We start from the raw sequence: 57,671 nt of genomic DNA, 5'->3' as shown, positions 1-57,671 counted from the left end.
CAACACCTAAATCTGCTTTTTCTTCACGAACAACTTTTGCAGTAGCTTCGCGGTTTTCCATTAATAATGGATTTGGTACGCCATTAGGGAATGTACCATCTGGATTGTTATTTACTTTTATAAAGTTAAATGGTAAGCGTTTTTCGAGTTCATCAATAGCTGGGCCAGCTGCACCATTACCAGAGTTTACAACAATTTTTAATGGTTTTAAAGCACTCATATCTACATAAGTTAATAAATGGTCGATATAATCTTTCATAATATCAACTTCGATAACTTTTGCAGGTACTTCTGCTGGTGTACCAAGTTCACCAGCCATAACTTTAGCTTCAATATCTTTAAGACCAGTATCGCCACTGATAGGACGAGCTTCTTTACGAACTAATTTTAAACCATTGTATTCTTTTGGATTATGACTAGCAGTAATCATGATACCACCATCTAAACCAAGATGAGCTGTTGCAAAATAAATCATTTCAGTACCACACTGACCGATATCTACAACTTCACAACCCATTTCAGTAAGACCGAGTTCTAAAGCTTTTTGAATATCTGGACCAGAAAGTCTGATGTCATGACCTACTGCAACTCTTTTAGCATTAAATAATGTTGGAAATACACGACCAATTCTATAAGCTAATTCTTCATTAACTTCTTCTGGGAATTTTCCACGAATATCATATGCTTTAAATGCTGATGATTTTAATTCCATATTTTTCACCTCAATAAATTTATAAATCTATAAATATAATATTATTATTCATCAAAATTAGCAATCTATTTTTATTTTCTTTTCAATTTATATAAATATAAGAAAACTTTTTCTTATGCAAATCAAACTGATAATTTGTGTTCATAATACTTTTTCAACAAAGACTTTCTTGTAATATAAAAAGCTATCATAAGTGGCACACATGAACCAATCCATGCCATAGGATTTGCCCAACATGCACCGATATAACCAAATGCATCAACTAAAAACAGACCAGCCGCTGCTCTCATCACCAATTCCATGATACCTGCAAAAGTAGGAATAATGCTTTGTCCCAAACCTTGCAATGTATAACGATAAATAAATAATAAAGATAAAATTAAATAGCATGAACCATTTACAATCAAATAAATATGACCATATTCCACTACTTGTTCTTGCCCATCACCCACAAATAATCTAATCAATATTGGACCTAAACAAATATTTATCATTCCTGCTAAAATACTAAAACCACCTGACATTAAAATACATTTATTAACGCCAGTCTTTATTCTGTCCATGCGACCTGCACCATAATTTTGAGCTGTATAAGCTGCCATTGCCATGCCAAAGGACATAAGTGGCATAACAGCTATCATATCTATTTTTTGAGCTGCTGCATATGCTGCTACGGCGACTTCACCTAAATTATTCAAAGGAACTTGCAAAATAATAGCACCGATAGCGATGATAGAAGCTTGAAATCCCATAGGAAGAGCTACTTTTAAATGCTGTATAGCTATTTCTCTAGAAATCTTTAAATCTTTTAATTCAAAATGTAATAGAGGTATTTTCTTTTTAATATAATATACACAACAACCGCCATTGATTAATTGTGCTAATACAGTTGCAAAACCTGCACCTTGAATACCCCAGTTAAATACACCAATAAAAACTACTTCTAAAATGATGTTTAATACACAACCTAAGATTAAAAAATAAAGTGGTGTTTTACTATCTCCTAAAGCACGAATTAAATTAGAAGACATATTAAACATCATTGTAGCTACAATTCCTAAAAAAATTACAGTTAAAAAAGTACATGCCATATCCAATACTTCTGGTGGTGTCTGTAAAAAAATAAGTGCAGGGCGAACCATTATCACGCCAAAAATAGTTACAATAACAGTTGTAATAGCACTCAAAACTACACAAGCTGCTGCACTTTTTTTCATTCCTTCTTCATCTTTTGCCCCGAAACGCTGTCCTGTGCAAATAGATAATCCAGCTGTAAAACCTATTACAAATCCAATCATAAAGAACATCAAACAGCCACTACAACCTACAGCTGCTAATGCACTTACACCGAGTAAACGACCTACAATTAAAGTATCACTTAATAAATATAATTGTTGAAATACATTACCTACAATAAGTGGCAAAGTAAACATCAAAATTAATTTGGCAGGGCTACCTGTAGTTAAATCTTTTACCATAATATCACCGTCCTTATGTATCAATCCATTTGAAAAATTTCAAATGGATTATAACTATCTATTCTATATATTTAGTTACAAAAGTTCGTAAATTTTCTTGCAGATAAATTGCTGTAAATTCTAAAGCCTGCGATGATGGCGCTAATCGATTATAGTGAAAAACTTTTTCTTTATTCACCATATAATCGCAAGGATATGGTATTACATCTACACCTAATTTATTAAAATTAACAACTGCTCTTTCCATATGAAAAGCTGATGTTACCAGTAAAGGCTGTTTATACTTTCTTGATTTTAAAATATTAGTACTATACTCTGCATTTTGTGTTGTATTTAAGCTACGATTTTCTAATAAAATCATATCTTCAGATACACCGAGTTCTTTCAAAATGCGTCTGGCAATATCTGCTTCTCTACCACTATCTTCATAAATTTGTCCACCAGATACAATAATTGGTATACCTAATTTCTTCTGTAAGCGAACAGCTGTAAGTAATCGATTTGCTGGTATACTACATAAAGTCCCTGTTCCAGTAACATCTGGTGTATCGCCTGTAGCTCCACCACCTAAAACAATAATTACATCTGCATTAGGTAAATGTTTTGGTGGGTCATAAGCATCTTCTAATCTACCAATTAACATACTTGCTACATAAGAAGTTGATGCTAAATAAAAAATAAATGTAACAAATGTAATAGCTATTGCTAGTCTTGTTTGTTTTCTTTTTTTACAACAATAAGCTATAAATAAAAATAAAACAAAAAATATACCTGGCGGTAATACCCAACTAGCACCAAATTTTAAAAACTCAATCATAAAATTCCTTTCTTTTCTAATAAATTGTCACAAATTTTTTTAATCTATGATAAAATATTAATAAATAATATTTTATTTTTGGAGGGTTTTACTATGATTTTCACAGAACATGAAATTGTCCGCAAAGAAAAAGCAAATGGTGGTAAAGGTCATATCATTATTGAACATTTACTCACTAAAAACGAATTAAAAGAACAATGCGGTATGTTCGCTCATGTTACTTTAGAGCCAAATTGTTCTTTAGGCTATCATGAACATCACGGTAACGGCGAAGCTTATTATATCACTAAAGGCAGTGGTCTTTACAGTGATAACGGAAATATTATTGAAGTTAAAGCTGGTGATGTTGTCTTCTGTCCAGATGGAGAAGGTCATGGCATAGAAAACACATCTTCTTCTGAAAATCTAGAATTCACAGCTCTTATTATCAATACAGTTAAATAAAAATATTGTAGCTACTAAATTATCAATTTAGTAGCTACTTTATTTTAACATAATATTTATTTTCGTACACCAATTTGATAATAATTTAAGCCATGACTTTTTACTGTTTTTGCTTTATAAATATTTCGTCCATCAAAAATATCATTGCCCTTCATTCTTGCAGTAATTTCCATGAAATCTGGACTTTGGAATTCTTTCCATTCAGTAACAATCACTAAAGCATCCACATCATTTAGAGCATCATATTTATTATTGATATACTCTACTTCTACATCTTTAAGATAAAAAGATTTTGCCATATTCATAGCTTGAGGGTCATATGCTTGTACTTTTGCTCCACGTTGTTTCAATTCTTCAATCAATCTGATTGATGGAGCTTCTCGCATATCATCTGTTCCAGGTTTAAACGCTAATCCCCAGATTGCAATTTTTTTATCACTTAAATCTTCACCTAAGACTTCTGTGATACTATGCACTAATACCATCTTTTGACGAGAATTTACATTTTCTACAGATGATAATAATTCTGGTTCATAATCATGTTCTTTACTTGTTTTAATCAAAGCTTTTACATCTTTAGGGAAGCAACTTCCACCATAACCACAACCTGGATTTAAGAAACTATACCCAATGCGAGAATCACTTGCGATGCCACGTCTTACTTTATTGATATCAGCTCCTACGCGTTCACTGATATTAGCAATTTCATTGATAAAAGAAATCTTAGTAGCAAGCATAGCATTTGCAGCGTATTTTGTGAGTTCTGCACTTTTAATATCCATAGTTACGAAAAATTCACTAGAACGAATAAATGGTTCATATAATTCTTGCATAATTTCTATTGATTTTGCATTTTCAGAGCCAATAACCACTCTATCTGGGTGCATAAAATCTTGGCAAGCATTGCCTTCTTTTAAAAATTCAGGATTAGATATAACATCAAATTTTAAATCACTACCGCGTTTATCTAATTCTTCTTGAATTACAGCTTTTACTTTATCTCCAGTTCCCACTGGTACTGTTGATTTATCCACGATATACATATCATGAATCATATATTGACCGATTTCACGTGCTGCATTCATCACATATTGTAAATCAGCACTGCCATCTTCGCCCATAGGTGTTCCCACTGCGATAAAACAAATATCACTTTCTTTTAAAGCTTCTTTTATATCAGTTGTGAATTTTAAATTGCCTCGCTGTTGAGCTGATTTTACCATTTGTTCTAGACCTGGCTCATATATAGGAATTATTCCCTTTTTCAAATTTTCAATTTTTTGCTCTGCCACATCAACGCAAATAACATTATTTCCTGTAGCGGCAAAACAAGTTCCTGTAACAAGTCCTACATAACCTGTTCCTATCATTGCAACTTTCATTAATATTTACACCTCTATATATAAAATCGCTCACAAATTTATTTATACTTAGTATATTTTGCCTTATTTATGTCTAAATATCAAGAAATTATTTACAAATAACGAATTGTCATTTTATAATAGTACAAATAATAATAAACAATATATATACTATAAAATAAAGGATTGTGATTTTCTATGAAAAAATTTTCTTATACAACTTCTGGTACTTGTTCAAAACTTATAAATTTCAGCCTTGATGAAAACAATATCATTCATGATGTAGAATTCATCGGTGGTTGTAACGGAAATCTTCAAGGTATCAGCAAGTTAATTGAAGGTCAATCTGCTCAAAATGTCATTGATAAATGTCAAGGTATACATTGTGGTATGCGTCCTACTTCTTGCCCTGATCAATTATCTAGAGCTTTAAGTGAAGCTATTCAAAAATAATAAATTATAAAGGGTGATTTTTATGCTTTTTGATACTCATCTGCATACAAAATTTTCTGCTGACTCTAAAATGTCTATCGAAAACGCCATCTTAAGTGCTAAACAACAAAATATAGGCTTAGTACTCACAGAACATTTAGATTATGATTTTCCTGGTGATGATATCTATGAGTTTAACCCCCAACAATATTTTCAAGAATATTCTAGCTACCAATCAAAAACACTTTATTTAGGTGTAGAAGTTGGTATGCAAGAACATACTCTCATTCAAAGTAAAAAATTTGTCGAAAGTGCTCCTTTTGACCAAGTTATTTGCTCATTGCATCTATTAGATGGTAAAGATTTATTTTATGAATCCTGTTATACTGAAGATAAGCATACTGTATATCTAAACTATTTAAACACAATGATAAAATTAATCAAACAACATGAATTCGCTAATATTCTAGGTCATGTAGATTATATTTGTCGTTATGCTCCATATGCAAAAAAAGATATTTGCTATGAAGAATTCCATGACACTATTGATACTCTTTGGCAGACAATCATTGATAAAGATATTGTGCCTGAACTAAATACTAGACGTTTTGATAACTCTAATAATATATCTATTTTATTAAAATTATATGAACGCTACGCTATGCTTGGTGGTAAATATGTAAGTATAGGCTCTGATGCACATAAACCTGAAAATATAGGTTTTGCCTTTAAAGAAGCTTATGCATTACTTGATAAATTAAATTTACAACCAGTATATTTTGTCAATCGTCAAATGCAGCTCAGTAAAATTTAAAATAAACATTAGAAAGAAGGGTTTGTATGTCCTTAAAAAAAGCTATTTCTACAGGATTATGTATTTCTTTACTATTTACATCTGGAACTCCTGCTTTAGCTGGCAGTTTAAATAGTACAAATACAGCTCAGCCTCCATCTTATAATTATGGCGTTTTAGACTCTACTAATCTCCAATCAAAATTATTATTAGTTGAGCAATCTGTATATGGACAAGAGCAAACAGGTGCCCTATTAGATAGAATTAGTCGCCTAGAAACAGATTTTTATGGTAAAACATCTAGTTCTAAAACAGCGCTTAGCGACCGTATAAATACATTATATTCCACTATGTTTGATAATAGCGTTCGTCCTTCTGCTATCACTCAAATGAATGGTATTGAATGGTTTTTAAGTCGCCATGTTTCCATAAAATCTATTACTGATAGACTAACTACATTAGAAACTCAAATCTATGGTAAACCAATAACTGGCACATTACAAAAACGTATGAATGATTTGGCTATGCTTGCTTATGGCAATTCAGATACTAAAACACCTCTTATAGCCACTACTATTCCTGTAGATACATTAGTTAAAATAAAATTAGTTACACCACTCAATACAGAAACTTCTAAAGTTGGTGATAAAGTAAAATTCCAAGCATCTGAAGATGTTATTTATAATGGTCAATTAATCATTGCAGCAGGTGCTCCTGGTGAAGGTGTTGTTACTAAAGTAAAAAGTGCTAGAAACTTCGGTCGCAATGGTGAAATTGATGTAGACTTCCAACAAATTCAAGCATTTGATGGAACATACATCCAAACAACTTTAGGTGATAAAGCAAAAAAAGAAATTGAAAACTTAGCTATGGCTGCTGGTGCAAGTATAGCAGGTATTGCTCTTTTAGGACCAATAGGTATTGTCGGCGGAATTTTCGTCAATGGTAAAGATATCGACTTACCTACAGGTACAGAATCCTATATTCAAACTAAAACACCAACTAATATCTATGCTATTCAAACAAATTTAGATGATAATTTCAAAGTAAATACACCGCCAATTACTGAAGAAGAATCCAACTCTAACTCAACAGATACTTCATCTAATTCAGATGTTAATACTTCTCCATCTACAACTACAGAAAACAATTCTTCTTCCAGTAGTACAGATTATAATACAAATACTTCATCTTCAAATAATGATATTTCTGCAGAAAACAATATTTATGATTATGAATATTAATTTTTTATAGAGACCAGATAATATCTGGTCTCTTTTTCTAAGGAGGATTTTATTTTGGACGAGGCTCAACTTCGCTTTCTATTTGTATTTACAGATTTAATTGCTCCACTTGTTGCTGGTTATTTATGTTATCGCTATCAAGTAATCACACAAGATTTTTGTAATAAACTTATAAAAATCAATATTCGATTAGTCGTTTCCATCTTATCTTTTTTAAGCTTTTGGACTTTAAAAATAAGCACAGATTTATTATGGCTTCCTTTATTTGGTTTTTTGGCCTGCATTATTCCTGGATTGATTGCCAAATATACATTTGCTTCTAGTTATAAAAATCTAAATGACCGCGGTGCTTATATGATGGCATCTATGCTATCTAATATTGGTACTTTATCTGGTCTATGTGCTTTTATAGTTTATGGTATTCAAGGCTTTGCTTATCTTCAAATTGTAGCCATGTTCCAAACTTTATTTACATTAAGCGTATGCTTTCCTTTAGCTAATTATTATCACTCAAAAGCTAGCCGTAGACATCATCAAAAAAATCAAATCAGTATTCGCAAATTATTATTCAATCTCAATCAATTACCAGTTTTAGCAATGATTATCGGTTTTTGTTTAGCTTTAAAAAATATCCCTACACCACAAATTGGTTATGATATTTTTAATTATTTAGTACATATAGGTGCTTGGGCAGGTCTATTTCCTGTTGGTTATATCACTAGATTTGATAAAGCCAAATATTTTTTACGTAAAACAAGCGATATCATTGTAGTAAAATTCGTTGTACTTCCTTTAATCGCCTATTTTGTTGTGATTTATCTTTTCAACGACCCTATTTTAATTGGCAGTATGATTATCGCCTTTTCTGCTCCAACTGCAATCAATGCTGTACTTGCTTGTAGCATATATAAATTAAATGTAAACATCGCTATCTCTTCATTTCTTTCCACAACAATCATCTTCTTACTCATAATATTCCCTCTATATTTCTTTGTAATTAAAGATTTAATCATACCTTAATTAATAATAAAAAAGTAAATAAGTAGTTTATAACTACTTATTAAAAATAATTTTAAGAAAATTTATTTTTATCTTTACATGTACATTGTATACATGATACAATATGCATATAGAGAAGATAAATTTTCGCGGAGGCGATTTAAATGCGTATAGAACATGATTTTTTAGGTGAACTTGAAGTTCCTGATAATGCTTATTATGGTGTACAAAGTCTTAGAGGTTCTCATAATTTTAATATCACTGGACAAAAACTAGATTCCGATTTTATCATTGCACTTGCTATGGTAAAAAAAGCTGCAGCTATGGCAAATTTAAAAACAGCTCGTCTTGACAGTAAAATTGCAAAAGCTTTAATAGCAGCTGCTGATGAAATTATTGATGGAAAATTACATGATAATTTTATTGTTGACCCTATCCAAGGTGGTGCTGGTACTTCCATCAATATGAATATGAATGAAGTACTTTGTAATCGTGCTTTAGAAATTATTGGAGAGAAAAAAGGACGCTATGATATTATTTCTCCAAATAATCATGCTAATATGGCTCAATCTACAAATGATGCATTCCCTACAGCTATAAAATTATGTATTATTTTAAAATCTCGTAAATTAAAAATTGCTTTAAAACGTTTATCTTGGGAATTAGAACACAAAGCTCAAGAATTTAAAGATGTTCTCAAAATGGGTAGAACACATCTTCAAGATGCTGTACCTATTACTTTAGGGCAGGAAATGTCTGCTTATGCTTCCGGTGTAAATCGCGGTTTACGTCGCATTGAACATGCTTTAATCAATTTACACTATATCAACATGGGCGGAACAGCTATCGGCACTGGATTAAATGCTGAACCTAATTACATTCCTGAAGTTGCTAAAATTTTATCTGTATTAGCTGAAGAAGATTTCCATGTAGCTGAAAATTTAATTGATGCTACTAATAATACAGATGGATTTGCTGATATGTCTTCTGCTTTAAAAAATACAGCACTTATGCTCATAAAAATGGCAAATGATTTCCGTTTAATGGCTTCTGGCCCTCGTTGCGGTTTAAATGAATTAAAATTACCAGCTCGTCAACCAGGTTCTTCCATCATGCCAGGAAAAGTAAATCCTGTTATCGCTGAAGTTTTAAATCAGACTTGCTACCAGATCATTGGCAATGATACTGCTATCTGCCTTGCTGTTGAAAATGGTCAATTTGAATTAAATGTTATGGAACCTGTAATTGCATTTAACATCTTTAATTCCTTAAAATATATGACAAATGCTGTTAATACTTTTGTTGATAATCTCTTAATCGATTTAGAAGCTAATAAAGAACAATGCTATACTTGGCTCAACCATAGTGTTGGTACAATCACAGCATTACTTCCTCATATTGGCTATGAAAATGCTTCTATGATCGCTAAAGAAGCTTATCAAACTAATAAACCTGTACGTGAAATCATCTTAAGTAAAAATCTATTAACTGAAGAAGAATTAGATATTATCTTATCTCCAAGTGAAATGACTCGTCCTGGTATCGCTGGTGATAAATTATTAAAAGAAAATCTTCAAAAAAGAGCTTAATATAAAAATTACCCCTAGTAATAAAATTTACTAGGGGTTTATTTTATTTTGTATTTATTTTTGCCATTAATGATGGTAATTCTTTAATATCATTGATTGTATAAGCTGGATTTTCTACTTTGCCAAAGCCATAACTTGCAAAAATCATAGGAATATTTGCTATTTCACAAGCTTCAAAATCGCCTTGTGTATCTCCTACATAAATAGCTTCATCTATATTATTTTTTTTCATCAATAATTTAATAGTTTCGCCCTTATGCAAGCCTGTATCACCATAACATAAATGATCTTTTACTTTATCTGTCATATTTGCATATCTCAAAGTTGTTTCGATATAGCCTACCTGACAATTACTTACGACATATAAATTATAATCTTTTGCTAATTCGTTTAAAGTATCAATAACACCATCATAAAAAACGCCTGAATGTTTTTCTAAATAAGCATCTTCATAATCATAACAAGCCTGACAAACTTCAGCACGTTTTTCATCATCTAAAGTAGGCAACATAAGTCTGCCAATTTCATCCATAGTTTTACCGAATAATTTTTTTAATTTATCGCCATCTAAATTTGCTTTAATTCCTGCTTTTTCCCAAATAGCTTCATTCCAACTTTCAGCTACTACATCAGTAGAATCCCACAAAGTACCATCAATATCAAAAATAATATTTTTCATAGAAATCTCCTTATTATAAAAGTATTTATTTCCATTTTAAGAAAAATCTTAAAATTAATCAACAATAATTTATCTAAAAAAGAAGACTTTTATTTTAATTATAAACACGAATAGATAATAAAAAATATACTATTTACAACTATACAATCATAAAATTATATTTATAAAAATAGTATTGACAAAAAAAGATTTTATGTTTATAGTATTAGACAAAGACAAATGCAATGAACAGGAAAAGTATATTTGTGAAGTTTTCAGAGAGTTATGGTTTGGTGTGACATAATAATATAGCAAATAGAAATACACCTGTGAGCTACTGGCTGAACATTTATTTAGTAGGCTTAGTCGGAATGCCACCGTTATCATAGGCTAGGGTATGTTAGTATCTGAATAAAGTGGCTTGCTAATAGCAAGAAGGGTGGTACCACGGGTTAATTACAGCTCGTCCCTATTTTAGGGACGAGCTTTTTTGCATTTATTTTTAAATAATAAAACTACTCAATTACTTAGGAATTTAGGAGGAATATATATTATGATTATCGTTATGAAACCAAAAGCTACAACTGCTGAATTAGAGGCTGTAAAAAATAAAATCACTGATGCAGGTTTAAATTTTCACCTTTCTCAAGGTTCTTCTCGTACTATCGTAGGTGTTATTGGTGATAAGAAAAAAATTGCTACACTACAAATGAATAGTTTCGGTGGTGTAGAAAAAACTGTTTCCATCACTGAAAAATATAAATTAGTAAGCCGTGATTTTAAAAAAGAGGATAGCATTATTGATGTAAATGGTGTTAAAATTGGTGGTGGTCATCTCGCTATCATGTCTGGCCCTTGTGCTGTTGAAAGCAAAGAACAATTACTTGAAGCTGCTAAAGCTGTAAAAGCTTGTGGCGCACAATTTTTACGCGGTGGCGCATTTAAACCTCGTACTTCTCCATATGATTTCCAAGGATTAGCTGAAGAAGGTTTAAAAATGCTTCGTGAAGTAGCTGATGAAGTAGGTCTTAATGTTGTAACTGAAATCGTAAATATCAACGATTTAGATATGATTTGCAAATATGCTGATATGCTTCAAATCGGTGCTCGCAATATGCAAAACTTCCAATTATTAAAAGAAGTAGGTCATACAAATAAACCTGTACTTTTAAAACGCGGTCTTAGTGCTACAATCAGTGAATGGTTAAATGCTGCAGAATACATCGCTAGCGGTGGTAATTACAATATCGTACTTTGCGAACGTGGTATTAGAACATATGAAACATTCACTCGTAATACTTTAGATTTAAGTGCTGTAGCTGCTGTTAAAGAATTATCTCATTTGCCTATCATCGTAGACCCAAGTCATGGTACTGGTCGTTGGCAAATGGTTCGCCCTATGGCTCGTGCTGCTATTGCTGCTGGTGCTGATGGCTTAATGATTGAAGTACATCCACATCCTGAAGTAGCTCTAAGCGATGGCGACCAATCACTTAAACCAGATAATTTTGCAGTTGTTATGCAGGAAGTTCGTCAGATTGCACAAATGATGGGGAAAACATTATGAATACAGAAAAAACACCAAAATTACATTTAGCCATTTTAGGTGTAGGTCTTATCGGTGGTGCTTTCGGTATGGCACTAAAAGATAAATTACAAGATGATATCTTCATCACTGGTAATACTCGCACTGAAAAATCTTTACATGAAGCAAAAGCTTTAAAGGCAATTGATGAAGGTTTTTTAGACCCAATAGAATGTGTACAAGGTGCTGATATTATTTACCTCAGCACTCCTGTATTACAAATTGTACCTTTAGTAAAAAAAATATTACCACATTTAAAACCAGGTGCAATTTTAACAGATGCAGGCAGTACAAAATCCTTCATTGCCAAACAAATCATGGATTTACTTCCTGAAAATATTTATTATGTAGCTGGTCATCCTATGACAGGACGTGAAAAAAGCGGTGTAACATCTGCTCATAAAGATTTATTTAATAATAAATGTTATGTAATCGTCAAAGATACAGGTGCTCCAGCCAAAGTAGTTGAAAAAATCGTCAATCTAATAAAATTAACTAATGCTAATATTACAACTCTCACTTTAGAAGAACATGACAGATGTGCTTCTATCATCAGTCATATTCCTCATATCACAGCAGCTGCACTAGTTAATCTTTTAGATAAAAACCCTAACGATTTAGAATCTTGCATCACTCTTGCTGGTGGTGGATTTAAAGATACTACGCGCATTGCTTCCTCTAATGCTGATATGTGGGCAGATATATGTATCTCTAACAGTGAGCCTATTATCGAACATCTATCACAACTTCAATCACTACTAAGCGGAGTAATCACTTCTATTGCCAAAAAAGACCGCCAAGCCATTCATGATTATTTTGTTGAATCAAAAACAAGACGCGATATGATACTAGAAGAAACAAAGGACAAATATGATTTAATTTAGGTGAAAAATGCAACACAAAGCTTATAGTTTTCTAATTATCGCTTGTCTTCTATGGGGATTTCAACCTGTTACTATAAAAATAGTAACGCAAGAAATGAATATCTTAACGATAATTCCTCTTAGATTTCTTATTGTCAGTATAATCTTATTCATCATCATGAAAATAACAAATGAAAAAAATTTTTTACCACCAAAAAAATGTCTATTAACTTTATGTTTAATGGGCTTTTTTGGTATTACAGTAAGTAATGGTATTCAATTCACAGGACTACAATATTCCTCTGTTGGTAATATGACATTAATCAGTACCACAGCTCCTGTCATCACTGTTATTTTAGCTAGAATTTTTCTCAATGAACGCTTAAATTTAATTCAAATAATAGGTATAATAATTTCTTTTTTTGGTACCTTATACCTATTGAGTGGAGGTACGCTTTCCACATTTACCCAAATGAATTTTAACAAAGGAGATATTTATTTCTTCATCGGTGAAGTAGCTTGGGTCATATATATTTTACTTAGTATTCCTATACTCAAAAAAATATCAGTATTATCAGCCACTGCTTGGTCTGGATTGTCCGGCTCTATTTTGACAGCACTATTTGCCCACTATAGTGTAGGCTTACAAATAGTGCCATTATCCACTCTTGGTATTTATTCATTCTTATTTATCATTTTAGGTGGCGGTATAACTGCTATGATTTGCTGGAATTTAGGCACTAAAAAAGTAGGTGCTAGTAATTCTGCTATATTCTTAAATCTATTGCCTGTAATTGGTATTATCTCTGCATATTTTACATTGAATGAACCGATTACCATGCAAAAAATTATAAGTGGTATTTTTATTATATTTGGCGTATATGTAACGACTCATAGTCATAAATTTGTAAAAAATGCTCATTAAAAAAGACGATATCAAGATGATTTTTCATCAAGATATCGTCTTTTTTTATTTAGATTTTATTAAATACCTTTAAATTCAAAGGAGAAGTGTTTATCTTCATTTTTTGTGATATATTCATCAAGAGTAGGTGCACCCCAAGAATCATCACCGCCAACACCATACATACCAGCAGAAGCTCTGAGAATTGTATGATGTGGTCTAGCTAAATCATAATGATGTCTAGCATTTTCAATTTCATGTGGATTGTATGGAAGAGCAGAAGCTTCAAATGGAGTTGCAGAAGAAATTCTAACACCTCTACCGCGTCTATCTGTTACTTCAAACCAACGAACATCACAATGATTTCCACATTCTTGTGGTACTAAATATGGCTGAATTTCATCTTGTGTTGTAGTAGTGAAGATGCCTAATTTGCCACCTTCTTTACGGTCAATATAATTATCACATGGACCTAAACCATAGTATTTGATTTGGTCATAATCAACTGGAAGTGTAAAGAGCATACCAAAATCAGGAATAGCAGGAAGACCTTCTACTTTTTTGTAATCCATATCAACTTTAACAACGCCATCACCTGTAACAGTATAAGTTACTACTACATGAGCTACTGGTCTTGTTGCGAGTTCATAAGTATATTTTACAGTTGCAGATTCAGTACCATTTTCAGATACTTGCATATCTACGCATTTAGTGTACATACTTGCTAATTTCCATTGAGCTGTATCAAATGGCATACCGCAACCATTATCATTGTCGATAGGTGCTCTCCAGAAATTCATTTTAGGGAATTCTTCAATGAGTTCTACGCCATTATATTTATAAGAAGTAAGCATTTTTCTATCAGCAGAGAACATAACGCTGAAGCCTTCGCCTTTTACGCCAATATTGAAATCGGATTTAACGACTTTAATTGGAGCTACTGCTTTTTTATCTGCTTTGCCTTCTTTTGTGAATACATATTGACCGAAAGCTACTTCATGACCACAATTTGCCCAAATAGTTGCTTGTTTTAATACTAAAGAAGCTGTAACTACATATTCACCTGCGCCAAATGTAGGTAATGTATAAGCCACTTCACCTGTTTGACCTGCATTGATATCAGCAGTTAATTTTTTCTGCCAAACATTTTTACCATTTTTAGCTAAAGCAATAATTAAATCATAATCACTTGTATTTGTAAATAAAGATTTATTGATGATTTTTACACCAGTTTCACTTGGAACGAGTGTGAAGTTTTGATAATTGAATTTAACTTCTTGTAATTTAGAAGTTGGTGCATGGTCTGCAAATACGATACCATTACCAGAAAAGTTATAATCGCATGGTCTATCGCCAAAATCGCCACCATAATTCATTACATCATTGCCATATAAATCTCTAGTCCAAATAGCTTGGTCTGCAAAGTCCCAAATAAATCCGCCTTGATATAATGGTTCTTCATCAGTTAAATCAGTGTATTTATGCATACCACCATTACTGTTACCCATAGAATGAGTATATTCACAACAAATAAATGGTTTTTCTCTATATTTAGATAAGAATTCTTTTATCTGTGCTACTTTTGTGTACATCTGACTTTCCATGTCGCTTGTGCCATCATAACGACGTTCATCAGGCATAGCCAATACCATTTTTCCACTTGCTTCATTAACACGGTCCCAGCAAATGCTTTCATAATGAACTAAGCGAGATGGGTCAGCTTTACGGAAGTATTCAGACATATCAAAGATATTTTTTCCACCATAAGATTCATTACCACAAGACCAAATAATGATACTTGCATGGTTTTTATCACGTTCAAGCATGGATTTTGCTCTATCTAATACAGCATCATGCCAATGTGGAATATCATTTGGTACTGTATTTTGGTCACAACGAACAGTTCCACGAATTTGCCATGTACCATGAGATTCTAAATTTGTTTCATCGATTACATACAAACCATAAATATCGCAAAGTTCATAAAGCTTGCTATTATTTGGATAATGTGATGTTCTTACCGCATTTATATTATGCAATTTCATGATTTCAAGGTCATGAGCTATTTTACTTTCAGGAATAGCACGACCATAGTAACAATCGAATTCATGGCGGTTAACACCTTTAAATACAATGCGTTTACCATTGATTTTCATGATATTGCCGTCCATTTTAAATTCTCTAAAACCAATGTTTTGTGGAATGATTTCTACTACATTATCATTTTCATCTTTTACAGTGAAAGTAGCTTTATAAAGATTTGGATATTCTGCGCTCCAAAGTTTTACGTTTTCAACATCTGCTGTAAATACGCTTGTAGCACCTGTAATTTCTTGAACTGTATCAATTACTACATTTTCTTCATTATCTACTAATTTAACTGCTAATTTTTTAGCATTTTCATTATTCCATTTGAAATCAATAGATAATTTACCATCTTTATAATCATTGCAAGGAGTTGCATGAATGAATAAATCATCAACATGAACTTGTGGTTTTGTATAAAGATATACATCGCGATAAATACCGCTAAAGCGCCAGAAATCTTGGTCTTCAAGCCAGCTAGCTGAGCTGAAACGATAAACCTGTACTGCTAATTTATTTTCGCCTTCAACGAGATAAGGTGTTAAATCAAATTCTGATGGTGTACAGCTATCTTCACTATAGCCTACAAATTTGCCATTGAGCCATAAAGCCATTGCACTATCTACACCCTGGAAAGATACAAATACTTCATTCCAGCCTTGTGGCACTGTAAAATATTTTACATAAGATGCGATTGGATTATTTTCTGTAGGAATTTCACCTTCGTTTAATTCTTCATGACCGTCCCAAGGATAAGCTACATTCGTATATTGAGGTTTGCCGTAACCTTCCATTTGAATATGTGCTGGAACACGAATTGTATCCCAAATTTTACAGTTATAATCTGCTTTTTCAAAACCTTCAATACGAGATGCTAAATTTTTTGCATAAGAAAAATACCATAATCCATTTAAAGATTGACGCATGGACATTTCTTCATTGAGCATTTCTTCTTCATTAGCATAATAATGATGGTCGCTATGTGCAGGTAGACGATTATCTGCAAAATATGTTGAGTCTGCCAATTTGCTTATATCAAAAATCTTTTCTTCCATAAATAAATAACACCTCATTTTTATTTTCGAAAAATATTTTTATCGTAAACGTTTACATTGAAATTTAAACTAAAAATAATTAAATTATCAAAAAATTTTTTCTTATTATATATTTAATTATATACTAATATTATCAAAAAAATATAAGATGTTGAACTATAAATTATAAGATTTAGAAACAAAAAAAAGGAGAAGTTATCTAACTTCTCCAAAAATAATTTTATTAGGATTTTATTTTTGAACATAAAATTCTATATCATCTATAGAACCCCATGTGTCAGGTCTACCATTTAAAATGAAGCCAATTTCTACTTCACCATTTTTAACCTCAATATTTTTAATTGAAGTCTGATGCCATCTATTCCAGCCATCATCTTTAATATCAGTAGTCATTTCTACACCATTTTGTTTTACAAATAATTGATATTTGGAAGCTAAACCATTTCCTTGTGTCCAACAAGATAAAGTATATTTTCCATCAGAAAGACCTTTTAATTTTTGTTTAATAATCACATTAAATGGTTTATTATTCCAATAGTGCATAGCACATTTATCACGTACATCTCCTTGATTCCAAGCTAAATTTATTGCTGAACTATCACCTACAATATCCCAGCCATTTAATGTTTCATTTTCAAAATTACCATTTAAGACTAAATTCATTTTATTTTTTACTTCAATATTAGCTATAGCCTTTTGTGCTAATCCTTCCACAGTTCCTGATATCGTATAATTACCAGGTTTTGCAAAAATTGGTTTGGCAACATCCCATTTAACAGACATATTTTTTACTGCATCATTAGAATAAACCACACCTACTGTCTGTGGTAAATCTACATTACTATATAAACTAACATCTTTTACATCAACTGTATTTATCGCTGTAACTTGTGGCTCTATATACTGATTATTTGGGTCTGATACTAAGTTAAATGTATCCATAGATTCAAGTGCATTTCCCTTTGTATCAAATAATGTTAAATTATCCCAACCATTACCACCACCATTAGACTTCCAACCTACTTTTTCATTGATAACCCAATCTGGAGCCCAATAAAATATCCCCAACCCACGATTATCATTTACACTAGCAACAGTTGCCATAACGTCACGCAATCCTGTTGCTTGTCCTTGCACTGTAGCTTTATAACCACCGACTTTTTCTTCATTTGTTCCAAAATTATTTTTCTCAAAATCGGCATCTTCTAAAGTATAACCAAAAGCAGTTTCTACAGCTATTACATCTTTATTATATTTGGCACTAACATCATTCATTGTATTTTTTAAATCGTCCATTGTACCATGCCAAAATGGATAAAATGACATACCAATTATATCAAAGTCATTCACTTTATTTTTTACAATTAAATTATCAAAAAAAGTATGATATAAATTTACATCTACACCAGCTAAATGTATCATTGTCTTAACTTTATTATCTTTATCATTATCATGTACAGCTTGTAAACCTGCATTTAATAATTTTGCTAAAAATTTATATCCATTAGGATTATCCTCTGTAAGTTGTGCTTCTGGCCATAACATCCCATTATTTAGCTCATTGCCCACTTGTACCATATCTGGTGTTACACCTTGAGCATTAAAATCTTGCATTACTTTAGCAGTATAAGCATAAACATCATCTACTAATTTATCACCACTATCATTTTTCCAAGCATCCGGTTTTTTCTGTTGACCTGGGTCCACCCAAAAATCACTGTAATGAAAATCTACAAGAACTTTCATACCTAAAGCTTTAGCTCGTTTTGCCATTTCAATAGCCTTAGCTTCATCTGTATTACCACCGCCGACACCTTCTGGTCCTACGACATATGGATTATTCCAAATACGAACACGAATCCAATTTACACCATGATTTTTTAAAATAGTGAGTCCATCTTGTTCTATGCCATTATCATAAAATTTAGTACCATTTCGTTCTAATTCTGGCATAATAGAAACATCCGCACCCTTGATAAAATCCGTAGATAAATTTTCTATAGGATTTACTTGTACTGCTGCTAGTGCTGTAAACGGTAAGGAACAAGAAATCATTGTAGCTGTTATTGCTGACAAAATTACTTTTTTTAATTTATTATTTTTCATAAACTACACACCTTTTATTAGAAACTATAATTAAGTGCTAAATTATACATATCATAATAATCAGAGAACCCTGAGTAATTACTATCATATGGACGCAATTTATACCAGTTAAATTCCAAATTAGTATTATCCGCAAGCATATAACTAATACCTAATCCATAACCTTTTTCACCATTACCACCAAGACCATCACCACCTGGAGTGTTTAAAATGTGTGCCCAACCAGTAGAATCTACACTATAATTTCCTAAACTCATATAATCAGCATAAACTTTCCAAGTATCTTTGGTATCCCATTTCAAATTACCATAAGTAAGTCTAGTCCACCAACCATTTTTTTGTGCTCCATCTGGAAGACCTGATGCTCTATTAGTTACAGCTTCTGCTGTTAAATTCCATTTGTCACTGAGTTGTGTGTTGATACCATAAGCAATTTGCTCTAACATATATGGATTTTCACTTGATTCAATCCAATTCCATTGATTTTTATGATTATTCCACAATGTATTTTCATTGCTATTTGTTTTTAAATAACCTAAAGTAAATTTAGTATTATCATCTACTCCAATCTGTGCATTAGCAATAAAAGCATTCATAGAATAATCTTTCCAATTTTCCGCAGTTAAATTTCCCCATCCTGCAGAAATAAGCGAATTATTTCCCAAATCTTGAGTTACCATAATACCATCAACTGGATTATCCCACCAAATAAGACCTTGCCCAATATTTAAATTCTGACGACCTAAGGTTACAGATGTATCCATCTGTTTCCAAGTCAATGCTAATAAATCTAAATTTGCACTACCATGTGCTCCACTATCACCATTATTAGTATATCCATTATCATCATTAGTCGTATTTTCTAATTTTACTCTACCTAAAACAGATAAATTCTCATCTGGTTCTGCATAAAAACCTAAACGTAAACGTTCTTGAATACGATTACTTCTTTTATCTTTTCTATCTTTATCAGCTACATTAGCTGTATAACCCTTTGGAGTATCAGCTTTATAATTTGTTTGATAACGAATACGTGCATCACCAAACCACTTAATTTTACCATTGTCGAAGAAATTATTTGTAGCTTGTGGCTCTTCTTTTACTGGCGCTGGTTCTGCTGGCATTACCATCATAATCTTTAATTCATTACTATACTCTTGTTGTAATTTATTGAGTATTACTTTATCTTCTGCTGTTGCTCTATTTTCATTTGCCATTGCTCTAGCTACAAATTGTGCTAAATCATAACGAGCCACCACTTTTTTATCATGAAAATCTGTCAAATTATAACCATCTACTAGACCTGTTTCTACTAAATGTTCCACTGCTGTATATGCCCAATAATCTTTAGGTACTGTAGCAAAAGGGTTTTCACTAGCAAAAGCTGTAGAATTAATCATTGTTCCAGCTATAGCTAATGAACATAATAATTTTTTATTTAATATATAACTCATAAGTTAAAACCTCTCTAAACCAAATATATTCTTATGCTCAAAGTTATAAAATAAATTCATAAATAGCTTCTATGCTAATTTTATCTATCGATACAATTTCATTACTAGTTTCTTCACTACGAGCAGCCATTGGTGAATCACTTTTTATTACTTGATTTTCTTTTAATGGAGAAATACTAATATAAATATCGCCATTTGGAATTTTTCTATAGATATTATCCAAACCAATTTCCCAACTTGCACCATTATTAAAATTATCTGCTACTAATTCATTATTTACAAAAGCATATCCAATATCACCTTGATAATCTATTTTTAAAATAGCCTCTTTTAGATCTCGCATATTTGCATAATCTATATGCAATAAAACCTTACCTTTGCCAATTTTTTCTGTAGTAAATGGTATAGATTTAGCTGATTTAGTAAATTTATATGTTTTTAATAAATCAGTTTCATCTATTTTACAAATATTTCTCATTAAATCGTCTGTTAATCCATCAATAGTTTGTATAATAATAGCATTTGTATTTGCTTCTACACGAATATTATCATTATCTACAAGAATTGGATTTTCAGATAAAAGTACCTTAGTATCTCCTGCTACTTCAAATTTCCAGAAATTTAAACTTTGATAATTAGTTAAAGTATATATATTAATTATCTTACCAGATACTGTAGTAATTACTAATTTAGATAAATCTGTACTAATCGGTTCAATAAATAATTTATTATTTTCTTTAATAATTGTTCCTTGAGAAATTTCTATGTTGCTGATACTATCATTAACAAAACAATATTCTGGTTTCATACCCTGTGGCATAAAGAAGAAATAATTTTCTACATCATCTTTAGCAAATTTTGTAATTAATTGTGTAGTAGCATATTTTAAAGTCAATCCTGCTAAAGTCAAATTAAATGGCAATATACAACTTTCTTCTGAAGCTAAACTAAGATTATTCTTTTCTGGAATAGTTAATGTTTCATCAGATAAAGATAAAGTTAAATTAAAATCATTTTTATCTGGAGAAACTAAATGATCTTGATAGTTATTAATGAATATAAAGCCTTTATTTTTATCTATACGTACGGCATAACGTAACTGTTCCACATCAGTAGGTAAAATGTCTTCTGCCCCTTCTGGTAAAATAGTCTGAGTAGGACAAAATTCCTTTTGAAAACTATTAAAGAAATAGTGCAATCTCTTTAGTCTAGCATAAGATTCACGAACTTGACCAAATTCTCCAATTGCAGCTTGATAATCATAAGAAATTTTTGGGGTAGCATTTTCATTTAAGTATGGTGTTTTTAATCCCAAAGGATTAGATCCGCCATGAAATACGTAATAACCAACGAAGTTACAACCCCCTGCAACTTTTATATTAGCCATAGCTTCTACACTATGATATGGTAATTGAAAACGATATTTATAAAATACAGTCATCCCTCCACCCATTTCACAGCAAGCAAAAGGCACTGTAGTCGGATCATAAGTCGGTTCAAAATTATAAGTAGGCTTACGATAATTACGATAAATAAATTCTGGAGTTACTGGATGTTCTTTTATACTTTCATCGTAAAAAATCCATGGCCAAAAAGCATAACCACCCCACAATGGAAGTACAGTATCTGGTGATGCTTGTGCTCCACCCCAACCAGTTCCTGTATAAATAGGTGCTATCATTCCTGCTTCAATAGCAAATTCTTTTAAAATTTCTATATGATGATGATGTTCTTCTACACTTGTATCATAGCTACCATTATTAATCCATTCATTGCTAGTACCTGTAGTCATCTCCCAAGGTGCACCAGCATGACAATATTCATTATCCAACTGAACACCAATAATAGGACCACCATCTTTATAAAATAATCCACGTACTTGATTGCCAATTTCTTGATAATATCTTTTTACATAAAATAAATATCTTTCATCATTAGAACGCACATTACAAGGCTCACCATATAACCAATCTGGAAGTCCTCCATTTCTAGCCTCACCATGTACAAATGGACCTATACGCAAAATAACTTCTACTTGATGTTTTTTACAAAGTTCTACAAAGTAACGAATATTAAATGAGCCATCCCATCTAAATTGTCCTTTTATTTCTTCATGATGATTCCAAATGATATAAGTGGGAATAATATTTATCCCTGCCATTTTCATTTTAATTATTTCATCTTCCCATTTATGAAAATCATATCTACTAAAGTGAAACTCACCACAAATACCAAAAAATGGTTTTTCATCTTTCATCATATAATGATTAGTAAAACTAATATGTTCTCCATTAGGATTAACACCTTGTAAATGCTCCAAAGTTGGATAAATACTATTTAACTCTTTTTTTAAATTAATCTGATAATTTTTCAAAATAAAACCTCTTTCAATTTCACTATTTATCTATTTTTTATTTCGCTGTTCTTGCATTTTTTCTTCTGCAAGAATTATTTCTTTATAATCAATAACACGCTTATTATCACTAATTAATAATTTCTGTGAAATTAACGTACAAATTCCTGCTACAATACCAATATACAAATATGATTGTGAAAACCCTATACTTTCATACATACTGCCAAAAAGTGGAGAAAATATACTTGCACAAATAGAACTTGTACATAAACAACCAAGATAAATAGAAGCTGATAATCTTAAATCAAAATTTTTAGAAATATATTTAAATTGTCCAACTAAAAATAATGGTTTTTCAAACGAATGAATACATTTTACTGCCGCAATCCAAAGTGGACCCCATTCCAAAGAAGATCCAATTATACGTATAGACATAATAGTACCTGCAAGAATTAATGTTCTTTTTGCTCCTAATTTATTAGCTATTACAGGTGTTACGAATAAGAAAATAGCTTCAAAAAAAGTCTGAATTGCTCCTAAATCTCCAAACCAACGATTTCCCTCAGCTTGTGATTCAAATTGTGATACAAAATATACTCCAAACTGTTGATCATATACATCATATACACAACCAACACCTATCATAAAAAATAATAAAAATAAAAAGTCTTTATTTTGTAATAAATGTTTAATATCCTTTAGTGAAACAGAATTTGCTTTTTTCATTTCTACATCAGATATTTCTACTTTAGCCATTGATAAACAAATAATTGCAATTAAGGCAGCTAAAGATGCTGATACAAATGCTAAATTAGGATTAATGTTCATAGCAATGCCAGTTGTATATGTAGCCGCTGCCCATCCAAAAGATCCCCACATTCTAGCACGGCCATATTCAAAACCATATTTAATAGAAACTTTATTTATATATGAATCAATAACACCATATCCTGCATTAAAAATAAAACCTAGATAAATACCTCCTAAAATAGCGCCTAAATAAAAATTAGAAACAAGTAATGGTCCATAAATATAAATAAAAAATGGTCCAATTAATAATAAAATTATCAAAATAGTAAATAACAATGTTTTTTTCAATCCAATTTTATCAGAAATAAATCCTAAAACTGGTTGCATACATAATGCTGCTAGAGCATTAGCTGAATATAATAATCCTGTCTTAGTTGCTCCTATACCTAAATGCTGACCAAGCCAAATAGCAAAAAATGACATAGCTGCTGACCATGCAAATAAATGTAAAAAGCTAACTGCACTTAAAGCAAAATAATTTCTATTTTTTATACTAATTTGCATTTTAATCCCCCTAATTGATAAAATAATCCAATCAAACGATTTTTCTAAAAATTATTAATAAACTATCAATATTTATTCCAATGATTAATGATAATTTAACATTGCCACGCGACAAAAATAATTATATTATGAATAGACAGAAAAATGTGTAACATGTTAAACTAAATAATATAATATTTTGAAACAAGGTGATTTTATGCCTATAAAAATTCGCAAAACATTACTTCATGAGCCAATTACATTTGATACAATTGGCAATCATTGGGATCAAGTACCAATCTATCGACCAAATGGTTATCCATTATACCATTATCTCCAAACAGAAAAAGGTGTTGGTAAAATAGAAATTCAAGGTAAATCGTATTTATTAAATGAAAATGAAGGTATTTTAATTGCTCCATTTATACCTCATTCCTATGCTAAAAAAACAGATGAATGGTTTACCATGTTTATTACCTTTACAGGAACTATGGAAAGTAGTCTTTCTCAAGCATTAGGTAATAAACAAATCATTTTTATTCCTAAAGAACAAGGTATTATTATTGCAAAAGAATTATTTGATATGATATCTCAATATGAGAATCCTTCTGCTGATGCAAAATATTTTTCTTTAGCTAGTTATCATCTATTAATGAATTTTATAGATAATTCAGCTTTTAATTTATTGAATGAACCTTTATATCAAAAATATGTATTACCTGTAATTAAAGAAATCGAAACTTCATATGCTAGTGAAATCACAGTGCAAAAATTAAGCCAACAAGTTTATGTTACACCGCAATATTTATCGCGTTTATTCTCTAAATTCTTAGGTTGCTCTGTCTATAAATATCTGACAAATTATCGTATCAACAAAGCAAAAGAATTATTACTAACTCATCAACGCATGGAAATTCAACAGATTTCTCAATTAGTAGGTTTTTTAGATACTAGCCATTTTATTGCTATGTTTAAAAAATTTACAGGAATAACACCTCTTGATTTTCGCAAACTCAATTAAAAAAGCTAAGATTAATGGTTTTTATCATTAATCTTAGCTTTTATTTTTATTATTTACCTGTATCTGCCATGCGTTTTGCTAAACGTTTTTTATCAGAATATCTTCTAAATGTAACCCAAAGTGGGCTGGCAATGAATATAGATGTATATGCACCGCAGAAGAAACCTATCAATAAAGCAAAGGCAAAATCTTTTGTTGTATCTCCACCAAAGAAATAAAGCGCAAATGTAGCGAATAATACTGTAGATACTGTATAAATAGAGCGAGTCATTGTCTGATAAATACTTGTATTTACAAGTTCTACAATATCGCCATTTTTTCTAAAATGCAATTTTAAATTTTCACGGATACGGTCAAAAATAACGATAGTATCATTTATAGAGTAACCGATAATTGTAAGTAATGCTGCTACAAATGAAGAATCTATTTGACGCTGAGTAAGTGCAAAAGCACCAAGTACAATAATTACATTGTGTGCTAAGCCTAATACTGCTGAAATACCGAATTTAAATTCAAAACGATAAGATACATAAGCAATAATCAATAACCATGAAATAATTGTAGCATATATAGCATTCATGATAAGTTCAGTACCCATTGTAGCACCGACTTTTTCTTCACGAAGCACTTGATATGCACCTAGTTTATCAGTTAAACCAGCCATTACTTCTTTGCGTTCTTGTTCTTCTAAATCTACAGTTCTTATCATTACATTTTCAGATTCTGTAGATGAACTAGATTCTCCAGAAAGCTGAATTGTACTATTGCTCAAATTATATTCATTTAAAACAGCACGTACATCATTTATATTTACAGCCTTTTCAAAGCGTAAATCCATGATAGTACCACCAGTAAAGTCAATACCCATATTAAAGCCACGAGTTACCATGAAAAACAAGCTGGCAATAATCAATAATGAAGATATTGCATACCATATCTTGCGTTTACCAATAATATCAAATCTAGCCATTATTTCATGTCACCGTCCTTTACTTTATGACCTAAAGATACACCATAAATACGTGGGTCAGTGAATAATCTAGCTGCAATCAAATGTTTAAGCATAAACTGTGTTAATGTAATAGCTGTAAACATACTGATGACAACACCAAGACCTAAAGTAATGGCAAAACCACGAATTGGACCTGTACCAAAGAAGAATAATACTGCTGCTGCAATAATTGTAGTTAAGTTTGAGTCAAAAATTGTAGTAAAGGCACGTTTAAAACCTGAATCCATCGCCATGCGAAGTGTCTTGCCAGCTTTTACTTCTTCTTTGAAATGTTCAAAGATAAGTACGTTGGCATCAACCGCCATACCGATAGACAAGATAATACCCGCCACCCCTGGAAGTGTAAGCGTAGCATCTAATAATTTAAGTACGAATAATAAAATTATTACATAAGCCATCAAGCTTAAATTTGCAATCAAACCAGAAACACGATAGAAAAGTAACATAAATACAAAAATCGCACCTACACCAACAGTAAATGCAAATACGCTTTTATCTTTACTATCTTGACCAAGTGTTGGGCCTACTGTACGAGTTTCTATAATATCAACTTTTACAGGAAGTGCACCAGAACGTAAAAGCACTGCTAAATTATGTGCTTCTTCAAGATTTCTAGAACCTGTGATTACTGCTTTACCGCCAGTAATTGGTTCATTAACACGTGGAGCTGTTAAAACTTCACCATCAAGTAAAATAGCAATTGTTCTGCCTACATTTGCAGAAGTCAAATCAGCAAATTTTTGAGCACCTTCATCAGTGAATTCAATAGCTACTTCATTTTGATTATTTTGTGTAGTTTGTTCTCTAGCATCTTTTAAATCTGTACCGCTTAAAACAGTATTGCCTTCTTCATCTTTGAATTCAAGCATAGCTGTTTTACCAAGTACAGCAATAGCTTTGTCTGGATCTTTAACACCAGGAAGCTCGATGATAATACGGCGTTCGCCTTCACGCTGAATGATTGGCTCTGTCAAACCAAGTTCATTTACACGTTTTTCCATGATTTTTACTACACGGTTCATAGCATCATCATTAACTTGTGCTTGCTCTGTATCTACACCTTCTAAAACGACATGAGTACCACCTTGAAGGTCTAAACCTTGTCTTATTGAGCCAGCTAGTGGTGCTATAAATGCAGCAAAAACACCAACGATAACAATAATTACCGCTAATAATTTCAATAAAGGATTTTGTTTCAAAATATCTTCCCCCAATATCCTTATAATTATCTGTATTTTATAGTAGTATTTTCTGTCAAAATCATATCTACTTTGAAATCGTAATCGTCTTTGATTACTTCATCAACTAATTGACAATCATATACTGCTGCTATTTTTTTAGCGTTAATAGCTTTTACTAAATATCTATCATAATAGCCACCACCCATACCGAGTCGATAACCTTTTTTATCTAGTCCTACAGCAGGCACTAAAATAAAATCTATATCTTGTGGCTTTACAATTCTTAGATTTTCTTCTTTTACTGTCAAAATATTATATGCACCTACAACTAATTCATCTAAAGATTTTATTAAAGTCGCTTGCATTATTTTCATATTTTTATCAGTAATATAAGGCAGGCAAATTTGTTTGCCTGCCTTGAGAGCATTTACTATTAATTCTTTTGTCTGAAATTCATCAGGCATTGAAGCATATAAAAAACATATCTGAGAATTTTTATATTCCTCAAGTTCTACAATTTTCTTTGTAATTACTGCTGAATACTCATTTTTCTGGATTAATGTTAACGCTCTTCTTTTTGCTAAAAGTTCTTTACGTTGAACTTTTTTATTATTTGTTAGCTGGGTTAGCATTTGTTTTTTCCTGAGTTAAATCTCTAGCTACAGCAGCACTGCTGATTTTAATTTCTACATTATCAGCAATTCTAATTCTAATGAAATCAGATTTTTCTAAATCAATATAAGTAATTTCCCCATGGATACCACCTATAGTTAAAATACGATGACCTACTTTTAAATTGTCCATCATTGTATTGCGTTGTTTTTGTTGTTTTTTCTGTGGACGATAAAGTAAGAAATAGAAAATTATTACCATTAATACTATTGGTCCATAGGAATAAAGACTTGCCATCATTGAATCACTCATAAAAAAATTCTCCTCATCATAAAAAATTATATTAATTTATTTTATATTAGCTATAGTATAGCATAATACCTCTATTTATTTACAAATATTCCTCAAAATTTACACAGATTTTGCATTGAATGAGAAATTAGCTGTAAATTTACGATAAAATTCTGGGAATCTATCTTCCATGATAGATTGACGCATCTGTCTCATAAAGTCAATTAAGAAATGAAGATTATGGATTGTTAATAAACGTAAACCAAAGATTTCATTTACACGAACTAAATGACGAATATATGCTCTAGAATAATTTCTGCAAGTATAACAATTGCAATGTTCGTCAATTGGGTGGAAATCATGCTCATACTGTGCATTTTTTATTACTAAACGACCATTCCATGTCATAGCTGTTCCATTTCTAGCTACACGAGTAGGATATACACAGTCAAACATATCTATACCTCTCATTACACCTTCAACTAAACAATCTGGCGTACCTACACCCATCAAATAACGTGCTTTATTTTGTGGTAAATGTTCCAAAGTGATATCGAGCATTTCATACATCAATTCTTTTGGTTCACCAACACTTAAACCACCAACAGCATATCCAGGGAAATCCATATCTACTAAACGATTAGCACATTCGATACGTAAATCTTTATACATACCACCTTGCACGATACCGAATAAACCTTGATTTGGATTTGTCATCGTATCTTTACAACGCTGTGCCCAACGAAGTGTAAGCTCCATAGACTCACGAGTGTATTTAAAATCAGCAGGATATGGCACACATTCATCAAATGCCATGATTATATCTGCACCTAAATCCATTTGTGATTGTGTAGCAATCTCTGGAGATAAGAACTTTTTAGAACCATCTATATGAGAACGGAAAGTTACACCTTCTTCAGATATTTTACGCAAATCGCCTAAACTAAATACCTGAAATCCGCCACTATCTGTCAAAATAGCTCTATCCCAATTCATAAATTTATGCAAACCACCAGCTTCTTTCACAAGCTTAGAGCCAGGACGCAAAAATAAATGATAATTGTTACTTAAAATAATTCCAGCACCCATTTCTTTTAATTCTTCCGGTGCTAAAGTCTTAACACTAGCCTGAGTACCAACAGGCATAAAAATAGGTGTATCAAAACTACCATGTGGTGTGTGAATACGACCAGCACGTGCTCCAGTATGTGGACACTGCTTTATAAGTTCATAAGTAATTGCAGGTTTCATTATGCCTCCAAGATAAATATATTTATTCGTTTTTCTTTTAAATAAAAGAAAATGAACCCAAAAGAAAATTTTCCTAAAAATAACTATCTTATTCTATAAACATAGCATCGCCAAAGCTAAAGAAACGATATTTTTCTTTTACTGCTTCTTCATAGGCGGAAAGTACATATTCTCTGCCAGCAAAAGCACTGATTAACATGATTAAAGTTGATTTTGGTAAATGGAAATTAGTGATAATAGAATCTACGATTTTAAATTTATAGCCAGGATAAATAAAAATGCCTGTTTCTTCTGCTATTGGAGAGATAGAGCCATCTTCTTTCGCAGCTGATTCTAAAGTGCGGATAGATGTTGTACCTACAGCGATTACTCTACCACCATTAGCTTTAGTTTGATTGATAATATCTGCTGCTTTTTTTTCAATATGGTAGAATTCTTTATGCATTACATGGTCTTCAATATTATCTACATTTACAGGGCGGAAAGTGCCAAGACCTACATGAAGTGTTACAAAAGCTAAATTTACACCCATTTCTTTTATTTCCGCTAATAATTCTTTTGTAAAATGAAGACCTGCTGTTGGTGCTGCTGCTGAGCCTTCTTCTCTTGCATATACAGTTTGATAGCGATTTTTATCTTCTAATTTTTCATGAATATATGGTGGAAGTGGTGTTTCACCCAATCTATCCAAGATTTCTTCAAAGATACCATCAAATTTAAATTCTACAATACGACCGCCAAAATCTGTATGACCTACAACTTCACAAGCAAGCTCATCACTAAATTCAATGACATTACCTAATTGAGCTTTTTTACCTGGTTTTACTAAAACTTCCCATTGATTAGTATTTGTTAAACGCTTTAATAAAAATACTTCAACCTTACCGCCTGTTTTTGCTCTATGACCAATAAGACGAGCGGGCATTACCTTTGTATCATTAAATACTAAAGTATCACCTTTGCGCAAATACTGTTTAATATCATAAAAATGTTTATGTTCAATAGTTTTTTCTTTGCGATTTAACACCATCAAGCGTGAATGGTCACGTTTAGCACATGGTGTTTGAGCTATTAATTCTTCTGGAAGATTATAGTCAAACTCATTTAATAGCATTAAATATTATCCCCTTTTATTTTTATTTATACATATCTTTTATATTTACATCATTATAATAATGATATAAAATTTGCTGATATTTTTTACCTTTATCCGCTAAAGATTTTGCCCCCCATTGAGACATTCCTAAACGATGACCAAAACCACTGCCTTTAAAAATCAATTTTTTATCATCTTTATCAATTTTTAAAGTATCGCCTTTAGCTTTTTTATTACCTTCTAATTCTATAGTAAAATTGCTACTTTTTAAACCCAATAAACTACGAAGCTGTGTCTTGGTCAATTCCACAGATTTTTTATTACTACCTATAAATTTTACAACTTGCGATTTACTTGCTTTATTTGGATTTTTTTTCAATCCACTAAAATCTATTTCTTTTATTGTACCAATATCACTATATGAATTTTTTATAGATTTACTTAAATTATCTACTGTTACAGATACTGCCCAACTTTGATATGGAGATTGCTCCTCTTTATCTTCTACTGCTCTCAAATAAGGCACATTGACATTCCATACATTGATACTGTCATCAGTTTGACCACCTGAAGCTGCATGAAACACTGAACATATAGGTTGATTTAAATAAACAATGACTTCTCCTTTTGTAGCATCTATAGCTTTATTTGTAGTCGCAGCTTCTGAATCCATACCACCATAAACTTGGCAATCTGTTGTTACGCAGACGTCAAAACCTTCTTTTGTATGTTTTCGATCAAGCTTATCATATAAAGCAAAAGTTCTAGCAGCTACAGCTTGAGCTTTCAAAGCTTCTATATTCCAACTAGCAGGCATTTCTTCTGGTACGACACCATATAAATATTCATCAATCAATAAACGATTTATTACTGTAAGCCCTGCTTTATGCGGTTGAATAATCAAATTTCCTCTATATCGTTTGCCATTGACAATTACAGGAGCATTATCTTTGACTGCTACCACTAAAGTAGTAGTTTCCTTACCTTTTTTATTGACATAAACCGTTCTATCTTTTTGACGAATATTTACTTCATTCATCTTTTTAAATTTATAATTTACTTTATTGTCGACATCTTTGACCACAAAATCATCATTTGCTGTAATTACAATTTCTTGTACTCCCTGTAATAAGCCTACTCTTACATATGGAGCTGATGACTGTGCTGATACTACTTGCATATTACTTACAAATGCGCAACAACATAATAAACAAATAAGATATAGATATTTTTTCATATTTAATATCCTCTTTTATTTTTTATTCTATTTTTATTTATTTTAGATTTGACTGTTTTCTTTTGTCTAGAATATGTTATCTGACAGTAAATAAAGAAAATCAACGCTAAAATAAATGCCACTAAACTAGTTGTCTGTGCAGATGTAAAGCTTAAAAATACAGGAGTAGCATAATCGCCACGCAAAAATTCCAAGCCAAAACGAGCTAAACTATATAACATTATATATAAAGAAAAAGCTTGACCTTTGGCATGAGGAAAAGCTCTAAAAATCAACAGTAGAGCAAAAATCACAAAATCAATTTGACCTTCCCAGACCTCAGCAGGCCATAATGGTTGAGCACCATACGTATGATATGCAAGTGTTGTTTCTGGATAAATAATACCAAAATTACCACCAGTTGGCGCACCAAAAGCATCTCCATTTAATAAATTAGCACAACGTCCAATGGCTTGCCCTAAAATAATTGCTGGAGCTACGATATCAGCTAGTGCTAAGATATCTATTTTATGACGTTTAGCATAAATAATTCCTGCTCCCACGCCAAAAACAATACCACCTTGAATAGCCATACCACCTTGCCATACATAAAAAATTTCACTTAGATGATGACTATAATATGCCCAATCAAAGAAAAATACGTCCCACAATCTAGCGCCTACAATACCAGCGATACCACTATAAATACCGATATCTACAATATGATTGTGCCATCTGCCATCTTGTTTTGCTAAGAAATAAGCTACACCTGTTGCCAAAATAATACTCAAAGATAAAATCAGACCATATGCTCTTATCGGAAAATCACCAACAAAAAATAAATATTGGTGCATACTATCACCTCAGTATATTATTTTATATTGGTCAAATCTGTTATCCACATGATTTCAGCATCTTCACCATCTTCATAATACCCACGACGGCGACCTACAGATTTAAAACCTAATGATTCATACAAATGTATTGCTCCTTTATTACTTGGTCGAACTTCTAAGGTCATAGCATTTGCCTTTCTTTCTTGAGAAATCTTGATGATTTCCTTCATCATCAATCGACCTATACCTTTGTTTTGATATTCAGGAGTTATAGCTACATTTGTTATTTGAGCTTCATCAAATAATATCCAAACACCTACATAGCCAATGACTCTTTCGCCATCTAAAGCCAATAAATAATAAGCTTTATCATTAGAAGCTTCCTGCCAAAAAGATTGTCTTGACCATGGCATATCAAAACAAGATTTTTCTACAATTTCCACAGCACTTGCATCTTCTGGAGTCATTTTACGAAAATTTATTTGCATATTTTCACCTTATAAATCTGTTAATTTTTCGCCATGGCGTTTTTCCCATAAAACTTCAGCTTCTGAACGACGAATATATACAGGTTCTAAATCCATGATATTATCATAATCTTCATTTTCAAATCTAGCTTTAGCTGCCATAGCCACATTACTTGCTCTAGGCATACAAAGATGTGGTAAACCTAAAGAAACATTTTCATATTGAGCGATTATATCTGCTTTCTTTTGAGCGATATCTCCCACAAATACTACTGGTTTATCCAAAGTAGCACAATATTTTACCACTTCTTCAAAATCCATCACGCAAATTTGTTTTTTCTCATCAAAGTCCTTGCCATTCCACTCATATAAAGCAAAATATGCATTGCTTTTTTGTGCATCTAATACACTTGCCACATATACACCTGGCACTGGATAATGATAAGCCATAGCCTCTAATGAAGATACAGCCACTACAGGAATGGATAAAGCATATGATAACATTTTAGCAGTAGCAAGACCTATACGTAGCCCTGTAAAAGAGCCAGGCCCTATGCTTATAGCTACACCTGTTAAATCAGATTTATCCATATGTGCAATTTTTAAAACATCTTGCACATGCCCTAATAAAACTTCTGATTGGGGTAATTTTAATTGCATGATAATCTCTGCAACTAATTTATCTTTTTGCACAATAGCAGCACCTGAAACTATTGTTGAAGTATCAATCGCTAATATTGCCACAGTGCTTCAACTCCTCATAAATATTTTTATATTTTTGACCTTCAAGATTGATAGTAATTATACGCTTTTGTTCACTATCGCCACGCTCGATTTTTAAATGCAAATAATCTTCTGGCATATAGGCAAAAAACCTATCTGGCCACTCAATCAGTACTACTTCATCTTCAACATCAGTATACTCGTAAAAACCGATTTCCTCTAAATCTTCTGGTTGCTCTAAACGATATAAATCAAAATGATATATACGCTTTTTACCTTCATATACATTCATTAAATTAAAAGTAGGACTTGTAACGATTTCTTTTACCTTCAAAGCTTTACATAAACTTTGTGTAAATAAAGTTTTACCTGCACCTAAATCACCTTCAAGACAAATTATCAAATTATCTTGTATTAAATTTGCTATCTTTTCACCTAAAAGACTTGTTTGTTCAGGTGAATTTGTAGTTATTGTAAACATATTTCACCTCAAAAATTCATTTTAATCATATTATTTAAAATCATCAACTACACAAATACTAGCACCTGTTTTTCTTGCAGCGGCTAAACCCACGTCAGAGTCCTCAAAAATAATGGTATCTTCTGGCTTAACCTTAAAATATTCCATTGCTTTTAAAAATCCTTCTGGATCTGGCTTGCCATTTTTCACATCATCAATAGTAAAAATAACATCAAATAATTCTAATCTGCCAAAATAACGCAAAATATCTTTAGAATTACTTGAACCACTTGTTACTACAGCTGTATGATATTCATTTTTCATAGCTTTAATAATATTAAACAAATGAGTATTTTCTGTAGCATATTTTAGATTTTCTTCATAATATAATTTCTTAGCATCATGAATTTCTTCAAAACGATTTTCAGGAACACCCATTATCGGTAAAAATCCACGATAAGTAGGGCCCCAACATTTTTCAACATATATATCGTAATCAAAAATCACAGGTAATCCAGCTCTTTCAATAGCTTCACGATATGCCATATAATTCACTCTGCGCGTATCAAATAAAGTACCATCTAAATCACAAATAACTAATTTACTTTTTTCCATTAAAAATCCCCTTAGTTTATTTAAAATCTATCATTATTTTTTACAATATCTATGTTATTCTATCACATCTAAAGATACTTGTCTTTTATATCTATGGTTTTTCTTGCAAACAACATTATTTTCTTACCAAAATAATAAAGCTACTTTCGATTTTATCTCTAAATCAAAAGTAGCTTTATTTTATATTCATACTTAGTCAATCAATTTATTTGCTCTAAGTACAGTTTTTATACTTTCTGCACTAAAATGAAGAGCTTTTAATTCATCTTCTGGTAAATCTATAGCTAATCGTTTTTCTACACCATTTGCACCAATGATACTTGGCAAGCTAAGTGCTACATCTGTTAAGCCATATTCGCCTTCAAGCGGAGTAGAAACTGGTGTTACACAGCGTTCATTAAACATAACAGCACGAGCTAATCTACAAGCGCCCATTGCTATACCAGTATTTGTCCAACCTTTAGACAATAATACATCATATGCTGTATTTACTACTTCCTGAGCCATAGCTTTTTTATCAAAATCACTGTTATGATCATAATATTTATCTAAATCAGCTAAACGCACACCACCAATGCTGATTGTAGACCATGCAGGAAAAGCAGAATTACCATGTTCACCAAGCATAAAGCCCTGAACATCTTTAGCATCAACATTATAATGATTTGCTATGATGCGTTTTAAGCGAAGTGTTTCTAAAGTAGTCCCTGTACCGAATAATTTTCCTTTTTCATAACCAAATTTAGTAGCTGCCAAATATGTAGTTACATCAAGCGGATTAGTAATCATGATAAAAGGTGTATTTTTTGTATATTTTGTAACCTCTGTCATGATTTCACCAATAACTTTTACATTTCGTTCTGCAAGTATTAGTCTATCTAATTTTTCCCCAGGTAAGATACTAGGGCCACCAGAACAAATAATTATATCAGCATTTTTACACTGACTAAAATCGCCTGAATAAACTTTCATACCTGGTACATACGTACAAGGTGTCGCATGAGTTGCATCTAAAGCTTCGCCATGAGCTACTTTTTCATTAATATCTATACATACGATTTCAGCAGCTAAATTCATTGCCATTGCTTGTGTTAATACAGCTGAACCTACATGACCAAGACCTATAATTGCCAATTTACTCATTTTCATTTTAATTACCCCCATATCACAAAACCATTAATCTCATTTCATTAAATAAATGGTTCAATTTTTTATGATATAGCAAATAATCACTATTGTCAACATGTAAACAAGTTTATCCTTTTTGCTTTTCAAATATTTTCGCCATCATTTTCTTTACAAGTCTTACACTCTGATCAAATTTTTCCGTATCACTATCTGATAAATCAGTCGTGCTTTCCATAAAAATAAGCCTTTGCGATTTTTGATGTTCCTTTAAAAAATTTCTACCTTTTTCACTCAAAGAAATTTGACTATATCTTCTATCCTTACTTAAACAAGTTTTTTTAATAAATTCTTTTTTCACTAATTTATCAATGATAGGACTCATTTGTTGTTTTGATATAGATAAATGTTTTGCTAGCTCTGTTACAGTAGCAAATGTATCCTCTTTTTCAAAAAGATAATACATCACTGCAAAGTGATTGAGTGGTAATGGCAAAGCTGCAGTTCGCCATAATTTGTGATTATAAGTCATCATAATATCAAACAAATCAAAATAAATATCTGATATCTTTCTGCTATTCTTCTCCAAAAATTTCTCTCCCTTTGTCAAAATTTAATAATAAAAAATTTTATTTTTTCAAAGATTAAAACCAGATTAAAAACTGTCTTCAAGAGTGCAAAATTCTTGACTTTTCAATAGATATACTATACTATAGAACACGATAATAGTAAATACTTGTGTACTATCAGCTATTTATAAAAAATCTAAAAAGCTGATTATAAAGCTGTGCTAAAGCACAGCTTTTGAAATTTATCAAAGGAGGTTTAATAATTTTGGCCACACAATCAAAGAAAAAAGCTGTTATCCTAGTTGTAGCCATAGTAGTTATAGCACTTATTGGATATCTTGCATATTCTAAGTTAACAGCTACATCACAGGGCAACAAAACAGCAGGTGGTCCTGCAACTGTAAAAGCAATGCAGGTAATCAAACGTGATACACCACTTAATTATGAATATGCTGGTAATATCAAATCAACAGATGAAGTAAAAATCACTTCTCGTGTTTCAGGCACAATTGTTGAAAAATATATTACAGGTGGCGAATTCGTACAAGCAGGTCAACCACTTTACAAAATTGACAGTCGTCAATATGAAAGTACATTGCTCTCAGCTCAAGCAACATTAGCTCAATCTCAAGCTAATTATCAAAATGCTTTAGCTACATTACAAAATGCTCAAGTAGATAATAATCGTTACCAAACATTATTATCTCAAAACGCAATTTCCGATCAACAAGCTGCAACTCAACAATCTCAAGTAGAAGCTTTAACTGCATCATTGCAAGCTCAGCAAGCAATCATTGATTCCAATGCTGCTCTTGTAAAAAAAGCTCAAGAAGATTTAGATGATACAGTTGTTTATGCCCCAACTTCTGGTAAACTCGATATCAATGATATTGATGTAGGTGCTTATGCTACTGCTGGAAGTACAGTTCTTGTAACAATGGGCTCTGTAGACCAGGTATATGCTCAATTTAATGTAAGTGAAAATGAATATTTAAATCTTGCATCTTTCTTTAATAGTGATACTAACAATGTAACTATCACTTTAAGTGATGGCACAGAATATCCTGTTTCTGGTCACCTTGTGCAAGTAGATCGTTCTTTAACTACAAATACTGGTACACTTGCAATCAATGCTTTATTTGATAATCCAGATGGTCTTTTACTTCCTGGTATGTTCGCTCGTGTAAAAGTAACTGGCGAAGTGTTACCAAATGCTATCTTAATTCCACAACGTGCTGTACAACAACTTTTAGATAAAACATTCGTTATGGTTGTAGGCCCAGATAATAAATCTGTTACTAAAGCCATTACTGTTGGTGATAAAATCGGAAGTTATTGGATCGTTAAAGATGGTTTAGATACTAATGACGTTGTTGTTGTTGAAGGTCTTACTAAATTACAAGAAGGCGTTCCTCTTAACGTCACTATGGTAACTCCTGAAGAATTAGGTTTAACTTTTTAATCAGGGGGTGCTATAATTGTCAAGATTCTTTATAAATCGTCCGATATTTGCTATTGTTATATCTTTAATCATTGTAATCTTAGGTACAATTTCTGCTTTTAACTTACCAATAGCACAATATCCACAGATTTCTCCACCGACTATTACCGTAAGTACTACTTACACTGGTGCTAACTCAGATACAGTCAATGAGACTATTGCTCAGGTAGTTGAACAACAAGTCAATGGTGTTGAAGGCATGGACTACATGAGTTCTACTTCTGCCAATGATGGTCGTTACAATCTTCAAGTAGTCTTCAAACTCGGTACAAACGGTGATATGGACTCCGTAAAAGTTCAAAATAATGCTGCCACTGCTACACCAAGCTTACCATCTGATGTACAGACTTTTGGTCTTACTACTCGTAAAGCTTCTAGTGATATGGCAATGGTACTATCACTTACATCTCCAAATGGTACTTATGACAGCGTGTTCTTGAAAAACTATGCTGATATTTACCTTGTAGATAAAATCAAACGTGTTCCTGGGGTTGGGGACTTAAACGTATTCGGTTCTGACTATTCCATGCGTATTTGGATCAATCCAGATAAACTTGCTGAACTTGGTCTTACTGTTGCCGATGTCGTTAGTGCTGTAAAAGAACAAAACACTCAAGCTCCAGCTGGTACAATTGGTCAATTGCCAGCACCACGTGATCAAGAATTCCAATATACTGGTAAAATTCAAGGTCGTTTAATCACACCTGAAGAATTTGGAAATATTATTATTCGTTCTGATGCTAATAGTGGCTCATTTGTTCGTGTCAAAGACATTGCTAAAGTAGAAACAGGCGCTAGAACAAATAATCTCATCGCTAAACACAATAACCAAAATGCCGTAGCATTCGGTGTTCAGCTTACTAGTGATGCCAATGCAATGGATACTGTAAGTCAAGTAAAACAAGTTCTTGAAGAATCCAAAGCCGATTTCCCTCCAGATATTGAATATGATACTGTTGTTGATAACACTACTTATATCAGTGAATCTATCAACGAAGTAATTCATACATTTATTGAAGCATTATTACTTGTAATGCTCATTGTTTATCTTTTCTTACAAAGTTGGAGAGCTACGCTCATCCCTATGCTCGCTGTTCCAGTATCTCTTATTGGTACATTTGCAACTTTCGTAGTACTTGATTTCTCCATCAATACCTTGACTCTCTTTGGTATGGTTCTTGCCATCGGTCTTGTTGTCGATGATGCTATCGTTGTTATTGAAAACGTTGAACGTCATATGGCTGAAGATGGTCTTAGTCCAAAAGAAGCAACAGGTCGTGCTATGGACGAAGTACAAGGTCCAGTTGTTGCTATTGCCTTCACTCTTGCTTCTGTATTCGTTCCAGTTGCTGGTCTTAGTGGTATGACTGGTATCTTATATCGTCAGTTCGCATTGACTATTGCTATTTCTATGGCATTATCAGCATTCGTGGCCTTGACTCTTACTCCTGCACTTTGTGCTACAATGTTAAAACCACATACTGCTGATGAAAATAAATCTAATTTTGGTGCATTTTTCATCCGTTTCAACCAATTTATGAATTGGATGACTCGTGGTTATGTGAAATATGTTGCCAAATTAATCGGTAAAGCAAAACTTTGTGTTACTGCTTTAGTTATTATCGTAGCTTTAATGTTTGGTTTATTTAAAATAATTCCAACTACATTTATTCCTGCTGAAGACCAAGGTTATTATCTTGGTGCTGTAAGCTTACCAGAAGGTACTTCTTTAAATAATACTGACGAAGTTATGACTCGTCTTGCTGAAGAATTAAAGAAAAACCCTGGTGTTTCTCAGGTAATGGGTATTTCAGGTTATGATATCTTATCTGGTGGTGCAAAATCCAGTGCAGCTACATTCTTCGTAGGTCTAGACCCTTGGAGTGAACGTACTTCACCAGAAACAAGTATCAATGCTGAAGTTGGTATGGCATTTAAACAAGGTGCTATGAGTTATCCAGAAGCCTCCATTATTGCTATGAATCCACCATCTTTACCAGGTCTTGGTATGGTTAGTGGCTTTACTTTACAGCTTCTAGATATGAGTGGTCATACTAATGAAGAATTAGATACTATCACTAAAAAAATCGTAGCTGTAGCTAATACTCGTCCTGAACTTCAAAGTGTTTATACAACATATAGTGTAAACTCTCCAATTTATGAATTTGAAGTAGACCGTGAAAAAGTTAAAAACTTAGGTTTAAATATTTCTGATGTATTTACTGCTCTTCAAGTAAACTTTGGTGGTACAGAAATCAATGACTTTAACCAATTTGGTCGTTCTTATAAAGTAGTAATGCAGGCAGAAAGTCAATTCCGTGATGAAGCTGATACTACTCGTTTCATCTTTATCCGAGGTTCCAATGGTCAAATGGTTCCATTGAACACATTAATTAAACCAAAATTAAATTCCGGACCTGCGATTATTTCTCGTTTCAATGCTAGCCGTAGTGTAACTATCCAAGGTAGTCCAAAACCAGGCTACAGCTCAGGTCAAGCAATGGCAGCTATTGAAGAAGTAATCAAACAAGAAGCTCCAAATGGCTTCAATATTGACTGGTCTGGTCAGAGCCGTGAAGAACGTGCAGCTACAAGTTCCACAGCTCAAGTTATGGTCTTAGCTCTTGTTTTCGTATTCTTATGTCTTGCAGCTCTTTACGAAAGCTGGAGTGTACCATATGCTGTATTATTAACAGTACCAACTGGTATCTTTGGTTCTTTGATTTCCGCTTATATTTTCAATATGCAAATAAGTATTTATATGCAAATTGGTATGATCGTAGTAATGGGCTTAGCAGCTAAAAACGCTATCCTTATCGTCGAATTCGCCAAAGTACGTTTTGATACTGGTATGCCAATTTTAAAAGCTACTCTTGAAGCTTCCAAACTTCGTTTACGTCCAATCATTATGACTTCACTTGCCTTCATTATTGGTTGTTTACCACTTGCTGTAGCAACTGGTGCAGGTGCAGCTGCTCGTAATAATATGGGTATCGCCGTTGTTGGTGGTATGATTGTAGCTACTGTCCTTGGTGTATTCTTGATTCCTGTTATGTATTTAGTGGTAATGAAAATTACTTCCAAACTTACTGGTAAATCTAAACAACCACCAAAATCTGAAATTGATAGATTTATGTAATATATCTTTATCGCTTTTTATTTCTATTTATGTTATAATTGGCTAAATAATAATATGACAAAGATACTAACTTATTAGTATCTTTGTCTATAATTTCAAGGAGATATGTTTATGAGAATAAAAAGAATGTTCCTATCCCTAATGAGTATTTTTGCTTTAGTGGCTACACTATCTATAACAAATATAAGTTTCGCTGCTGATGGTTATTTATATACTAGCGAACGCTTTGGTTATAGCATAAAATGCCCAGAAAAACCATTGGCTGTAATTAATTTGAGTATTCTTTCCCCTCAAGAACAAGGAGATGTTCTCATATTTGAAACAGATGGTCATAACCCTACAAAATACTGGGTTATTTCCCCAAATGCTTTCAGTAATGATACTTTCCCTGACCTTGATAATTTAACTGATGAAGCTAGACAAGATTTATTTACTCGATTAGCTATTGAACGTGGATATGAAGCGATTTCTCTTGTTCCAATTCAAGGACATAATGCTATTTATGCTGTTACTGCAAAAACTATCCAAATCGATACAGATAAAGATGGTCAAGTAGATAAAACAATTGAACAAGAAGGACAACATATCGAAACATATTTTAAAGGTGCAAAATCCAATTACTGTATCGTTTTATCATCAAAATCAGCATTAACTGAAGATGATATTAATAATTACCAATATGGTTTATTATCCTTCAATGATAAATAATCTTAAAAGTAGAGAAAAAGCCAGTATAACTGGCTTTTTCTTTTATTCTCTATTGACATTTTGACCTATAATTATATAATAATAATTAACGGTTAGCACTCTTTGTATCAGAGTGCTAATAATTCATTTTTAATCTAAATTTAGGAGTGACAAATCTTGGCTAAAGAAACACATCAATTTCAAGCTGAAACTAAAAAATTACTCGATTTAATGATACATTCTATTTATACAAACCGTGAAATATTCCTTCGTGAATTAATTTCTAACGCTTCTGACGCAATCGATAAATTACATTTTGAATCACTTACAAATCGTGATTTACTCGAAGGCAATAGCGATTATGAAATCTTCTTAATTCCTGATGAAGCTAGTCATACATTAACTATTTCTGATAATGGTCTTGGTATGAATAGAGAAGAACTCATTGAAAACTTAGGTACTATCGCAAAATCCGGTACAAAAGCATTCTTAGAAAAACTTCAACAAGCCAAAGAAAGTGACAATGATACTCAAAAAGATTTAATCGGTCAATTCGGTGTAGGTTTTTACTCCGCTTTCATGGTAGCAGAAAAAATCACTGTAGTTTCCAGAAAAGCTGGCGAAACTCAAGCTTATAAATGGGAATCCACAGCTGACGGTTCTTACACTATTGAAGAATGCACTAAAGATAGCCGTGGTACTAATATCACTATCACACTTTTACCTGAATTTTATGGTGATAAAGCTGAAGAAAACTTTACTGACACATATAAATTACAATCTCTTGTAAAAAAATATTCCGATTATGTTCGTTACCCAATCAAAATGAACTTTGTCATTGAAGAACAGCCAAAAGATGCTGATGGTAAACCAATCGAAGGTGCTGGCACTATCAAGAAAAATGAAGTTCGCATCTTAAACTCCATGCAACCACTTTGGGCTAAAAATAAATCTGAAATCAAAGAAGAAGAATACACTGAATTCTATCAAAATCTTTTCCATGATTGGGAAAAACCAATGGAAGTAATGCACAATAAAATCGAAGGTAATATCGAATACACTTCCCTTTTATTCTTCCCTGCACATGCTCCTTACAATCTTTATCATAGCGACTATGAACCAGGCTTACAGCTTTATTCTCGCCATGTATTCATCATGGATAAATGCAAAGACCTCTTACCTGAATATCTCCGCTTCGTTAAAGGTTTAGTTGACTCTCCTGATTTCTCCTTAAATATCTCTCGTGAACTTTTACAACAGAGCCGTGAATTAAAATTAATCGGTAAAAACTTAGAAAAAACTATCTTAAAACAATTAGCAAATACACTCAAAAAAGACCGCAGTAAATATGAACAATTCTGGAAAGAATACGGTAAATCCTTAAAAATCGGTATCTATGGCAGTGTATACAATGGTGGCAGTGATGTAGTAAATAAATTAAAAGACTTACTCTTATTCACAACTTCCAAAGAAGATAAACTCATCACTTTAAAAGAATATGTAGAAAATATGCCTGAAAGCCAGAAAAAAATCTACTACGCTACAGGTAAAGACCGTGCAAGTATCGATAGCTTACCACAGATGGAAATTCTACGCGATAAAGGTATTGATGTATTATACTTCCTTGATAACGTTGACGAATTCGCTATTGAAGTTATGCGTGAATATGAAGGTAAACCATTCCACTCCATCAGCCGTGGCGATTTAGACCTTGATGATGTTGAATCTCAAGAAGTGAAAAAAGAAACTGAAACCATCGCAAAATCCAATGAAGATTTAATCAAAGATATTAAAGAAACTCTCGGTGATAAAGTTGCTGAAGTAAAAATCAGTAGCCGTTTAAAATCTTCTGCTGTTTGCTTAGTAGCTGACGAACAAGGTCCAAGCTTTGCTATGGAACAAGCTTTTGCTGATGCAAATAATCCAATGTTCAAAGCTAGACGTATCTTAGAAATCAATCCAAAACATGATTTATTTGCTCGTTTACAAAAAGTACATGAACAAGGCAAAGAAAGTACTGCCTTCAAAGATTATTGCTCACTTTTATATGCTCAAGCACTTCTTATCGAAGGTATGATGCCAGAAGACCCAGCTGCAATTGCTAACAAAATCGCTGAATTGATGGCTAAATAATTATATTTATATAAAAAAATCCTACAGAATTTATCTGTAGGATTTTTATTTATGATTTTATTTCATTACTTTTTCATCTACAATATTATAAATAGTGTATTTAACAAGTTTTAAAATTCGGCAAGCTTCACCATCAACTAATTTATATTGAATTTCACAAATGCCACCAGTCGGATTAGCATTTGTATCATCTTCTAAATAAAGTAGAAATGTTCTTTTGACATACTCCCCATGCCTAAAGGCAGGGGATTCTTGGATACAAACGATACTTGCCTACTAAAATAGCAGGTCTTACTATATCTCTCCAAAGAAGGTTGATGCCCCAACCTTCCATATCTAAAAAAATTTATTAATAAAATATATTCTCTCTATCTTATTCTAGATAAATAAAAAAAATCCTATTTACCTAAAATATATCTTTCAATACCATAAGCTACACCATCTTCAAATACTGATGGAACTACAATTTTAGCACTATTTCTAGCTTTTACACTGCCATTTGCCATTGCCATACCCATTCCCACTGTAGATAAAATCTCGATATCATTATCTCCATCACCAAAAGCATAGCTATCTTTTATATCTATATTCAATAACTCTAAAACCTTTAATGCTCCTGTAGCTTTGGAATTTTCTTTAGCATAGACTTCTAAATGACAATAATTATGGTTCATATCTTCTACATAAGTCATATCTTCAGGCAAATTCTCTATGATATATTTTCTATCTTCATGTCTAGGTGAATCTATTTCTAATTTATAAACATCTATAGCTTTTTTATCATAATCGAAAGTCAATTGGTCAGCAAAAATTCCATATTGCCCTAAACGATAGATTAGATATTCAAAATTTTTATCTACATAAGTATGAAAATCTCCCTGTAAGCTATATTGCATATCATGTTCATCACAAATAGATGTGATTTTTTCCACAAAAGATTTTTCAAGTGGTGCTCTATAAATAATCTTATCGTGGAAAAATATAACTGAACCATTGAGCAATACATAACCATCGAAACCAAAATTTCTTATCTTTTCATCAAGAAAAGCAAGTGAACGACCACTAGCAATAAATACATAATGACCTTGCTCTTGCAATTTACGAATTGCTTTTTGTACGTTTTCACGCATATAACGATAATCTGGATGTGTACCTTCAATCAGTGTTCCATCAACATCAAAAAATACTGCTTTCATATCTATTATATTTTATCTCCTTTATAAAAATTATTTGCATTATCCATAAGATTATTGTACCATAATTTAAGATCTAATTATATTAATGGAGGTTTCATTATGTCAAAAGAGAAGATTATATCTAGTTTAGATAATCTTATTTTTGCTTGTCTAGTTATTTATTCATTAACTTTTATTACTAATATTAATACCAAATTTTTATTTTTCGCTTTTTATATATGTATTTTAAAATTATTTTTTATTAAACCCAAAATTAATTTATCCACAAAACATATTCATTTTATAATATTATTTATCACCTGTTTATTTATATCTCTTATATCTAATAACTTATTACAATTAGATAATATTACTGAATATAAATCTGATGTTCTAAATCCTCTAATTGGACTAATTATATTTTTTATTTATAAAATAACCTATAAGAAATTTTTAATATTATTATCAACTTTTTCTATTTCATTATCTATAAATGCCTTAATTATTTTATATCATTCTTATTTAGGAGAAGTTGGTCGTCCTGTAGGATTATGTGATTTTCATTATATGTTTTTAGCTGGTGTTAATTTATTAATAATACCATTTATTCTAACTTATTCTCTAAATAACACTACATATTATAATAAATTACATTGGTTATTTCGTTTTACTATTTTTATAAATATTCCTGCTTTAATATTTGAAAATACTCGTATTGTTTGGTTAGCTTTTTGTATCATTTTTCCATTAGTAATTTTCCTAGGAATAAAAAATAAATTCAAAGCATTTCTTATCATTTGCTGTATAGCTATCTATAGCTTTGGGATCTTCCAAATGTCTCCACAATCTACAAATAGATTAGAAAGTATTACTAATAATAACTATGAAAACCAACCTAATTATGAACGTTTATTAATGTGGCAATCAGCTTCTAATATGTTTATTGATCATCCTATTTTTGGTGTAGGCTATGGAAATTACTATACTAACTATATTTCAGAATATCGTTCTCCTTTAGCCAGAGAATACCAACGTCACCCACACAATACGTTCTTAGAAAAATTATCTGAAGCTGGTATTTTAGGAGGTATTAGTTATTTATTGCTAATATTATATTTTATTTTTAATAGCGTAAAAACTTTTATAAAAAACAAAAATCCTATTAATTTATCTTATTTAGCTTGCATATTAGCATATTCTATTGGTTGCTTAACAGATTGTTTATATTCATCATACAATTTAAAAGAATTAACTTATATATTTTACTTATTTACAGGAATATATTTGATTTTAAATTCTTATATAAAACAGGAGCATAAATATGAATAAAATTAGTATTATTATTCCTATTTATAACGTAGAACAATATTTACCACAATGTTTAGATAGTATTATTAATCAAACATATAAAAATTTGGAAATTATTTTGATAAATGATGGTTCTACTGACAATTCTGGTAAAATTTGTGACAATTATGCTAAAGTAGATAATCGCATCCATGTTTTTCATAAAAAAAATGAAGGTGTTAGTTCTGCTCGTAATCTAGGATTAGAGAAGTGTACTGGTGATTTTATAGGTTTTGTTGACCCAGATGATTTTATAGAACTTAATATGTATGAACTACTCTATAATGAGCAACAAAAAACAAATGCTGATATTGTTTGGTGTAATTATTATAATTATTTTTCTAACGAACATTATAATATAGTAAATATATTTAATGAAAATAAACTCTATAAATTACCTTTTGCAATAAATAAATTAGGTATTGATTTATTTATTAATAAATATTATGAACACTCTCATCTTTGGTCCAAATTGTATAAAAAATCTATATTTGATAATATAAAATTTCCTTATAAGAAAACATTAGAAGATCTTTCTATTTTTTTACCTACTCTTATGAAAGCAAATATAATTTGTGTAATACCTCAAGCATTATATTATTATAGAAATAATCGAATAAATAGCCTTATTAATCTTTCTAATAAACAAACAATAAATATAGAAGCTATTGAAACTTATATAATTTTTTCTTTAGACTATGCATACTATTTTCCTAATTATCCTTATAAAAATATGCTCCTTTTTAATTCTTATAAAAATGCTTTTGATATATGCATGAAAAAAAATTGTTATACTTTATATCAAAAAATATTAATTTATCAATTAAAAAAATTATTATTAACCACTTTACCTTTAAATATAAAATATCGTATCCTTAAAAGATATATTTTATTTCTACTTAGAACTCTATTAAGGAGGTTTTTATGATTAAAATAAGTATAATCATTCCTGTTTATAATGTAGAAAAATATCTTGCAACTTGCTTAGATAGTGTTATAAATCAAACATATAAAAATTTAGAAATTCTTCTAATTGATGATGGTTCTACTGATTCCTCTGGCTTAATATGTGAGCAATATTCTCAAAAGGATCCTAGAATAAAAACTATTCATAAAAAAAATGGTGGTTTAAGTGATGCTAGAAATGTTGGTATATCTTATGCCTCGGGAGATTATATCGCCTTTATTGATTCTGATGATTTTATTGATATAAACACTTTTACTATTCTAAATCAATATATAAAACAATATAACGCAGACATAATTACATTTAATTATTATGACTATTATAATAAAGATAAAATATCTCCTCATTTACTTTTTAATAATTTAAAATTTTACGCTCAACAAGAATTTCACTCTACTTTTGCTAAAGATTTATTTAATAAATATGAAATGAATGTTACTGCATGGAATAAAGTATATAAAAGAAAAATATTTAATAATATAAAGTTTCCATATGGAAAATTATTTGAAGATACTTTTTCAGCTATGTATATACTCAATCAATGCAACAACATTTTAGTTATACCTGATACTTTATATTATTATAGACGTAGAAATGATAGTATCATTGGTAAACATATTCAAGAAAAAAAGTATAATATTATTAATATCGATTCTATTGAAGCCAAAATTATGTCTGCTGTTGATTTTTATATTTTTGCTAATCATAATAAAGAATCAACAGAAATGTTATTTCGTATTTTAAAGAACTCTCTTGATGATATTCTATTTTCTGCTAATAGAAATCAATATAAGAATTATGAATTAGCTTTAATTTATTTATTAAAAAATCTTTATAAAAAACCCCAGCTATCTCTAAAAATAAAATTTGGAATATTAAAACGTTGTTTTAATATAGAATTATATCGTAGATTAATAATATTATTTAAAAAATAATATCTATTTTATCTCTTTGTCTATTTTTAATAATATCTTTTTCTTTATTATATAATCTAATTCTATTTTCAAAACTATTAATATACACATCATGAACATAATAAAGACTAATCCTATTGTATTTTTATTAGCAATTGTATTTAACATAAGTCCACAACACGCTATAAATAAGGATATTGCTAATGCATTGAACATACAATAATTATTTAAATAAACATCTTCAACAATTTCTCTTAATCTCTTAACACCTAAAAATTTTTCTCTTTTGCTACAATATTTAATTGCAAAAACTATATATTTTTTAACATTATTATCATTATTATTTTTAATTGCTATTTTAACTTTTTTTCTAAATACAAAAATTATAAATACCGCAATAATAGCAATTACAACCAATAACATATTTATATTGAATACTAAATCATCCATTATTTTTACCTTCTTAAAATAATATTGTTTTATTTAATAATACTATTTATATCTTGTTCATTTTCTAAAAAAATTACTTTCGATTTTATAAAAAGTAATTTGTATGGTATATTTACTTTCTTTAAAAACACTTTACTTAAACTAATCACTTTTACTTTATTAGTTGAAAATTTTTCTACATTTAATAACGCTGATGATTGATAACTTATTACCGCTTTTAATTTAGTATTTGCATAAAATAATAATTCTGCCGGCTCTATTTCTTTATAAATCTTCAACTGTTTAAAATTCTTTTTATAATAGTTTAATTTTTCCTTACTATCATTTGGATGAGGTTTATAATATAAAACTGCTTTTTCTCCTAATGTAGATAATATTTTTCTCAAACAATTTACTTCTTCTTCTACTGTAAATAAACCTTTTTCTACCATTGGTTGACTTAAATATAATATACTTTCTTCTTGAAATGCCTCTTTTAATAACTGCTGAGATTTTAAATTTTGCATTGCTTGATTTATCATTTCAACAGTTATTTCTTTTGTCGCAGGTGATTTTCTTTGTAAAAGCCATGGTTGATACATGATATCCAATTTCCCTGCAGGACTTTCACCTTCTGCTTCTGTATTAATATACATATTTCCTTGTATTCCTGATATCCACTTTAATAAATATGTTTTTACTTTATGAAATAATGCATGACTCTTTTTACGCCTTCTATTTTCATTGATATATGAATATACACCATCTTCAAAACGATAAAATTCATTTTTACCAACAGCCATTACTAATAATTGATTTACAGGAGATATATCTACCCCAATAAAAACTTTATCAATATTTAAAGGTTTAATATTTTCTTTTACATAATTGGCTTGTTTACGATAAGATTCTTTTTTATTTTTACTAGATAACCAATCTAATAATAAAAAGACTTGTTTATATCCACATTTTGTAGTTGACATGTATATCATTAACTTATTTGTTTTCCATTTTTCATATCCATGAGGATGCATTAATACTAAATAATTTTCATCTTTTTTATAAATACTATGAGCTAATATAAAACACGTTAATAAATGGTATGGCGTATTTACTACAAATAAATTTTTCATAATTTATTTCCTCTATAATTTACTTTTTATTTTATAAACAGCATATTTTAAATACCAATAAAAGGCATTAATATATTTTCCATAAAGAAAACTAGAACGCCCCATCATTTTCATACTTTTATAATTAACAGGTTCAATTAAAGGAATATTTCTCCATAATGACTCTTTTGAAACTGATAAAAAATGTTTTTTAAATGGGTGTAAACACCATTTAGTCCAAGGTTTATATCTACCTACATAATGTACAAAAATCACATTTTCAGGTACTTTCCTTTTCTTATGTTTCATATTTAATAAAAAGTCATATTTTTTATCTAAATATAAACATTTATTATCTAATATTATATTTAATGCATCTTGATCTAACCATGGTAAATTTCCAACATTATCAAAAGATACTTTTATAACTTTATCAGATATATTTTCTTCATTCCATTTTTTTACATCAATATACATAAAACCTGCATTAAAATATTGATTACTTTTTAACGATAATAATTTTATTTGTTTTTCTCTTACATATTTTAAATCACCAACTACTGCTACTATATTATTTTTCAAATCTAATTTCATCAAATTTGATAAACTACCAAAACATTGTATATCCGCATCAATATAAATTAATCTATCTACTATATTATTTAAAATTTTAGGCATTAATAATCTATTATATGTGGCTTTTGCAAAATGTGTTGTGGATGGTAATTTATTAAAAATATTTGGATTTATAATATAAATTATCATTGCTATATTATACTGTTTTGCAAATTTTTCTAGCAAATTTAAGGAAATAAAATCTATAGTATCAATAAATATATGAAAAATAATATTTTCATTTGGATTATTTTTCACTATTGAAGTCATTGATACTCCCATAGGTCTAATAAAATTTTTGTCTATACCAAATCCTATATTTATATATGAATTATAATTCATATTATTCATATTATATATTATTTTTTCTTTTACAAAATCATTCATTACAAACCTCTACATTATCTTTATTTTTTTAACTTTTTCCAAAACATTGATAATCTTCTATATTTCTCATATAAACTAGCATTATATTTTAATAAACATATTTGTCTTTTATATTTTATTGATAAATTATTATTTTTATATAAATTTATTAATTTTTTTCTAGTTTCATTCTCTATTTTTTTATATTCTTCTCTATCAGATAAAGTATATATCCTATCTAATAATCTTTTATAATGTCTATATAAATTTACACTACAAGCATTATAACAGTTTATATAATCTAAAGTTTTATCATTTTTTACATTTTGTAAAAACAATTCATGTTCTCTTACATTATTTAAATATGCCTCAATTTTTTTATTACTAGTTAAACTACTCTTTCTTATTCTTTTATTATAAAAAACTTTTTTCATGCAATAAAAAGATTTTGCATATTTTATAGTCGGATATAGAATTCTTAAATCTTCTCCTAAATTTACTCCTATGGGAAATCTAATATTCCTAAAAATATTAGATTTATATAATTTATTAAAAATAATCATATCAAAATTTTTATATTTAAAAATAACTTCTATTAATTTATTCTTATCTTTAAAAATCTCATCTTTATCTAATTTAAAAAATATACTATTCTTATTATTTTCATCAATTTGTTGATAATTACAACTAACAATGTCTACACCAAAAGTTTTTATAATCCCAAACATTTCTTCATACATATTAGGTTCAATATAATCATCTGGATCTACAAAAGCAATATAATCACCTTTAGCAATATCTAATCCTTTATTCCTAGCAGAACTAACACCTCCATTTTCTTTATGTAATACTATTATTCTATCATCAATCTTCGCATATTTATCACATATAATTCCACTTTTATCAGTTGAACCATCATTTATTAATATTACCTCTATATCTTTATATGTTTGATTTATTATTGATTCTATACATTTTTCCAAATATAATTCTACATTATATATTGGTACTATTATACTAATCATAAAAATTCTTTTATCCTTCTCTCATAATTTTTATACATAAGTTTTAAATTAAACTCTTCATTAATAAATTTATATGCTTTTTTACTAAAAAATACTCTTATATTTTCATCATTTTTCATTCTTAATATATTATTAGCTAAATCTAATACATCATTTTCTTTTACTAATAATCCCGTTTTTTCATTTAATATAATTTCATTTACACCTGGAACATCCGTTGCTATTATTGGTGTTTTTGAAGCCATTGCTTCACATAATACTAATGGTAAACCTTCATAATGAGTAGCCAATACAAATAAATCTGTTTTTACTATTAAATCTTTAAAATTACCTTCTATTATTTTTATATTATTATCTAAATTATGTTCAGAAATATACTTTTCACATTTTTTTCTAGTTTTTCCTATACCCATTAACACTAAATTTATATTTTCTTGTTTTTCTTTTACTAAATATTCTACAGCTTGAATAAGTGTCATCTGATCTTTTTGTTTACTGAAACGAGCAACCATTCCTACTGTGAAAATGTCATGCTTTTCCTTTGGTAAATCAAAACTTTGTATATCAATACCATTATAAATTACTTCTACTTTTGATTTATCTATACCTTGCTTAATCAAGTGATTAGCTACGCCCTTTGATACACAGATATATTTATTTGTATACTTATCTAATTTTCGTGTTAAATAACGTCTAAATGGTGTATACTTCTCCGTATTATGTTCTACATGTATTAATTTAACTGGTATTTTAGCATATGCTAAGGCTAATTTAGTCCAAATATGTGTACTATATCCATGAACGATAATTAAATCTGGTTTACTATGTCTAATAAATTCACCTAAAGATAATATATAGTCTATAGTAAATTTATCTTTTATAACAATAATTCCTTTTAAATCTGTATTATTGTATTTACGAAAAATATCAATAACTTCATAACCTCTAGTTTTTAAATAATTACTTATATCTATTGCAATATTAAGTGAACCTGATGGATTTCCAGATACAATACTTAAAATCTTTTTCACTAAATTCACATCCTTCTAACTTTACCATCCAATTACCATCCAATTACCATCCAATTACCATCCAATTACCATCCAATTACCATCCAATTACCATCCAATTAATTTCCCATTCTTAATATATCTGCTAATTTTTGTACACCTACATAAAGCTCTAATTTTGTTAATGATTTTGAATATGCTCTACCTCGTCCATTACCTGTGATTACTATTAGATCTGTATTACTTAATTCTTTTATTGCTCTTTGAAAAACATATTTACTAAGTTTTAATTCTTCTTTTAATTCTTTTGCTGTATATTTATTTTTACCATTTTTATCAATATAAGTAAAAATTAACTTAGCTTCCTTTGATAAATTCGGATATGTAGAAACTAAATCTACTTTCCATATTTTTATGTTTGTTTCTTTGAAATTAGTTTCTACCTGTGGTTGTTTAAAACTATTAGTAAATAGGTTTCTGTTGATGAGTTGCTTCTGGTACATTAATAATTATTATTGATTTATCTTCTATTTTTTTTATTTGTACATCGTTATTAGATAAAAGATTATAATTTACTTTATTAGTATTTAATATACATGTCCAAAAATCATCACATACTTTAGTTGGATTTTCAACACCTGTAATTTCAAATTTATTTTTCTCTATATTTTTTATCTCAGTAATACCTAAAATAATTTTACCACCATGTGTATTTGCAAACGCACTATATGTTGACCAAAGATCTTTCGGTAAAATTCTCTTGCACTGTTTACATTCTATATCTTGATTTTCTGCTTCTAAATTATTTATAAAAGTAACTATATTTTCTTCTGTCTTCATTTAACATTAATATCTCCTATAAAACATTAATTAGTTTTATTATCTATTATCTCATTATATACTTCTATAATCTTTTTTATCATTATTTGATTAGCAAAATCTTTTTCTACTTTTTTCCTTGCAATTACTCCCATTTTGCTACATAAATCTTTATCTTGAGCTAATATATTTATCTTATTTACTAAATCATCATCATCATTATATTTTACAAGAAATCCTGTTTCTTTATCACTTATAACTTCACCAATACCACCAACATTAAAAGCTATAGCTGGCTTTTGCATTGCCATCCCTTCAGCTAAAACCAATCCAAATGTTTCAAAATATGATGGTAAAACCATAACATCTGCTATATCTATATAATTTTCTACATCTGTCTTATGACCTAATAAATGTACTCTATCTTGTAAATGATATTCTTTTATTTTTTTCTTTAAATCACTGAAACCTTTTCCTTTACCAATTACTACAAGATGCCATTTTTTACTAACTTCATAAATTTTCAATACATCAAGTAAATGCTGATGTCCTTTATTTCGCAAATTTTTAATACGCGAAACTATAATCATAGTAAAAGCCTCTTGTGGTATATTATATTTTTTTCGTAATAAATTTTTATTTTGTCTATTTGGCTTAAATTTTTCAATATCTACACCATTATAAACAACTTGTATTTTTTCAGCTAAAAAGCCTTCTTTTATTGCAGATTTCCTAGAAAACTCACTTACAGCAATAATCTTATCCACTTGATTTATAATGTCTTTCACTTTTGCTGGTAATACACCATGAGCTGTATATACTATAGGAATATCTAATTTATACTTATTTCGTGTCTTTACGGCTACAATACCTGCTGCTTCCGAATTGGCATGTATTAAGTCTATATTATATTTTTCTACAATACGTTTTAATAATAATCCTGATACAAACTTACTTAATCTAATCGGTAAAAAAAAATGTTTTATTCCTTCTTTTTGTAATTCAACCGCCAACGCTCCACCAGCAGAAGCAATAAAAACATTGTAGCCTAATGATTTTAAACTACAAGCTACTAAAGCTACATATGATTCAGCACCACCTATATTCATACGAGGTACTAATAATAAAATATTTTTCATAAAAAATTACTCCATAATTTTTCTTAAAGAATTAACAATATTTTCTACCTTTATATTTTCTGTTAAAACCTCACAACGATATAATGATTTTTCAGGAGCCCATGCGTCTAGATGTGCTTTTGTATGAATATAAAATAAACAAACTGTAGGTACATCTACTGCCAAACCTAAATGCATAGTCCCTGTATCCACACTAATTAAAGCTTTACAATTAGCTAGTAGCGCTCCAAGTTGAGCAATAGTTGTCTTATCTACTAAATTTATAAAATCATCTTTAGCTATTTTAGACAATTCTTCTCCATATTCTTTTGCTACATTCCCTGCACCTAATAGTAATAAAGTATAACCTTTACTTTTTAATGTTTGTATTAATTCTTTACAATCTTTTAAAGGCATATCTTTTTCTTTCTTTTTAGATGTAGTACATATTGCTACTAATTTATTATCTTGTATATTTAAACCTTCTAATAACACTTCAATATCATCATATGATGATTCTGGTGGTATAAATTTCATCGGTAATTCTCTTATAGCTTTTTTACTATATTGTTCTAATAAAATACTATTTTTAGTCTGTACTTTTGTCTTACCATGATAATCTATTTCTCTAGGATTATCTAATAAAAAATTTATTATACCTTTATTTTCAGCATATACTTTTTTAGCCCCAAATAATTTTGCTAAAACAATACCTCTTTCATTACCATAGATAACAAAAGCTGCTTCAAAGCCTAATTTAAATTTTTCTTTATATTCTTGATAAAAATTCCATGCTCCCTTTACACCATGATGTTTACCCTTTTTATCATAAGCTACTACTTCATCTACTCCATCACAGTAGGTTGCTACTTCTACAAATGGCTTATTAACAATAAAAGTTATATGTGAATCTGGATATAATATTTTTATATTTCTACATAAAGGATTAGTAAGTAAAGTATCTCCAAAAAAAGATGTATTAATAACTAAAAATTTTTTCATAAAATCTTTCCTTAAAAATTTATTGAATATCTTCTTCATATTCGTATAATATATTATTATACACTATATCTAAGGTTAGGAAAAATTATTATGTTTATACTATTATTGATTATTTTATGTATATTTTTTATCTTATATTTAAAATTTAAAAATTATGTACCAATTTTAATGTATCATCGTATAGCCAATATTCCTGGTGATAGAAATGCTCTACCTAAAGAAAAATTTGCCGAGCAACTAGAATATTTATCCACACATAACTATCATACTATTACACCAGAACAATTATATAATCACTTCGTAAATAAGACTAAATTACCTAAAAATCCTATTCTACTAACTTTTGATGATGGATATCAAGATAATTATCTTGAAGCCTTACCGCTATTAAAAAAATACAATATGACTGCTGTTGTTTTTCCTATTTATAATTGGATTGGTAAACCTAATAAATGGGAAAATTTCGGTAAACAAGAAACAACTACCATGAATTTAACAGAATTAAAATCTTGGCTTAATTACGGTCTAGATATCCAACCGCATACTGCCGACCATCCGTTCCTAACTCAATGTAATGAAGAAAATTTAAATTTAGAAATTATTGATACTAAAACAAAATTTGAAAAATTATTAGATAAACCTATGGATTATCTTTGTTACCCATATGGTTTTTTCAATCAACAAGTAATAAATATAGTAAAAAAAGCAAATTATAAAATGGCATTTGCTATCTTTGAAAATGTTCCACTTTGGCATATTAACCTTTTTGCTCTTCCACGCATTCCCATACCTTCACACCAAAAAATGTGGGAATTCAAATTAAAAGTAAGCTCTATTCATATTATTTTCGTTGCAATGCGAAAATGGGAACGACAATTTAAACAGATAAAAAATAAACTTAAATAAATAAAAATCCTCAAGAATATAATGATGTGCACCCAAAATATTGGACATATTAATTAGACTACTAATTGAAACTTAATTCTGTATTCTACAGGACTAAGTTTCAATTAGTTTTATCTTTATCCGTTTTGTATTATAATATTTTATATAAGATTTTAACTCTTTTATAAAATCTTCAACGGATTTGAATTTTTTTAAATAGAATAATTCGCTTTTTAGCAAACCAAAGAAATTTTCTATTACGGCATTATCTAAGCAATTGCCTTTTCGGCTCATGCTTTGGATAATGCCTTTTTCTTTTAATAACCTCTGATACCTCTTATTTTGATATTGCCATCCTTGGTCTGAATGTAGAATTATCCCTTTCGCTTCTTTTATCTTTCTATTACATAATGCAAATTCTGTTACATCTGTTGCCCATTTTTCGTTTGGTTTTTCTGCTTTGAAATTTCTATTTAATATATTTTTAGCTATTTTTCCTTCTTGCCCTCTATACGATTTATATTTCTTTGCTCTTACTTTGCATGTTAAATTTTCTTCTTTCATCAATCTCATAACTACTTTATGATTGATTTTTATTCCTTGTTTATGCAGATGCATAGTTACTCTTCTATATCCATATCTTCCATGATTTTTATTACAAATATTATGAATTAATGTTTTTAATCCTTTATATTTATCTTCTCTAGATAATTTTTTTAATGCA

At 30.2% G+C, this 57,671-nt stretch carries 52 protein-coding genes, 1 pseudogene and 1 other annotated feature (1 of these 54 running past the window's edge); of the genes and pseudogenes, 18 read left to right on the top strand and 35 right to left on the bottom strand.

The features are described from left to right. The 3 genes from BMX03_RS00265 to BMX03_RS00255 all read right to left on the bottom strand — a co-directional run. A protein-coding gene (locus BMX03_RS00265; protein ID WP_022228107.1) for a phosphohexomutase domain-containing protein crosses the window boundary here: on the bottom strand, nucleotides 1-712 show its 5' portion. Its footprint begins 641 nt before the window's first position; the window shows 712 of its 1,353 coding nt (coding positions 1-712); its start codon is at nucleotides 710-712; the stop codon falls past the left edge of the window. A gap of 122 nt (nucleotides 713-834) precedes the next feature. After that, complete coding sequence (locus BMX03_RS00260) at nucleotides 835-2,190, bottom strand: MATE family efflux transporter (protein WP_008539693.1); 1,356 nt, start codon at nucleotides 2,188-2,190, stop codon at nucleotides 835-837. A 58-nt stretch (nucleotides 2,191-2,248) separates the two neighbouring features. Continuing rightward, entirely contained in the window at nucleotides 2,249-3,007 is a 759-nt protein-coding gene (locus BMX03_RS00255; protein ID WP_008539691.1) for a YdcF family protein, read from the bottom strand. Nucleotides 3,008-3,100: 93 nt separating this feature from the next. On the opposite strand from BMX03_RS00255, the gene BMX03_RS00250 reads away from it, so the two are divergent. Further along, nucleotides 3,101-3,451: a cupin domain-containing protein gene (locus BMX03_RS00250; protein ID WP_008539690.1), complete on the top strand. Its 351-nt coding sequence runs from the start codon at nucleotides 3,101-3,103 to the stop codon at nucleotides 3,449-3,451. Between the two features lie 56 nt (nucleotides 3,452-3,507). Here the strand turns inward: BMX03_RS00250 and BMX03_RS00245 are convergent, their stop codons facing one another. Continuing rightward, nucleotides 3,508-4,833 (bottom strand): UDP-glucose dehydrogenase family protein, encoded by a 1,326-nt coding sequence (locus BMX03_RS00245; protein WP_091693134.1) that lies wholly within the window; start codon nucleotides 4,831-4,833, stop codon nucleotides 3,508-3,510. Between the two features lie 177 nt (nucleotides 4,834-5,010). On the opposite strand from BMX03_RS00245, the gene BMX03_RS00240 reads away from it, so the two are divergent. The 5 genes from BMX03_RS00240 to BMX03_RS00220 all read left to right on the top strand — a co-directional run bounded on the left by BMX03_RS00240 (nucleotide 5,011) and on the right by BMX03_RS00220 (nucleotide 9,869). Beyond that, a complete protein-coding gene (locus BMX03_RS00240) occupies nucleotides 5,011-5,265 on the top strand; it encodes a TIGR03905 family TSCPD domain-containing protein (protein ID WP_008539685.1) in 255 nt (84 codons plus the stop codon). 22 nt (nucleotides 5,266-5,287) lie between these two features. Continuing rightward, complete coding sequence (locus BMX03_RS00235; RefSeq protein ID WP_075554802.1) at nucleotides 5,288-6,058, top strand: histidinol-phosphatase HisJ family protein; 771 nt, start codon at nucleotides 5,288-5,290, stop codon at nucleotides 6,056-6,058. A 26-nt stretch (nucleotides 6,059-6,084) separates the two neighbouring features. Continuing rightward, nucleotides 6,085-7,281, top strand: coding sequence for a hypothetical protein (locus BMX03_RS00230; protein WP_075554803.1), 1,197 nt, complete (start codon nucleotides 6,085-6,087; stop codon nucleotides 7,279-7,281). Between the two features lie 54 nt (nucleotides 7,282-7,335). After that, nucleotides 7,336-8,301, top strand: coding sequence for an AEC family transporter (locus tag BMX03_RS00225; protein ID WP_008539680.1), 966 nt, complete (start codon nucleotides 7,336-7,338; stop codon nucleotides 8,299-8,301). A gap of 143 nt (nucleotides 8,302-8,444) precedes the next feature. Continuing rightward, entirely contained in the window at nucleotides 8,445-9,869 is a 1,425-nt protein-coding gene (locus BMX03_RS00220; RefSeq protein ID WP_015561674.1) for an aspartate ammonia-lyase, read from the top strand. Between the two features lie 43 nt (nucleotides 9,870-9,912). On the opposite strand, the gene BMX03_RS00215 is transcribed toward BMX03_RS00220, so the two are convergent. Further along, nucleotides 9,913-10,548, bottom strand: a complete 636-nt coding sequence (locus BMX03_RS00215; protein WP_022228114.1) for an HAD family hydrolase — start codon at nucleotides 10,546-10,548, stop codon at nucleotides 9,913-9,915. A 215-nt stretch (nucleotides 10,549-10,763) separates the two neighbouring features. Next, nucleotides 10,764-11,001, top strand: a binding site (T-box leader). Nucleotides 11,002-11,080: 79 nt separating this feature from the next. On the opposite strand from BMX03_RS00215, the gene aroF reads away from it, so the two are divergent. The 3 genes from aroF to BMX03_RS00200 are packed head-to-tail and all read left to right on the top strand — an operon-like array spanning nucleotide 11,081 to nucleotide 13,900. Beyond that, a complete protein-coding gene (gene aroF, locus BMX03_RS00210; RefSeq protein WP_091693131.1) occupies nucleotides 11,081-12,094 on the top strand; it encodes a 3-deoxy-7-phosphoheptulonate synthase in 1,014 nt (337 codons plus the stop codon). Next, complete coding sequence (locus tag BMX03_RS00205; RefSeq protein ID WP_091693128.1) at nucleotides 12,091-12,996, top strand: prephenate dehydrogenase; 906 nt, start codon at nucleotides 12,091-12,093, stop codon at nucleotides 12,994-12,996. The genes aroF and BMX03_RS00205 overlap by 4 nt, the downstream gene beginning before the upstream one ends. Before the next feature lie 7 nt (nucleotides 12,997-13,003). Beyond that, nucleotides 13,004-13,900 (top strand): DMT family transporter, encoded by an 897-nt coding sequence (locus tag BMX03_RS00200; protein WP_091693125.1) that lies wholly within the window; start codon nucleotides 13,004-13,006, stop codon nucleotides 13,898-13,900. Between the two features lie 59 nt (nucleotides 13,901-13,959). On the opposite strand, the gene BMX03_RS00195 is transcribed toward BMX03_RS00200, so the two are convergent. The 5 genes from BMX03_RS00195 to BMX03_RS00175 all read right to left on the bottom strand — a co-directional run bounded on the left by BMX03_RS00195 (nucleotide 13,960) and on the right by BMX03_RS00175 (nucleotide 24,249). Next, the gene (locus tag BMX03_RS00195) at nucleotides 13,960-17,019 is read right to left on the bottom strand and encodes a beta-galactosidase, LacZ type (protein WP_091693123.1); all 3,060 of its coding nucleotides are present in this window, start codon (nucleotides 17,017-17,019) and stop codon (nucleotides 13,960-13,962) included. Nucleotides 17,020-17,250: 231 nt separating this feature from the next. Next, the gene (locus BMX03_RS00190) at nucleotides 17,251-19,125 is read right to left on the bottom strand and encodes a glycosyl hydrolase 53 family protein (protein WP_022228118.1); all 1,875 of its coding nucleotides are present in this window, start codon (nucleotides 19,123-19,125) and stop codon (nucleotides 17,251-17,253) included. Nucleotides 19,126-19,142: 17 nt separating this feature from the next. Further along, nucleotides 19,143-20,579 (bottom strand): putative porin, encoded by a 1,437-nt coding sequence (locus BMX03_RS00185; protein WP_091693120.1) that lies wholly within the window; start codon nucleotides 20,577-20,579, stop codon nucleotides 19,143-19,145. A gap of 43 nt (nucleotides 20,580-20,622) precedes the next feature. Continuing rightward, nucleotides 20,623-22,953, bottom strand: a complete 2,331-nt coding sequence (locus tag BMX03_RS00180; RefSeq protein WP_091693117.1) for a beta-galactosidase — start codon at nucleotides 22,951-22,953, stop codon at nucleotides 20,623-20,625. Between the two features lie 30 nt (nucleotides 22,954-22,983). After that, entirely contained in the window at nucleotides 22,984-24,249 is a 1,266-nt protein-coding gene (locus tag BMX03_RS00175; RefSeq protein WP_022228121.1) for an oligosaccharide MFS transporter, read from the bottom strand. Nucleotides 24,250-24,427: 178 nt separating this feature from the next. Between BMX03_RS00175 and BMX03_RS00170 the strand changes: the two genes are divergently transcribed. Then, nucleotides 24,428-25,249, top strand: a complete 822-nt coding sequence (locus tag BMX03_RS00170; protein WP_255361378.1) for an AraC family transcriptional regulator — start codon at nucleotides 24,428-24,430, stop codon at nucleotides 25,247-25,249. A 49-nt stretch (nucleotides 25,250-25,298) separates the two neighbouring features. On the opposite strand, the gene secF is transcribed toward BMX03_RS00170, so the two are convergent. The 14 genes from secF to BMX03_RS00100 form a co-directional block, all read right to left on the bottom strand. Next, nucleotides 25,299-26,219 carry a protein translocase subunit SecF gene (secF, locus tag BMX03_RS00165; RefSeq protein ID WP_008539664.1) on the bottom strand — a complete coding sequence of 307 codons (921 nt, stop codon included), beginning with the start codon at nucleotides 26,217-26,219 and terminating at the stop codon, nucleotides 25,299-25,301. Continuing rightward, a complete protein-coding gene (gene secD / locus BMX03_RS00160; RefSeq protein ID WP_008539663.1) occupies nucleotides 26,219-27,460 on the bottom strand; it encodes a protein translocase subunit SecD in 1,242 nt (413 codons plus the stop codon). The genes secF and secD overlap by 1 nt, the downstream gene beginning before the upstream one ends. Before the next feature lie 26 nt (nucleotides 27,461-27,486). Beyond that, a complete protein-coding gene (locus BMX03_RS00155; protein WP_015561688.1) occupies nucleotides 27,487-28,074 on the bottom strand; it encodes a 5-formyltetrahydrofolate cyclo-ligase in 588 nt (195 codons plus the stop codon). Then, nucleotides 28,052-28,366 (bottom strand): preprotein translocase subunit YajC, encoded by a 315-nt coding sequence (gene yajC / locus BMX03_RS00150; RefSeq protein WP_008539659.1) that lies wholly within the window; start codon nucleotides 28,364-28,366, stop codon nucleotides 28,052-28,054. Before yajC ends, BMX03_RS00155 begins: the two co-directional genes overlap by 23 nt. A gap of 99 nt (nucleotides 28,367-28,465) precedes the next feature. Continuing rightward, a complete protein-coding gene (gene tgt / locus BMX03_RS00145; RefSeq protein WP_008539658.1) occupies nucleotides 28,466-29,596 on the bottom strand; it encodes a tRNA guanosine(34) transglycosylase Tgt in 1,131 nt (376 codons plus the stop codon). An 88-nt stretch (nucleotides 29,597-29,684) separates the two neighbouring features. Next, nucleotides 29,685-30,710: a tRNA preQ1(34) S-adenosylmethionine ribosyltransferase-isomerase QueA gene (gene queA, locus BMX03_RS00140; RefSeq protein ID WP_091693115.1), complete on the bottom strand. Its 1,026-nt coding sequence runs from the start codon at nucleotides 30,708-30,710 to the stop codon at nucleotides 29,685-29,687. A gap of 22 nt (nucleotides 30,711-30,732) precedes the next feature. Further along, the gene (locus tag BMX03_RS00135) at nucleotides 30,733-31,929 is read right to left on the bottom strand and encodes a SpoIID/LytB domain-containing protein (RefSeq protein ID WP_015561692.1); all 1,197 of its coding nucleotides are present in this window, start codon (nucleotides 31,927-31,929) and stop codon (nucleotides 30,733-30,735) included. 2 nt (nucleotides 31,930-31,931) lie between these two features. Next, nucleotides 31,932-32,762 (bottom strand): prolipoprotein diacylglyceryl transferase, encoded by an 831-nt coding sequence (lgt, locus tag BMX03_RS00130; RefSeq protein WP_091693112.1) that lies wholly within the window; start codon nucleotides 32,760-32,762, stop codon nucleotides 31,932-31,934. A 17-nt stretch (nucleotides 32,763-32,779) separates the two neighbouring features. Next, nucleotides 32,780-33,232 (bottom strand): ribosomal protein S18-alanine N-acetyltransferase, encoded by a 453-nt coding sequence (gene rimI, locus BMX03_RS00125; RefSeq protein WP_015561693.1) that lies wholly within the window; start codon nucleotides 33,230-33,232, stop codon nucleotides 32,780-32,782. Nucleotides 33,233-33,241: 9 nt separating this feature from the next. Next, nucleotides 33,242-33,955 (bottom strand): tRNA (adenosine(37)-N6)-threonylcarbamoyltransferase complex dimerization subunit type 1 TsaB, encoded by a 714-nt coding sequence (gene tsaB, locus BMX03_RS00120; RefSeq protein WP_091693110.1) that lies wholly within the window; start codon nucleotides 33,953-33,955, stop codon nucleotides 33,242-33,244. Beyond that, nucleotides 33,936-34,415 (bottom strand): tRNA (adenosine(37)-N6)-threonylcarbamoyltransferase complex ATPase subunit type 1 TsaE, encoded by a 480-nt coding sequence (gene tsaE / locus BMX03_RS00115; protein WP_015561694.1) that lies wholly within the window; start codon nucleotides 34,413-34,415, stop codon nucleotides 33,936-33,938. Before tsaE ends, tsaB begins: the two co-directional genes overlap by 20 nt. Nucleotides 34,416-34,445: 30 nt before the next feature. Beyond that, the gene (locus BMX03_RS00110) at nucleotides 34,446-35,009 is read right to left on the bottom strand and encodes an HAD family hydrolase (RefSeq protein WP_091693107.1); all 564 of its coding nucleotides are present in this window, start codon (nucleotides 35,007-35,009) and stop codon (nucleotides 34,446-34,448) included. A gap of 192 nt (nucleotides 35,010-35,201) precedes the next feature. Continuing rightward, nucleotides 35,202-36,158 (bottom strand): L-lactate dehydrogenase, encoded by a 957-nt coding sequence (locus tag BMX03_RS00105; RefSeq protein WP_091693104.1) that lies wholly within the window; start codon nucleotides 36,156-36,158, stop codon nucleotides 35,202-35,204. Between the two features lie 106 nt (nucleotides 36,159-36,264). Then, complete coding sequence (locus tag BMX03_RS00100) at nucleotides 36,265-36,723, bottom strand: MarR family winged helix-turn-helix transcriptional regulator (protein WP_018998734.1); 459 nt, start codon at nucleotides 36,721-36,723, stop codon at nucleotides 36,265-36,267. A gap of 245 nt (nucleotides 36,724-36,968) precedes the next feature. Between BMX03_RS00100 and BMX03_RS00095 the strand changes: the two genes are divergently transcribed. The 4 genes from BMX03_RS00095 (at nucleotide 36,969) to htpG (ending at nucleotide 44,163) form a co-directional block, all read left to right on the top strand. Then, nucleotides 36,969-38,165 carry an efflux RND transporter periplasmic adaptor subunit gene (locus BMX03_RS00095; RefSeq protein ID WP_022228128.1) on the top strand — a complete coding sequence of 399 codons (1,197 nt, stop codon included), beginning with the start codon at nucleotides 36,969-36,971 and terminating at the stop codon, nucleotides 38,163-38,165. A 16-nt stretch (nucleotides 38,166-38,181) separates the two neighbouring features. Then, nucleotides 38,182-41,343 carry an efflux RND transporter permease subunit gene (locus BMX03_RS00090; RefSeq protein WP_091693101.1) on the top strand — a complete coding sequence of 1,054 codons (3,162 nt, stop codon included), beginning with the start codon at nucleotides 38,182-38,184 and terminating at the stop codon, nucleotides 41,341-41,343. A gap of 111 nt (nucleotides 41,344-41,454) precedes the next feature. Then, nucleotides 41,455-42,051, top strand: coding sequence for a hypothetical protein (locus BMX03_RS00085; protein WP_022228130.1), 597 nt, complete (start codon nucleotides 41,455-41,457; stop codon nucleotides 42,049-42,051). A gap of 156 nt (nucleotides 42,052-42,207) precedes the next feature. After that, nucleotides 42,208-44,163 carry a molecular chaperone HtpG gene (htpG, locus tag BMX03_RS00080; protein WP_022228131.1) on the top strand — a complete coding sequence of 652 codons (1,956 nt, stop codon included), beginning with the start codon at nucleotides 42,208-42,210 and terminating at the stop codon, nucleotides 44,161-44,163. A 398-nt stretch (nucleotides 44,164-44,561) separates the two neighbouring features. On the opposite strand, the gene BMX03_RS00075 is transcribed toward htpG, so the two are convergent. Then, nucleotides 44,562-45,359, bottom strand: coding sequence for a Cof-type HAD-IIB family hydrolase (locus BMX03_RS00075; protein ID WP_091693098.1), 798 nt, complete (start codon nucleotides 45,357-45,359; stop codon nucleotides 44,562-44,564). A 99-nt stretch (nucleotides 45,360-45,458) separates the two neighbouring features. Between BMX03_RS00075 and BMX03_RS00070 the strand changes: the two genes are divergently transcribed. Genes BMX03_RS00070 through BMX03_RS00060 form a run of 3 tightly spaced genes read left to right on the top strand, consistent with a single transcriptional unit; the run spans nucleotide 45,459 to nucleotide 48,587 of the window. Then, entirely contained in the window at nucleotides 45,459-46,667 is a 1,209-nt protein-coding gene (locus tag BMX03_RS00070) for an O-antigen ligase family protein (protein ID WP_091693095.1), read from the top strand. Beyond that, nucleotides 46,660-47,613: a glycosyltransferase family 2 protein gene (locus BMX03_RS00065; protein ID WP_091693093.1), complete on the top strand. Its 954-nt coding sequence runs from the start codon at nucleotides 46,660-46,662 to the stop codon at nucleotides 47,611-47,613. Before BMX03_RS00070 ends, BMX03_RS00065 begins: the two co-directional genes overlap by 8 nt. Next, nucleotides 47,610-48,587, top strand: a complete 978-nt coding sequence (locus BMX03_RS00060; protein ID WP_091693090.1) for a glycosyltransferase family 2 protein — start codon at nucleotides 47,610-47,612, stop codon at nucleotides 48,585-48,587. Before BMX03_RS00065 ends, BMX03_RS00060 begins: the two co-directional genes overlap by 4 nt. A gap of 3 nt (nucleotides 48,588-48,590) precedes the next feature. Here BMX03_RS00060 and BMX03_RS00055 read toward each other — a convergent pair whose 3' ends face one another. From BMX03_RS00055 to BMX03_RS00015, 9 genes are all read right to left on the bottom strand, one after another. Further along, nucleotides 48,591-49,016: a hypothetical protein gene (locus tag BMX03_RS00055; protein ID WP_008539630.1), complete on the bottom strand. Its 426-nt coding sequence runs from the start codon at nucleotides 49,014-49,016 to the stop codon at nucleotides 48,591-48,593. Nucleotides 49,017-49,045: 29 nt separating this feature from the next. Then, nucleotides 49,046-50,128: a glycosyltransferase family 52 gene (locus BMX03_RS00050; protein WP_091693087.1), complete on the bottom strand. Its 1,083-nt coding sequence runs from the start codon at nucleotides 50,126-50,128 to the stop codon at nucleotides 49,046-49,048. A 12-nt stretch (nucleotides 50,129-50,140) separates the two neighbouring features. After that, nucleotides 50,141-51,109 carry a glycosyltransferase family 8 protein gene (locus BMX03_RS00045; protein WP_008539628.1) on the bottom strand — a complete coding sequence of 323 codons (969 nt, stop codon included), beginning with the start codon at nucleotides 51,107-51,109 and terminating at the stop codon, nucleotides 50,141-50,143. A 20-nt stretch (nucleotides 51,110-51,129) separates the two neighbouring features. Continuing rightward, nucleotides 51,130-52,113: a glycosyltransferase family 2 protein gene (locus BMX03_RS00040; RefSeq protein ID WP_091693085.1), complete on the bottom strand. Its 984-nt coding sequence runs from the start codon at nucleotides 52,111-52,113 to the stop codon at nucleotides 51,130-51,132. After that, complete coding sequence (locus BMX03_RS00035) at nucleotides 52,110-53,144, bottom strand: glycosyltransferase (protein ID WP_091693083.1); 1,035 nt, start codon at nucleotides 53,142-53,144, stop codon at nucleotides 52,110-52,112. Before BMX03_RS00035 ends, BMX03_RS00040 begins: the two co-directional genes overlap by 4 nt. 98 nt (nucleotides 53,145-53,242) lie before the next feature. Next, complete coding sequence (locus BMX03_RS00030) at nucleotides 53,243-53,626, bottom strand: MarR family transcriptional regulator (protein ID WP_177159332.1); 384 nt, start codon at nucleotides 53,624-53,626, stop codon at nucleotides 53,243-53,245. After that, on the bottom strand, nucleotides 53,586-53,963 hold the full coding sequence (locus tag BMX03_RS00025) for an AlbA family DNA-binding domain-containing protein (protein WP_091693081.1): 378 nt from the start codon (nucleotides 53,961-53,963) through the stop codon (nucleotides 53,586-53,588). The genes BMX03_RS00030 and BMX03_RS00025 overlap by 41 nt, the downstream gene beginning before the upstream one ends. Before the next feature lie 26 nt (nucleotides 53,964-53,989). Continuing rightward, on the bottom strand, nucleotides 53,990-55,081 hold the full coding sequence (locus BMX03_RS00020; protein ID WP_091693078.1) for a glycosyltransferase family 4 protein: 1,092 nt from the start codon (nucleotides 55,079-55,081) through the stop codon (nucleotides 53,990-53,992). 6 nt (nucleotides 55,082-55,087) lie between these two features. Next, nucleotides 55,088-56,062, bottom strand: a complete 975-nt coding sequence (locus tag BMX03_RS00015; RefSeq protein WP_018999386.1) for a glycosyltransferase family 9 protein — start codon at nucleotides 56,060-56,062, stop codon at nucleotides 55,088-55,090. Nucleotides 56,063-56,152: 90 nt separating this feature from the next. Here BMX03_RS00015 and BMX03_RS00010 point away from each other — a divergent pair, with 90 nt between their 5' ends. Continuing rightward, entirely contained in the window at nucleotides 56,153-56,968 is an 816-nt protein-coding gene (locus tag BMX03_RS00010; protein ID WP_091693075.1) for a polysaccharide deacetylase family protein, read from the top strand. 53 nt (nucleotides 56,969-57,021) lie between these two features. Here BMX03_RS00010 and BMX03_RS00005 read toward each other — a convergent pair. Next, nucleotides 57,022-57,671, bottom strand: a pseudogene (locus BMX03_RS00005) (IS3 family transposase); the annotation flags it as partial.

Origin of the sequence: Megamonas sp. Calf98-2 (genome assembly GCF_900110235.1) — a bacterium.
Taxonomy (GTDB): domain Bacteria; phylum Bacillota; class Negativicutes; order Selenomonadales; family Selenomonadaceae; genus Megamonas; species Megamonas funiformis.
The sequence above is the reverse complement of the archived record's forward strand: the minus strand, read 5'-3'. Positions and strand labels throughout refer to the sequence as shown.

Coding starts and splice junctions, on each gene's coding strand:
- queA (WP_091693115.1), bottom strand. CDS start 30,710: ATGCTATTAAATGAGTTTGACTATAATCTTCCAGAAGAATTAATAGCT.
- BMX03_RS00220 (WP_015561674.1), top strand. CDS start 8,445: ATGCGTATAGAACATGATTTTTTAGGTGAACTTGAAGTTCCTGATAAT.
- lgt (WP_091693112.1), bottom strand. CDS start 32,762: ATGCACCAATATTTATTTTTTGTTGGTGATTTTCCGATAAGAGCATAT.
- tsaE (WP_015561694.1), bottom strand. CDS start 34,415: ATGTTTACAATAACTACAAATTCACCTGAACAAACAAGTCTTTTAGGT.
- BMX03_RS00175 (WP_022228121.1), bottom strand. CDS start 24,249: ATGCAAATTAGTATAAAAAATAGAAATTATTTTGCTTTAAGTGCAGTT.
- BMX03_RS00015 (WP_018999386.1), bottom strand. CDS start 56,062: ATGAAAAAATTTTTAGTTATTAATACATCTTTTTTTGGAGATACTTTA.
- BMX03_RS00050 (WP_091693087.1), bottom strand. CDS start 50,128: ATGAAAAATTTATTTGTAGTAAATACGCCATACCATTTATTAACGTGT.
- BMX03_RS00135 (WP_015561692.1), bottom strand. CDS start 31,929: ATGAAAAAATATCTATATCTTATTTGTTTATTATGTTGTTGCGCATTT.
- BMX03_RS00190 (WP_022228118.1), bottom strand. CDS start 19,125: ATGAAAAATAATAAATTAAAAAAAGTAATTTTGTCAGCAATAACAGCT.
- BMX03_RS00245 (WP_091693134.1), bottom strand. CDS start 4,833: ATGAAAGTTGCAATGATAGGAACAGGTTATGTAGGACTTGTTACAGGA.
- BMX03_RS00230 (WP_075554803.1), top strand. CDS start 6,085: ATGTCCTTAAAAAAAGCTATTTCTACAGGATTATGTATTTCTTTACTA.
- BMX03_RS00110 (WP_091693107.1), bottom strand. CDS start 35,009: ATGGAAAAAAGTAAATTAGTTATTTGTGATTTAGATGGTACTTTATTT.
- BMX03_RS00250 (WP_008539690.1), top strand. CDS start 3,101: ATGATTTTCACAGAACATGAAATTGTCCGCAAAGAAAAAGCAAATGGT.
- BMX03_RS00085 (WP_022228130.1), top strand. CDS start 41,455: ATGAGAATAAAAAGAATGTTCCTATCCCTAATGAGTATTTTTGCTTTA.
- BMX03_RS00255 (WP_008539691.1), bottom strand. CDS start 3,007: ATGATTGAGTTTTTAAAATTTGGTGCTAGTTGGGTATTACCGCCAGGT.
- BMX03_RS00240 (WP_008539685.1), top strand. CDS start 5,011: ATGAAAAAATTTTCTTATACAACTTCTGGTACTTGTTCAAAACTTATA.
- BMX03_RS00065 (WP_091693093.1), top strand. CDS start 46,660: ATGAATAAAATTAGTATTATTATTCCTATTTATAACGTAGAACAATAT.
- BMX03_RS00215 (WP_022228114.1), bottom strand. CDS start 10,548: ATGAAAAATATTATTTTTGATATTGATGGTACTTTGTGGGATTCTACT.
- BMX03_RS00020 (WP_091693078.1), bottom strand. CDS start 55,081: ATGAAAAATATTTTATTATTAGTACCTCGTATGAATATAGGTGGTGCT.
- BMX03_RS00205 (WP_091693128.1), top strand. CDS start 12,091: ATGAATACAGAAAAAACACCAAAATTACATTTAGCCATTTTAGGTGTA.
- BMX03_RS00060 (WP_091693090.1), top strand. CDS start 47,610: ATGATTAAAATAAGTATAATCATTCCTGTTTATAATGTAGAAAAATAT.
- BMX03_RS00055 (WP_008539630.1), bottom strand. CDS start 49,016: ATGGATGATTTAGTATTCAATATAAATATGTTATTGGTTGTAATTGCT.
- BMX03_RS00075 (WP_091693098.1), bottom strand. CDS start 45,359: ATGAAAGCAGTATTTTTTGATGTTGATGGAACACTGATTGAAGGTACA.
- secF (WP_008539664.1), bottom strand. CDS start 26,219: ATGGCTAGATTTGATATTATTGGTAAACGCAAGATATGGTATGCAATA.
- BMX03_RS00200 (WP_091693125.1), top strand. CDS start 13,004: ATGCAACACAAAGCTTATAGTTTTCTAATTATCGCTTGTCTTCTATGG.
- BMX03_RS00010 (WP_091693075.1), top strand. CDS start 56,153: ATGTTTATACTATTATTGATTATTTTATGTATATTTTTTATCTTATAT.
- yajC (WP_008539659.1), bottom strand. CDS start 28,366: ATGAGTGATTCAATGATGGCAAGTCTTTATTCCTATGGACCAATAGTA.
- BMX03_RS00185 (WP_091693120.1), bottom strand. CDS start 20,579: ATGAGTTATATATTAAATAAAAAATTATTATGTTCATTAGCTATAGCT.
- BMX03_RS00025 (WP_091693081.1), bottom strand. CDS start 53,963: ATGAAGACAGAAGAAAATATAGTTACTTTTATAAATAATTTAGAAGCA.
- BMX03_RS00155 (WP_015561688.1), bottom strand. CDS start 28,074: ATGCTAACCCAGCTAACAAATAATAAAAAAGTTCAACGTAAAGAACTT.
- BMX03_RS00195 (WP_091693123.1), bottom strand. CDS start 17,019: ATGGAAGAAAAGATTTTTGATATAAGCAAATTGGCAGACTCAACATAT.
- BMX03_RS00235 (WP_075554802.1), top strand. CDS start 5,288: ATGCTTTTTGATACTCATCTGCATACAAAATTTTCTGCTGACTCTAAA.
- aroF (WP_091693131.1), top strand. CDS start 11,081: ATGATTATCGTTATGAAACCAAAAGCTACAACTGCTGAATTAGAGGCT.
- rimI (WP_015561693.1), bottom strand. CDS start 33,232: ATGCAAATAAATTTTCGTAAAATGACTCCAGAAGATGCAAGTGCTGTG.
- BMX03_RS00105 (WP_091693104.1), bottom strand. CDS start 36,158: ATGAAAATGAGTAAATTGGCAATTATAGGTCTTGGTCATGTAGGTTCA.
- BMX03_RS00045 (WP_008539628.1), bottom strand. CDS start 51,109: ATGAATGATTTTGTAAAAGAAAAAATAATATATAATATGAATAATATG.
- BMX03_RS00070 (WP_091693095.1), top strand. CDS start 45,459: ATGTCAAAAGAGAAGATTATATCTAGTTTAGATAATCTTATTTTTGCT.
- BMX03_RS00260 (WP_008539693.1), bottom strand. CDS start 2,190: ATGGTAAAAGATTTAACTACAGGTAGCCCTGCCAAATTAATTTTGATG.
- BMX03_RS00040 (WP_091693085.1), bottom strand. CDS start 52,113: ATGATTAGTATAATAGTACCAATATATAATGTAGAATTATATTTGGAA.
- BMX03_RS00030 (WP_177159332.1), bottom strand. CDS start 53,626: ATGTACCAGAAGCAACTCATCAACAGAAACCTATTTACTAATAGTTTT.
- tgt (WP_008539658.1), bottom strand. CDS start 29,596: ATGAAACCTGCAATTACTTATGAACTTATAAAGCAGTGTCCACATACT.